At 68.3% G+C, this 56367-nt stretch carries 60 protein-coding genes (2 of these 60 only partly in view); 14 read left to right on the top strand and 46 right to left on the bottom strand.

Translation table 11 applies throughout. The features are described from left to right. From ACYVKL_RS34465 to ACYVKL_RS34420, 10 genes are all read right to left on the bottom strand, one after another. Positions 1-350: the 5' portion of a class F sortase gene (locus tag ACYVKL_RS34465; RefSeq protein ID WP_379166814.1), read on the bottom strand. 256 nt of this gene lie to the left of the window's left edge; only the first 350 of its 606 coding nucleotides appear in the window; it begins with the start codon at positions 348-350; its stop codon lies off the left edge, out of view. 32 nt (positions 351-382) lie between these two features. Beyond that, complete coding sequence (locus ACYVKL_RS34460; RefSeq protein WP_379166816.1) at positions 383-1414, bottom strand: hypothetical protein; 1032 nt, start codon at positions 1412-1414, stop codon at positions 383-385. A 197-nt stretch (positions 1415-1611) separates the two neighbouring features. After that, on the bottom strand, positions 1612-2550 hold the full coding sequence (locus ACYVKL_RS34455; protein WP_357193311.1) for a lysophospholipid acyltransferase family protein: 939 nt from the start codon (positions 2548-2550) through the stop codon (positions 1612-1614). 6 nt (positions 2551-2556) lie between these two features. Next, complete coding sequence (locus ACYVKL_RS34450) at positions 2557-3405, bottom strand: GNAT family N-acetyltransferase (protein ID WP_379166818.1); 849 nt, start codon at positions 3403-3405, stop codon at positions 2557-2559. Positions 3406-3692: 287 nt separating this feature from the next. Then, on the bottom strand, positions 3693-4814 hold the full coding sequence (locus ACYVKL_RS34445; protein WP_379166821.1) for an S-adenosylmethionine:tRNA ribosyltransferase-isomerase: 1122 nt from the start codon (positions 4812-4814) through the stop codon (positions 3693-3695). Further along, a complete protein-coding gene (locus ACYVKL_RS34440; RefSeq protein ID WP_379166822.1) occupies positions 4811-5500 on the bottom strand; it encodes an SDR family NAD(P)-dependent oxidoreductase in 690 nt (229 codons plus the stop codon). The genes ACYVKL_RS34445 and ACYVKL_RS34440 overlap by 4 nt, the downstream gene beginning before the upstream one ends. Positions 5501-5642: 142 nt before the next feature. Further along, on the bottom strand, positions 5643-6404 hold the full coding sequence (locus ACYVKL_RS34435) for an ABC transporter permease (RefSeq protein WP_379166824.1): 762 nt from the start codon (positions 6402-6404) through the stop codon (positions 5643-5645). Beyond that, positions 6401-7420, bottom strand: a complete 1020-nt coding sequence (locus ACYVKL_RS34430; RefSeq protein WP_379166826.1) for an ABC transporter ATP-binding protein — start codon at positions 7418-7420, stop codon at positions 6401-6403. The genes ACYVKL_RS34435 and ACYVKL_RS34430 overlap by 4 nt, the downstream gene beginning before the upstream one ends. A 77-nt stretch (positions 7421-7497) precedes the next feature. Next, positions 7498-8115: a PadR family transcriptional regulator gene (locus tag ACYVKL_RS34425; protein WP_379166828.1), complete on the bottom strand. Its 618-nt coding sequence runs from the start codon at positions 8113-8115 to the stop codon at positions 7498-7500. Positions 8116-8193: 78 nt separating this feature from the next. After that, on the bottom strand, positions 8194-9489 hold the full coding sequence (locus ACYVKL_RS34420) for an NAD(P)/FAD-dependent oxidoreductase (RefSeq protein ID WP_379166830.1): 1296 nt from the start codon (positions 9487-9489) through the stop codon (positions 8194-8196). Positions 9490-9601: 112 nt separating this feature from the next. Between ACYVKL_RS34420 and ACYVKL_RS34415 the strand changes: the two genes are divergently transcribed. Continuing rightward, positions 9602-10462, top strand: coding sequence for a LysR family transcriptional regulator (locus tag ACYVKL_RS34415; RefSeq protein ID WP_379166832.1), 861 nt, complete (start codon positions 9602-9604; stop codon positions 10460-10462). 88 nt (positions 10463-10550) lie between these two features. Here the strand turns inward: ACYVKL_RS34415 and ACYVKL_RS34410 are convergent, their stop codons facing one another. The 9 genes from ACYVKL_RS34410 to ACYVKL_RS34370 form a co-directional block, all read right to left on the bottom strand. Further along, a complete protein-coding gene (locus tag ACYVKL_RS34410) occupies positions 10551-11492 on the bottom strand; it encodes an aminoglycoside phosphotransferase family protein (RefSeq protein ID WP_379166834.1) in 942 nt (313 codons plus the stop codon). Between the two features lie 140 nt (positions 11493-11632). Further along, a complete protein-coding gene (locus tag ACYVKL_RS34405) occupies positions 11633-11860 on the bottom strand; it encodes a hypothetical protein (protein WP_379166836.1) in 228 nt (75 codons plus the stop codon). A 35-nt stretch (positions 11861-11895) separates the two neighbouring features. Next, complete coding sequence (locus ACYVKL_RS34400) at positions 11896-12132, bottom strand: hypothetical protein (RefSeq protein ID WP_379166838.1); 237 nt, start codon at positions 12130-12132, stop codon at positions 11896-11898. 450 nt (positions 12133-12582) lie between these two features. After that, on the bottom strand, positions 12583-12828 hold the full coding sequence (locus tag ACYVKL_RS34395; RefSeq protein WP_379166840.1) for a hypothetical protein: 246 nt from the start codon (positions 12826-12828) through the stop codon (positions 12583-12585). Between the two features lie 32 nt (positions 12829-12860). Beyond that, positions 12861-13106, bottom strand: coding sequence for a hypothetical protein (locus ACYVKL_RS34390; RefSeq protein WP_460773879.1), 246 nt, complete (start codon positions 13104-13106; stop codon positions 12861-12863). Between the two features lie 182 nt (positions 13107-13288). Continuing rightward, on the bottom strand, positions 13289-13747 hold the full coding sequence (locus ACYVKL_RS34385; RefSeq protein WP_379166843.1) for a hypothetical protein: 459 nt from the start codon (positions 13745-13747) through the stop codon (positions 13289-13291). Positions 13748-13756: 9 nt separating this feature from the next. Continuing rightward, entirely contained in the window at positions 13757-13999 is a 243-nt protein-coding gene (locus ACYVKL_RS34380) for a hypothetical protein (protein ID WP_379166845.1), read from the bottom strand. A 218-nt stretch (positions 14000-14217) separates the two neighbouring features. Next, positions 14218-15177 carry an electron transfer flavoprotein subunit alpha/FixB family protein gene (locus ACYVKL_RS34375; RefSeq protein ID WP_379166847.1) on the bottom strand — a complete coding sequence of 320 codons (960 nt, stop codon included), beginning with the start codon at positions 15175-15177 and terminating at the stop codon, positions 14218-14220. A 38-nt stretch (positions 15178-15215) separates the two neighbouring features. Further along, positions 15216-16001 (bottom strand): electron transfer flavoprotein subunit beta/FixA family protein, encoded by a 786-nt coding sequence (locus ACYVKL_RS34370; RefSeq protein WP_357096241.1) that lies wholly within the window; start codon positions 15999-16001, stop codon positions 15216-15218. A 190-nt stretch (positions 16002-16191) separates the two neighbouring features. Here ACYVKL_RS34370 and ACYVKL_RS34365 point away from each other — a divergent pair, with 190 nt between their 5' ends. The 3 genes from ACYVKL_RS34365 to ACYVKL_RS34355 all read left to right on the top strand — a co-directional run bounded on the left by ACYVKL_RS34365 (position 16192) and on the right by ACYVKL_RS34355 (position 19839). Further along, complete coding sequence (locus ACYVKL_RS34365; protein ID WP_213557219.1) at positions 16192-16974, top strand: class I SAM-dependent methyltransferase; 783 nt, start codon at positions 16192-16194, stop codon at positions 16972-16974. Positions 16975-17047: 73 nt separating this feature from the next. Beyond that, positions 17048-18580 (top strand): 1,4-alpha-glucan branching protein domain-containing protein, encoded by a 1533-nt coding sequence (locus ACYVKL_RS34360; RefSeq protein ID WP_379166850.1) that lies wholly within the window; start codon positions 17048-17050, stop codon positions 18578-18580. Then, positions 18577-19839, top strand: coding sequence for a glycosyltransferase family 4 protein (locus ACYVKL_RS34355; RefSeq protein WP_379166852.1), 1263 nt, complete (start codon positions 18577-18579; stop codon positions 19837-19839). Before ACYVKL_RS34360 ends, ACYVKL_RS34355 begins: the two co-directional genes overlap by 4 nt. Positions 19840-19919: 80 nt before the next feature. On the opposite strand, the gene ACYVKL_RS34350 is transcribed toward ACYVKL_RS34355, so the two are convergent. Further along, a complete protein-coding gene (locus tag ACYVKL_RS34350; protein WP_379166854.1) occupies positions 19920-20354 on the bottom strand; it encodes a cupin domain-containing protein in 435 nt (144 codons plus the stop codon). A gap of 47 nt (positions 20355-20401) precedes the next feature. Continuing rightward, positions 20402-21301, bottom strand: coding sequence for a LysR family transcriptional regulator (locus ACYVKL_RS34345; protein ID WP_379166857.1), 900 nt, complete (start codon positions 21299-21301; stop codon positions 20402-20404). Positions 21302-21545: 244 nt separating this feature from the next. On the opposite strand from ACYVKL_RS34345, the gene ACYVKL_RS34340 reads away from it, so the two are divergent. After that, positions 21546-21932, top strand: coding sequence for a VOC family protein (locus ACYVKL_RS34340; protein ID WP_379166858.1), 387 nt, complete (start codon positions 21546-21548; stop codon positions 21930-21932). 126 nt (positions 21933-22058) lie between these two features. Next, positions 22059-24215, top strand: coding sequence for an MMPL family transporter (locus tag ACYVKL_RS34335; protein WP_379166860.1), 2157 nt, complete (start codon positions 22059-22061; stop codon positions 24213-24215). Between the two features lie 33 nt (positions 24216-24248). On the opposite strand, the gene ACYVKL_RS34330 is transcribed toward ACYVKL_RS34335, so the two are convergent. Together ACYVKL_RS34330 and ACYVKL_RS34325 are read right to left on the bottom strand one after the other, a co-directional pair. Next, positions 24249-24785, bottom strand: a complete 537-nt coding sequence (locus tag ACYVKL_RS34330) for a DUF1697 domain-containing protein (protein ID WP_213557221.1) — start codon at positions 24783-24785, stop codon at positions 24249-24251. Between the two features lie 32 nt (positions 24786-24817). Beyond that, positions 24818-25564 carry an acyltransferase gene (locus tag ACYVKL_RS34325; RefSeq protein WP_357193272.1) on the bottom strand — a complete coding sequence of 249 codons (747 nt, stop codon included), beginning with the start codon at positions 25562-25564 and terminating at the stop codon, positions 24818-24820. A gap of 139 nt (positions 25565-25703) precedes the next feature. On the opposite strand from ACYVKL_RS34325, the gene ACYVKL_RS34320 reads away from it, so the two are divergent. Next, on the top strand, positions 25704-27044 hold the full coding sequence (locus tag ACYVKL_RS34320; protein WP_379166862.1) for an outer membrane protein assembly factor BamB family protein: 1341 nt from the start codon (positions 25704-25706) through the stop codon (positions 27042-27044). A 6-nt stretch (positions 27045-27050) separates the two neighbouring features. Here the strand turns inward: ACYVKL_RS34320 and ACYVKL_RS34315 are convergent, their stop codons facing one another. Beyond that, the gene (locus ACYVKL_RS34315; protein ID WP_379166864.1) at positions 27051-27482 is read right to left on the bottom strand and encodes a MarR family winged helix-turn-helix transcriptional regulator; all 432 of its coding nucleotides are present in this window, start codon (positions 27480-27482) and stop codon (positions 27051-27053) included. Positions 27483-27550: 68 nt separating this feature from the next. Here ACYVKL_RS34315 and ACYVKL_RS34310 point away from each other — a divergent pair, with 68 nt between their 5' ends. After that, the gene (locus ACYVKL_RS34310) at positions 27551-28015 is read left to right on the top strand and encodes a MarR family winged helix-turn-helix transcriptional regulator (protein WP_379166866.1); all 465 of its coding nucleotides are present in this window, start codon (positions 27551-27553) and stop codon (positions 28013-28015) included. 3 nt (positions 28016-28018) lie between these two features. Here the strand turns inward: ACYVKL_RS34310 and ACYVKL_RS34305 are convergent, their stop codons facing one another. Beyond that, positions 28019-28480 (bottom strand): MarR family winged helix-turn-helix transcriptional regulator, encoded by a 462-nt coding sequence (locus tag ACYVKL_RS34305; RefSeq protein WP_379166868.1) that lies wholly within the window; start codon positions 28478-28480, stop codon positions 28019-28021. 91 nt (positions 28481-28571) lie between these two features. Between ACYVKL_RS34305 and ACYVKL_RS34300 the strand changes: the two genes are divergently transcribed. After that, positions 28572-28970: a PPOX class F420-dependent oxidoreductase gene (locus tag ACYVKL_RS34300; protein WP_379166870.1), complete on the top strand. Its 399-nt coding sequence runs from the start codon at positions 28572-28574 to the stop codon at positions 28968-28970. A 6-nt stretch (positions 28971-28976) separates the two neighbouring features. Here the strand turns inward: ACYVKL_RS34300 and ACYVKL_RS34295 are convergent, their stop codons facing one another. The 12 genes from ACYVKL_RS34295 to ctaD form a co-directional block, all read right to left on the bottom strand. Beyond that, a complete protein-coding gene (locus tag ACYVKL_RS34295; protein WP_379166872.1) occupies positions 28977-30137 on the bottom strand; it encodes a class I SAM-dependent methyltransferase in 1161 nt (386 codons plus the stop codon). A gap of 19 nt (positions 30138-30156) precedes the next feature. After that, positions 30157-31134, bottom strand: a complete 978-nt coding sequence (locus tag ACYVKL_RS34290) for a class I SAM-dependent methyltransferase (protein ID WP_379166873.1) — start codon at positions 31132-31134, stop codon at positions 30157-30159. A 35-nt stretch (positions 31135-31169) separates the two neighbouring features. After that, entirely contained in the window at positions 31170-31949 is a 780-nt protein-coding gene (locus tag ACYVKL_RS34285) for an enoyl-CoA hydratase-related protein (protein ID WP_379166875.1), read from the bottom strand. Positions 31950-32030: 81 nt separating this feature from the next. After that, positions 32031-32804 carry an NUDIX hydrolase gene (locus tag ACYVKL_RS34280; protein ID WP_379167896.1) on the bottom strand — a complete coding sequence of 258 codons (774 nt, stop codon included), beginning with the start codon at positions 32802-32804 and terminating at the stop codon, positions 32031-32033. Positions 32805-32994: 190 nt separating this feature from the next. Further along, the gene (locus ACYVKL_RS34275; RefSeq protein WP_213557229.1) at positions 32995-33492 is read right to left on the bottom strand and encodes a MoaF-related domain-containing protein; all 498 of its coding nucleotides are present in this window, start codon (positions 33490-33492) and stop codon (positions 32995-32997) included. 106 nt (positions 33493-33598) lie between these two features. Then, positions 33599-34432 carry an ABC transporter ATP-binding protein gene (locus tag ACYVKL_RS34270; protein ID WP_357195820.1) on the bottom strand — a complete coding sequence of 278 codons (834 nt, stop codon included), beginning with the start codon at positions 34430-34432 and terminating at the stop codon, positions 33599-33601. A gap of 25 nt (positions 34433-34457) precedes the next feature. Further along, positions 34458-34679 carry a hypothetical protein gene (locus tag ACYVKL_RS34265; RefSeq protein WP_379166877.1) on the bottom strand — a complete coding sequence of 74 codons (222 nt, stop codon included), beginning with the start codon at positions 34677-34679 and terminating at the stop codon, positions 34458-34460. Positions 34680-34826: 147 nt separating this feature from the next. Next, a complete protein-coding gene (locus ACYVKL_RS34260) occupies positions 34827-35570 on the bottom strand; it encodes a peptidyl-tRNA hydrolase (protein WP_379166879.1) in 744 nt (247 codons plus the stop codon). 21 nt (positions 35571-35591) lie between these two features. Continuing rightward, positions 35592-36065, bottom strand: coding sequence for a protease inhibitor I42 family protein (locus tag ACYVKL_RS34255; protein WP_379166881.1), 474 nt, complete (start codon positions 36063-36065; stop codon positions 35592-35594). 133 nt (positions 36066-36198) lie between these two features. Beyond that, positions 36199-37428, bottom strand: a complete 1230-nt coding sequence (gene serB, locus ACYVKL_RS34250) for a phosphoserine phosphatase SerB (RefSeq protein WP_379166883.1) — start codon at positions 37426-37428, stop codon at positions 36199-36201. A 150-nt stretch (positions 37429-37578) separates the two neighbouring features. Next, positions 37579-38628 carry an NAD(P)H-dependent flavin oxidoreductase gene (locus ACYVKL_RS34245; protein WP_379167898.1) on the bottom strand — a complete coding sequence of 350 codons (1050 nt, stop codon included), beginning with the start codon at positions 38626-38628 and terminating at the stop codon, positions 37579-37581. A 177-nt stretch (positions 38629-38805) separates the two neighbouring features. Then, positions 38806-40542 (bottom strand): aa3-type cytochrome oxidase subunit I, encoded by a 1737-nt coding sequence (gene ctaD / locus ACYVKL_RS34240; protein WP_379166885.1) that lies wholly within the window; start codon positions 40540-40542, stop codon positions 38806-38808. A gap of 235 nt (positions 40543-40777) precedes the next feature. Here ctaD and ACYVKL_RS34235 point away from each other — a divergent pair, with 235 nt between their 5' ends. Beyond that, on the top strand, positions 40778-41821 hold the full coding sequence (locus ACYVKL_RS34235) for an ABC transporter substrate-binding protein (RefSeq protein WP_379166886.1): 1044 nt from the start codon (positions 40778-40780) through the stop codon (positions 41819-41821). A 304-nt stretch (positions 41822-42125) separates the two neighbouring features. Here ACYVKL_RS34235 and nrdF read toward each other — a convergent pair whose 3' ends face one another. Both nrdF and mgtE read right to left on the bottom strand, forming a co-directional pair. Next, positions 42126-43103, bottom strand: a complete 978-nt coding sequence (gene nrdF / locus ACYVKL_RS34230) for a class 1b ribonucleoside-diphosphate reductase subunit beta (protein WP_379166888.1) — start codon at positions 43101-43103, stop codon at positions 42126-42128. A gap of 230 nt (positions 43104-43333) precedes the next feature. Continuing rightward, a complete protein-coding gene (mgtE, locus tag ACYVKL_RS34225; RefSeq protein ID WP_379166890.1) occupies positions 43334-44722 on the bottom strand; it encodes a magnesium transporter in 1389 nt (462 codons plus the stop codon). Positions 44723-45119: 397 nt separating this feature from the next. Here mgtE and ACYVKL_RS34220 point away from each other — a divergent pair, with 397 nt between their 5' ends. From ACYVKL_RS34220 to ACYVKL_RS34210, 3 genes are all read left to right on the top strand, one after another. Beyond that, complete coding sequence (locus ACYVKL_RS34220; protein WP_379166892.1) at positions 45120-45788, top strand: response regulator transcription factor; 669 nt, start codon at positions 45120-45122, stop codon at positions 45786-45788. Continuing rightward, on the top strand, positions 45785-47089 hold the full coding sequence (locus ACYVKL_RS34215) for a sensor histidine kinase (protein ID WP_379166894.1): 1305 nt from the start codon (positions 45785-45787) through the stop codon (positions 47087-47089). The genes ACYVKL_RS34220 and ACYVKL_RS34215 overlap by 4 nt, the downstream gene beginning before the upstream one ends. A 287-nt stretch (positions 47090-47376) precedes the next feature. Next, positions 47377-48651, top strand: a complete 1275-nt coding sequence (locus tag ACYVKL_RS34210) for a PucR family transcriptional regulator (protein WP_379166896.1) — start codon at positions 47377-47379, stop codon at positions 48649-48651. 12 nt (positions 48652-48663) lie between these two features. Here the strand turns inward: ACYVKL_RS34210 and ACYVKL_RS34205 are convergent, their stop codons facing one another. Beyond that, on the bottom strand, positions 48664-49860 hold the full coding sequence (locus ACYVKL_RS34205; RefSeq protein ID WP_379166899.1) for a lipase family protein: 1197 nt from the start codon (positions 49858-49860) through the stop codon (positions 48664-48666). A 292-nt stretch (positions 49861-50152) separates the two neighbouring features. Between ACYVKL_RS34205 and ACYVKL_RS34200 the strand changes: the two genes are divergently transcribed. Beyond that, positions 50153-50395, top strand: a complete 243-nt coding sequence (locus ACYVKL_RS34200; RefSeq protein ID WP_213557239.1) for a hypothetical protein — start codon at positions 50153-50155, stop codon at positions 50393-50395. 36 nt (positions 50396-50431) lie between these two features. Here ACYVKL_RS34200 and ACYVKL_RS34195 read toward each other — a convergent pair whose 3' ends face one another. The 6 genes from ACYVKL_RS34195 to ACYVKL_RS34170 all read right to left on the bottom strand — a co-directional run. Beyond that, complete coding sequence (locus tag ACYVKL_RS34195) at positions 50432-51442, bottom strand: alpha/beta hydrolase (protein WP_379166901.1); 1011 nt, start codon at positions 51440-51442, stop codon at positions 50432-50434. Between the two features lie 371 nt (positions 51443-51813). Continuing rightward, on the bottom strand, positions 51814-53895 hold the full coding sequence (gene nrdE, locus ACYVKL_RS34190; protein WP_379167900.1) for a class 1b ribonucleoside-diphosphate reductase subunit alpha: 2082 nt from the start codon (positions 53893-53895) through the stop codon (positions 51814-51816). Between the two features lie 59 nt (positions 53896-53954). Further along, on the bottom strand, positions 53955-54425 hold the full coding sequence (gene nrdI, locus ACYVKL_RS34185; RefSeq protein WP_246598028.1) for a class Ib ribonucleoside-diphosphate reductase assembly flavoprotein NrdI: 471 nt from the start codon (positions 54423-54425) through the stop codon (positions 53955-53957). Between the two features lie 24 nt (positions 54426-54449). Then, entirely contained in the window at positions 54450-54689 is a 240-nt protein-coding gene (locus ACYVKL_RS34180) for a redoxin NrdH (RefSeq protein ID WP_213557240.1), read from the bottom strand. A gap of 449 nt (positions 54690-55138) precedes the next feature. Continuing rightward, entirely contained in the window at positions 55139-56059 is a 921-nt protein-coding gene (locus tag ACYVKL_RS34175; protein ID WP_379166903.1) for a G1 family glutamic endopeptidase, read from the bottom strand. A 96-nt stretch (positions 56060-56155) separates the two neighbouring features. Further along, on the bottom strand, positions 56156-56367 hold the 3' portion of the coding sequence (locus ACYVKL_RS34170) for an NAD(P)H-dependent oxidoreductase (protein WP_379166905.1). The gene runs 355 nt beyond the window's last position; the window shows 212 of its 567 coding nt (coding positions 356-567); its start codon lies beyond the right edge, outside the window; the stop codon is at positions 56156-56158.

Below are 56367 nucleotides of genomic sequence, written 5' to 3'. Positions count from 1 at the left end.
GGGCCCTTGTAGGAGTCGACGTGGCCGAGAATGACCGCCGAGCCCTGCTCGCCCGGCGCCGGACCCTGCTGGTACCAGCCGGCCTGCTGGTAGTCGGCGGGCACCTGGACCGAGCCATCGGCATTGAGCCCCACCGAGATCAGCGATCCGGCCACATTGATCGAGGGGATCGAGAACGACACCGGAGTGGAGCGGGTGATCGACGCCGCCGTCTTCACCGCGAGCGTGGTCGGCGCGACCTTGGTGCTCGACGGCGCGTCGGTGCCGCCGGAGGAACCGCAGCCCGACACCAGGGCCGCGGTGACCGCCAGTACCGCGGCCAGGGCGGCCAGCGGTCTGCGACGAGTCACCTTCGCGCTCATCGCGTTTCGGGTTCCGGTACTCATCGGGCGCTCACCGCGCCGGCCATGCCGCCCGCACCGGTCTCGGGCGCGCCCTTGGGGATCTTGTAGCCGCCGACCGGAACCGCGTCGGTGACCGCGGTGCCGCCGCCGATGCCGGTGGACGCGCCGACCGGAATCGCCATGCCGTTCACGACATCCGCGCCGGCGGCCGCGCCACCGGACACGGTCAGGTCCACGCCACCCAGGCCACCGCCCTGCGCGTCACCGCCGATGTTCGTATTGCCGCCGACCTGCACACCGCCGTTCGCGTTGCCACCGGTCTGCACACCGCCACCGACCTGCACACCGCCATTGGCGTTGCCGCCGGTCTGGACGCCACCGCCGATCTGCACGCCGCCATTGGCATTGCCACCGGTCTGCACACCGCCACCGACGTCCAAGCCACCACCGGCATTGCCGCCGATCTGCGTGTTACCGCCGATCTGCAGACCGCCGTTGGCGTCGCCGCCCGTCTGCACACCGCCACCGACATCCAGGCCGCCACCGGCATTGCCGCCGGCCTGCGTGTTACCGCCTACCTGCACACCACCATTGGCGTTCCCGCCCGTCTGCACACCACCACCGACGTCCAGGCCGCCACCGGCATTGCCGCCGGCCTGCGTGTTACCGCCTACCTGCACACCACCATTGGCGTTCCCGCCGGCCTGCGTATTTCCGCCTACCTGCACACCACCATTGGCATTTCCACCGGCCTGCGTATTTCCGCCTACCTGCACACCACCATTGGCATTTCCACCGGCCTGCGTGTTACCGCCTACCTGCACACCACCATTGGCATTCCCGCCGGCCTGCGTATTTCCGCCAGCCTGCACACCGCCATTGGCGTTTCCGCCCGCGTGGGCGCCGGTCTGCACGTCGACCCCGAGTCCGCCCGGACCGACATTGACGTCGACACCGAGGCCGAGGCCCGGAGCGGGCGCGGTCGTGGTGGGGTCAGCGCTGGCTGACGGCGCACAGAGTGCGACTGCCGCGGCGATGACCACAGCAACCGGGAATGTCCTTGCCGACATTTTGTATTCACTTCCAGACGTCGTTATCGATTGCCTTGCCGTCGAATACCGCAGGCTCGGCGTTACCGACTGGTCGGCCTGAAAGCTGAGAACTAGCGACAATTAGGGGCGGTGAAGACTGGACGTTCGCGTAACCCCCTAACGGTGAGCACCGCAAACACTCGGGATCCCCTAATACCCTGTGGGATTGCTGCGAATCACACCCGCTGCACCTCGGCCTGCCGTGTCGCCCCGGTACCGATAGCCGAAAGATGCTCCGAACCGTGGATCACATCGGTGAAGGCGCGAGCCACGGTGTCACCCTCGAGCGCCGCCTCACAGCGCCGCGCCAGCTCGTGCCGATCGACATCCGGGCGCAGCTGCGGCCGCAAGGTGATCTCCGCGACCACGCCCTTGGAACGCAGCACCCGCCGGAACGAGTCCGCCAGCGAATCCACCCCGACAAAGCCGGGGACCGTGGACAGTTCGCCGCGCGCGACGTACCGCAGCCGCAGCGGCTGCACCGGCGCACCGGAATCGACGGCGGCCTGGAACAGCGCGGGCCGCAGCCTGCCGTGGGCGCGGCCACACCAGGTGGTGCCCTCGGGGAAGAAGCAGACGCGTTCACCGGCGGTCAGACGCGCCGCCATGGTCTCGATGACCGACGGAAGCTGCCGCAGCCGTTCCCGATCGATCGGAATGACCCGCACCTTCTTGGCCACGTCACCGAGCGCCGGCCACTCCACCAGATCGGCGCGGGCCACGAACCCCATGGGCTCGACGGCGGTCAGCGCCAGGATGTCGGTCCAGCCGATGTGGCGGGCCACCACCAGGACTCCGCCGTCACGGCGATCCCCGGCAGCCCGCTCGTCGGTGATGCGGACCCGAATCCCGCAGCAGGCCAGCAGGGCTCGCGCATAGCGGCGCTGCAGCCCGGTCCGGCGCCGGCGCGGCGTGGCGACGTGCGCGATCGGGAAACTCAGCAGCACCCCCGCGATGCCGAGCACGCGGGCCGCGACCCGCAACGTGCCCGCCTCAGCGGGGGAATCGACACACGAAGGGCCGCAAGGACTGTGCGGCATCCACGAGTGGGCGGTGGGCTCGGCCGGCGGGCACGACAGCGCACCGGCCTCCGGGGACAGCAGAGCGGGCATCATCGGATATCACCGGGCATCCAGGCTGTTGGCCGCGCCCTGCAGGCGCTCCAGGTAGCGGGTGTTGATGGTCTCCAGACCGAGCAGCGCGACGAAATCGGCCACCGCGAAGTCCGGGTCGTGGGCGGGCTCGCCGCAGATCTCGGCGCCCAGGCGTAGGTAACCGCTCAGCAGCGGCGGCAGCTTCGGCCGGGCCGGGGCCACCAGGTCGTCGAGGCCGCGACCGTCCACCACGACCGGGTTGTACGGGCGCACATGGCGTTCCGTATCCAGCGCGTGCTTGCGCAGCAGCAGATCGCGCACGCCGCGCACGTTCACGCCGGGCTCGTCCTCCGGGGTCATCCGCATCGGCACCGACACGCAGCCCATCACCCAGTCGTAGCCGGTGAGCTGGATGTAGTGCAGGATGCCCGCCCACATCAGGGTCAGCACCGAGCCGTTGCGGTGGTCGGGGACCACGCAGGCGCGGCCCATCTCGACGATCCGGTGACCGACGGGATCCAGTGCGGTCAAATCGAATTCGGTGGCGGTGTAGTAGCCGCCGGCGGCGGTCACCTTGTCCGGGGGCAGCATGCGGTAGCAGCCGACGAACTGATCCGTCAGCTCGTCGCGCACCAGCAGGTGGTCGCAGAAGTCGTCGAAACGGTCGGCGTCCAGGCCGGTTCCGTTGTCGGGGATGGTGAATCCCGGCTCATTGGCGAACACCTGGTAGCGCAGGCGCTGCGCGGCCTCACGATGCTCGGCATCGGAGGAGACGACCAGGGAGTACTGGGACCGCCCGGTGGTCCGGGGCGGTTCCGGGGCGGGCTTCGACGCGGTTGCCAGCAGGCTGGAATTCGACGCTGCCATCGTGGTCATAGCCTTGATCAAGCCAGCCGCAGACTGCGCCGGAGCGACAGCCGGATTACCTGTCGATGCCAGTCCGGTGAACGCGACGCAGACCGCACCGGGAGTTCATCCGACCGCCCTTGAACGTTCTCTACCAGGACAAACGCTCGTATCCCTGATGGGTACCGGCGAGTAGGAAAGCCGTTGCGACGGGCCCGCGAGCGGGCGGCGAGCGCTCGGCAACACGGAAGATGCCAGCCTACGCCTGGGCCGCCGAGCCTTGCATCCCGGGGGTCCAGTTCCGGAACGAAGGCGAGTCAGTTCCGGAACAGCAGCGCGGCATCCCCGAATTCGTGCCAGAGATAACCGGACTCCAGCGCCACCCGATAGGTCTCCCCCACCACCTCCGCACCCACCACCGATTCCAGCAGATGCAGATGCGAGGCTCCCGGCGCATGCCACCCGGTGATCAACCCGTCCACCACCCGCGCCGGGCGATCAGCGCTGAGCACCAACTCCGTCCAGCCGGCCATCGGCCGCACCAGACCATCCGCGCCGGCGGCGGTTTCGAGCGCCCGCGTCACCGTGGTTCCCACCGCCACCACCCGGCCGCCCGCCCCGTGCGTGGCATTGACGAGCCTGGCCGTCATCTCCGGCACCGCGAACCGTTCCGGGCTGGGCGGCTCCCCGGTCTCCGGCGACGACACACCCGTGTGCAAGGTGATCGGCGCGAACCCGACCCCGCCCGCCACCAACTCGGTGACCAGCGACTCGGTGAACGGCCTTCCCGCACTGGCCATTTCGGCACTCCCCGGCTCGATGCCGAAGACCGTTCGATAGTAGGAAGCCGACCAGCGCTCGGCCACATACGAATAGGTGATCGGCCGTCCGTGCCGCGCGAGCAGCCGCCGCACGTCTGCGGCACTGCCTTCCGGAGCACCGCCGATCGACGCGGCGACATCGGCGATCCACAGGCGGCCCGCACCGGCCAGCCACGGTGCGCGCAGGACGGCGACGTGGCCGTCCGGGAGAGGCAAGTACGCACCGGGTTTCAGCGCCGCGCCGCGCCACGGGATACCTCGGGGATCCCGCACCTCCACCACCCAGCCGCCGTCGTCCAGCCACGTGGAGAAGTGCAGCACCGCGGGCTCACCGCCGTACTCGGTGTCCACGGCCGCGGTGATCATGGCGGAGTTGTTGACCACGACAAGATCTCCGGGGCGCAGGAACGACGGCAGTTCCCGGAATCGCGCGTGGGTGAGCGCGGGACCGTCGGCCACCATCAGACGCACGGCATCGCGGGTCAGGCCGCGCGCCTCGGGCGGGGCGGTGGCCGACAGCTCGTCGGGCAGGGCGAATTCGATCGCGGCCGACCCGAGTGCCACACCGGGTCCGGAATCGGCGCTCGGCCCGCACTCCGCACGCGTGTCGATCGTCATGGCGCGACCCGCATCTCCGACGCGAGGTAGCGGCCACTCGGCGGGCGCGTGTCGAGCAGGTGCAGCAGGGCGGGGACGACGGATTCCGGTTCGGGGCGGTCGGAGATGTCCTCGCCGGGGAAGGCGGCCTGGTGCATCTCGGTGCGCATGTCGCCGGGGTCGAAGCTGTAGATCCGCAGCGTGGGGTTCTCGGCGGCGAGGACGTTGGTGAGTTGATCCAGCGCCGCCTTGGACGCGCCGTAACCGCCCCAGCCCTCGTAGCCGCCGACGGCCGCATCGGAGCTGATATCCACCACGGTGCCGCCCGCGATGCGCAGGGCGGGCAGGGCGAGTTGCAGAATCGCCAGGGGTGCAATCACGTTCGTGTCCAGGACGGTGGCGAGCTCGTCGAGGGGGTACCGGTCCAGTCTCGGCAGTGGGCTGGGGCCCAGTGCGCTGGCGTTGTTGAGGACCAGTTCCAGTCGCCGCGATCCGATGGCGTGCGCGATGCGTACCCGGACCGCCGGATCGGCGACATCCCCCGCGATGGCGTGCGCGCCGGTCGCGGCCCGCACTCGCTCGAGCCGATCCGCGCCGCGCGCGACGATGATCAGCTCCCAATCCCGCTCGGCGAGCGCGAGCGCGACCGCCCGGCCGAAGCCCGCCGACGCCCCGGTGACCAGGGCCCTTCTCTTGTTCTCAGGCATACTGCCATCCTGAAACCTGAAGCTCTGTTCAGGTCAATGACTTTTCACCCACGGCGAAGAAGAGGCGCGGGCCGAGGACACGGCGAATCGCTCCGACCCGATCGGGCCGGAGCGATTCGCGGTGTGCTCGACGCCGCGCGGGTCAGGCGTTCTCGCGCGCGAAACTGCGGGAAGCGACCAGGATCAGCAGCAGCGACACCGCGACGGTGACCGCGGTGCCGAGGTACACCTCGTGCGCGCCGAAGTCGCCCCGGAACAGCGCCCGCGCCGCATCCACGGTGTGCGAGAACGGATTCACCTTCGCCAGGTTCTGCAGCCAGGTCGGGCCGACCGTCATCGGCAGCAGGATGCCCGACAGCAGCATGACCGGCACCGACACCGAGTTCAGCAGCGAGGCCAGGGTGTCCTCCGAACGCGCCCACAGGCCCAGCGCGTAGGAGGCCGACGCCAGACCCGCGCCCATCACCGCGATCAGCGCCAGCGACAGCACCATCCCCAGCGGGTTCGGCCGCAGCCCGAACGCCAGCGCGGCCACGCCGACCAGCACCAGCGCCTGCACCACCAGCACCACCATGTCCTTGAGCACCCGGCCCAGCAGCAGCGCGCCACGCGAGGCCGGGGTGACCCGCTGGCGTTCGACCACGCCCGCGCGCAGCTCGCCCACGATGCCGAAGCCGACGAACAGCGCACCGAACAAACCGATCTGGATGACCAGGGCCGGGGTCAGGATCTTCCACGGGTCCGCGCCGGGGCCCAGCGCGGGTGCGATGCCCTTCACCAGCGGCCCGAACAACACCAGGTAGATGATCGGCTGCATCAGCCCGATGATCACCCAGACCGGGTTGCGCAGGTTGGCTCGCAGCTGGGACCAGAAGATCAGTCCCGTATCGCGCAGAAATGTCATGACCGGTCTCCTTCCCGGAGCGAACGCCCGGTGAGCGTGAGGAATACGTCGTCGAGGCTGGGGCGCTTGACGGTGAGCGAGCCGGGCGTGATGCCCCGGTCGCCGAGGGCGCGCAGCAGCGGAACCACCGCCGCGTCACCGTGTTCCACGGTCAGGTGCACGAGACTCTTTCCGGCATGGCCGTTCTGGCCCTCGGTGCGCAGCCGCGAGCGCAGCGCCAGCACGTCACCGGCGATGTCCATGGCCAGATCGGCGCTGTGGGACTCGATTTCGAGGCTGATCACGTCGCCGGAGATGCGCCGCTTGAGCTCGTCGGGGGTGCCCTCGGCGACGATAGTGCCGTGATCCATCACCAGGATGCGGTCGCACAGCGCGTCCGCCTCGTCCAGGTAGTGGGTGGTGAGCACGACGGTGGTGCCCTCGTCGCGCAGCCGCCGGATGTGATCCCACAGGTTGGCGCGGCTCTGCGGATCCAGGCCCGTGGTGGGTTCGTCGAGGTAGATGAGGGTCGGCCGGTGCACGAGCCCCAGCGCGATGTCGACGCGCCGGCGCTGGCCGCCGGAGAGCTGCCCGCACTTGCGCCGCTCGAGGCCGTCGAACTCGAGGGCCTTGGCCAGGTCGGCGGCGCTGGCCTTGGCCTCGGCCTTGGACAGCCCGAAGAGCCGGGCCTGCAGGATCAGTTCGTCCTCGACCAGTTCGGTCTCATTGGTCGATCCGCCCTGCGGCACGTACCCGATCCGGGAGCGCACGGTCCGCGCCTGGGTGCGCAGGTCCGCGCCGACCACGGTGGCTTCGCCCGCGGTGGGGGCGAGCAGGGTCGAGATCATGCGCAGGGTGGTGGTCTTGCCCGCCCCGTTGGGGCCGAGCAGACCGATGATCTCCCCGTAGCGCACGTCGAAGTCGATACCGGAGACCGCTTGCACGTCACCGGTTTTGGTCGCGAAGGTCCGGGCCAGCCCACGCACCCGAATGACCGGGTCGGTGGGTTCACCGCGAACGGGTGATGTCGTTTCCACGCCTCAACCGTAGAAACGACTTTTCAAATAGTCAAGCTTGACTATTAAAACTTGACTACCGCCGCGGCGGTGGCCGATCATCGCACCGGCGGTGGGATCGGAGCCCCTCCCATCGTCCCCGACCAGGCATCCAGCTCACCGTTCTCGATCCGACGCAGCGTCCGGCGCGACCACTCCAGGTCCGCCCGCACATGCGCGGCCGCCAGATTGATCGCATCCGCCACGTGATGCGGCTCCGCCTCCCGCGGATCACCGCTGCCCGACAGAATCCGCTCCTCCTCACGCTCCAGGAACAGCAGATTCGCCTCGAACTGCAGGATCCGGCTGCGCAAGGCGGCCAGCACGTCATCCTTGGGCGCGTGCGGAAACAGCGACACCGTCGCGAAATACGGATGCTTGAGCTGATCGGCGGCGAACAGCGACTCCCGGAGCAACTCGCCGAACTCCTTCTCCCCCTCCGACGTCAGCCGGTACGTGCGCCGCTCCGGCCGGGCGCCCTCCTGCCCGACACCCTCCACCGAGATCAGCCCGTCGCGCTCCAAGGTGTTCAACGCGCCGTACACCGACCCGGGCTTCACATTGGCCCAGTCATCGGCATGCCAGGACAGCAATTCGCGGCGAACGTCGTAGCCGTGCACGGGTTGCAGCAGGCGCACCACCGCCAGCACCAGCAATCGGGTTGTAGGAACAGCCATATTCGCAGGTTAACCCTCGCCACCGAACGAACGAGCCGCCCGGTGACAACACCAGGCGGCTCGATTCGGAAACAGCTGTCAGGCGGCTAGTCGATCGCGCTCCGGAGCCGTTGCCGCGGAACCCTTTTCGACCTCGTTGAAGCCGGGGCGGCCGCTGCCGATGAACGCCACCAGCCACGACAGCACCGCGGCGAAGCGGTTACGGAAACCGACCAGGTAGAACAGGTGCACGGCGAGCCAGGTCAGCCACGCGACGAAGCCGGTGAACTTCACCTTGTCATTGATCTTGGTGACCGCGTTGAAACGGTTGATCACCGCCATCGAACCCTTGTCCCAGTACTGGAACGGGGTGGCGGCGAGCTTCTTGCCGCGAATGATGTCGGCGACGTGGCGGCCCTCCTGCATGGCGACCGGCGACTGGCCGGGGTAGCCGTTGAGGAAGGTCATGTCACCGATCGCGAAGATGTCCGCGTGACCGCCGACCGTGCAGTCGGGATTGATGAGAAGGCGTCCGGCGCGGTCGGTTTCGCAGCCGGTGGCCTCGGCCAGCACCTCGGCGAAGCCACCCGCCTGCACGCCCGCCGACCAGACCACGGTCTCGGCCGCGATGCCGCGCTCCACGCCGTCCTTGCTCTTGACGGTGACCTTGCCGTCCTCGATATCGGTCACGAAGGTGTCGACCAGCACCTCGACACCGCTCTGCTCCAGCGACTGCTTCGAATACTCCGACAGCCGGCCACCGAACGGCGGCAGCACCACGCCCGCACCCTCGACCAGAGTGACCGTGTCCTCCAGGTGGAAGTACCGCTTCGCGAGTTCCTTCAACTGACCCGCGACCTCGACGCCGGTCGCGCCCGCACCCACCACCACGAAGCTGAGCAGTCGGCGGCGGGTCTCCGGGTCGGCGGTCTTGGCCTGCTCGAAGACGCGCTCGATCTGCGCGCGCAGGGCGCGGGCGTCGTCGATGGTCTTGAGCGAGAACGTCTTGTCCGCGAAATCGTCGCGACCGAAGTAGGACTGGCTGGCGCCGGTCGCCGCGATCAGCTTGCCGTAGCGGATCTTGCGCGGGCCCTCGGCCGTCTCATAGGTGAGCACCGCGTTCGGGGCGTCGATGGCGGTGACCTTGCCCAGGCGGGTCTCGCCGTTCTTGTGCTTGCGCAGGATGTGCTGGATGGGCGGCGCGATCTCGTCGGAAGCCAGCACACCCGTCGCTACCTGATAGAGGAGTGGCTGGAAGAGGTGCTCGGGGGTACCCGAGATGAGGACGTAGCCGACTCCCGACTTGTTCAGCTGCTTGGCGGCGGCGAGACCACCGAAGCCCGATCCGACGATGACGACATCGGCGGTTTCGATATCCGCCTCCACGTTGTACATGACTGCTCCCTTCTCTCATGACTAACCGTGATTCGGAACGCGGTTGTTCCAGCTGTCAGGGCGCATAATCAAGATGACTCTTATCTACGTTGATCATGAATTGGAGAATGCGGTGGAGCTGCGGCAACTGGCCTACTTCGTGGCGGTCTGCGAGGAGCTGAGCTTCAGCCGGGCCGCGAGCCGCTGCTTCATCTCGCAGTCGGCTATCAGTCACCAGATCGCGCGGCTGGAACGCGACCTCGGCGTGAACCTCTTCGAACGCTCGACCCGATCGGTCGTTCCGACCGACGCGACCACTCGGCTACTTCCCCTTGCGAAACAAATGCTGAGCCTCGAATCCGCCATTCGCGCAGCTGTACGGGCCTCCGGGCCACGCATTCGCCTCGCAGCAAATATGAGCTTCGCAACTAGATCACTGTCCGCGATCGCGGGCGCACGCGAGGCGCATCCGGGCGCGGAGATCGAATTCGTCATCAAACCCTTCCGGCAGCGCATCCAGGCGGTGGCCGACGGCGACTGTGATCTCGCTCTCATCCGCGGCAGCGTGGACCAGCCCGGACTGCACGTCGAACAGCTCTGGCTCGAGGATCCGGTCATCGCCACCTCGACCGCCCACCCGCTCGTCACCCGCGGCGGCGACGTCACCCTCGCGGAACTCGGCGCCTATCCCCTGCTGCTCCCCCCGGAGTCCGAACAGGTCCTGCTCCACAACGTGGTCCGCGCCGCCTTCGCCGACCTCGCCACCGGCCCGGTCTTCGGCCCGCCCATCCCACCCGACCACACCGCCACCATGGAACTCATCAACCGCCCCGACGCCTGGACCATCCTCTACGCCGACAGCCAGACCGAGGGCATCGCCACCCTCCGCCTCACCGGCCACCCCCTCCGCATCCCCGTCTCCGCCGTCACCCGCGCCGAAGGCCGCACCTCCCCCATCGTCACCACCCTGCTGGCCGCCCTGCACAGCTCCTGAACGCCACGAACAGATCGTCGACCGGTCCTCGTCCAGTGCGACGCGAACCGGCGGCGCGCGAACAGTTCCGGCCGCAGTAGGTTTCGCGTCAGGCCAGTGCCGTCGCCACCGCGAGGTGCAAGCGCAGGTCCTGCGGCTCGTCGTCCTGGATCGCCCAGACGATCTCCTCCATCGACCGCATGAACGCCCACGCGCGCGCCCGATCGACCGGCACTTCCAGGGCCGCGGCCGTCCGCGCGACCACCGCCCGCGCATGCGCCGGCTTCGGATCACTCTGCACCTGGATCATCACCAGGAACCCGGCGTCGAATGCGGCCTCCACAAGGTACGCCTTCGGATCGATGAGCAGCCACGGCTCCCGCTCCGCCGCAACGATATTGCCCAGATGGGTGTCGCGGTTGACCACCAGCAGCGGCCCCTCCGGCACCGCCAGCTCCGCGCCTCGCTCGGCGGCTCGTTCCAGCAGTCGCGCCGGAATCACCTCGGCGACAGCGGCTTCCGGTTCGCCGAACATCCCCGCCCACTCCGCGACCATCCCCGCGGCGGTCGGCAATTCCGGGAACCCCGCCGGCACCACGACCGGCTCCCGCCGCAGCCTGCGATACAACTCGCACGCCCGCTCAACCTTCGCGATGTTCTCCGGCCGTCCCTCGAGGCTCGGAAACCCGGGCTGATACAGCAGTTCCGTCCCCGGCCGCGCCCACTCGAGCAACATCGCCCCGCTCCCCGGATCGAATTCGTAGAGTCGGACCGCCCCGTCCCCGCCATAGCAGTACAGCCCCGTCGGCTCCCCGGCATTCTCCTCGTCGACCACCGGCACCTTCAGCACGGCGACCGACCCGTCCGTCCGCCGCACCGGCGCGACCCACGAATGCGTCCCACCCCCGAAGCTCCCCCCGACGACCTCCAACCCCCAAGCTCCGCACAGCTTCTCCACCACCAACGGCAGTGCGGCCAGCCACCGCGATCCCCGGTCCCCGAAGCTCCCCGCGATGTTCTCCGCCACCCCCGGCGGCAACGAGATCGACATCAGCCCACCCTGCCCGACCCCACACCGAATCGCCACGGGTGTCCGGCCACCGTGGCGATTCCCGCCCCTACAGGATCTCGCCCGCGCCGGGGTTGCAGATAGTGCCGCGACCCGACTACGTCGGACCGCGATCGGGCACGTCAGCCGACTCGCGGATGCAAGTTGACGGGGGCGCAGATGTTGGTGCTGCCGAGCACCGAGCACAACACCAGAGTCTGCAAGTTGCCGAGCGCGTTGTTGGCCGAACCGCTCGAATCGCCCGTAGTGGGAATTCCGGGGAAGGTGGGGGGCGTCGAGGCTGCCGCCGCCTGCCCGGCCCCGACGGTCAGCGCCGCCGCGATACCGGCCACGGCGATGAATGTGCGCATATGAGAAGTCCTTTACCGAGGGTGGAGCAGGCGGTTCAGCCTGCGAGAACGCAGCCCAGCCCGCAGGTGGGTGCGGTGTTCGCGCCGCCGCTGCCGCTCGGCGTGGACTGTGAGCTGCCGCTGGCGGGCATCGAGGTCTGCGGCGGCAGGACTACCGGGCCGCCGGTGGCTATCGGGGTGGGTGCGACCAGCGGAAGCGGCGCTGCGGCAGCCTGCCCGGCTCCGACGGTCAGCGCCGCCGCGATACCGGCCACGGCGATGAATGTGCGCATGACAGTGACTCCTTCAGTGGAGAGTTCGTGGCCGGACCGCCCGGCCGCCACCAGAAAGATAATCGCTTCCATTTCAGAATTTGCCCGAAGTCCGCGACCCGGGTGCCCCTGATTCCATGGGCGGTCGAGCTCCAACCCCATTCCGCAGCAGCGGTTTCAGCAGGTTCGCGCCGACCACAGTCCCGCCGGCAGCGTCTCCCGATCCACTGCCTCCCCGGTGGTGACCACCGAGGTGAACTGCTCGTCCAACTGCGCCGAGATCCGGTCGAACACCTTCGGCGGCGCGTCGGACCCCAGCCATTCGGCGAGGTCGAAGTGGAAGGCCGCAGCGACGGCGGTCAGATCGAGACCGTCAGCCGCATCAGCCTTTTCCGGGGAAGCCGGCTCCGGCTGCCGCCGTCGAGGATCGAATCGCCCGAGCAGCGCGCCACTCTACGACGGACCTCCGCGTCACCCGCCGATGGTGGGATCCTCGCACATCTGAAAGAAGCCACAGCTGTTGCTACCGCCGCCGGTGTTCGCGGGCGCGGGTTGCGAGCTGCCGCCGGCGGGCATCGAGGTCTGCGGCGGCAGCACGACCGGACCGCTGGTGGCGATGGGAGCGGGGGTGGTGAGTGGAAGCGGCTCCGCCGCCGCCTGCCCGGCCCCGGCGGCCAGCGCCGCCGCGATACCCGCCGTAGCAATGAATGTGCGCATGAGAGAAGGCTTTCGGTGGAAGTTATGGTGCACTACCCGACGTTCGGCTCCCGGAGCGGGGTGCACAGGTTGCTGCTGCCCGCCAGGGGGCACAACAGCGCGCTCTGAGGGCTGAGGTAGGTCTGTCCGTTCGAACCGGTATAGAACGGTGATGAAGACGAACCTGTAGTACCGGTCGGCGAGATGGAGACCGGTTCGACCGCAGAGTCCGCCGCGGCCGGGCCGATGCCGACCGAGAGGGCCGCTGCGACGGCGGCGACGGTCATGAGAATCCGCACGATGCAGTACCTTTCGATGCCGCGATCGGCCTCCGCCGGATCGCGCCCCCAGATGTGAAATGCACCTTTTCATGATCGGGGCAGAGTCTCCGAGCCCCCAATCCTCGGGGCACCAACGCAAACTCTCCCACGGCCATAGCGGCCGGGGGACAGTGGATTGCGGGTTACCGCAGGCAGCGGTTTCAGGGTTCGGGCGTCGAGGTCTCGTGTACGGTCCGCCACCGATAGGTGCGCCCGTCGGTGATCAGCACCGCCGTCACCGTCCGACCGGTGCGGGCCTCCCCCACCCGATTCTCCGCGACGAACCGCACCACCAGCACGTTGCCACCGCGGGCCAGCTCCCGCACCTCGGAGACCTCGATCTCCAACCCCGGCTGCAGGTTTCGCGCCGACCACAGTCCCGCCAGCAGCGTCTCCCGATCCACTGCCTCCCCGGTGGTGACCACCGAGGTGAACTGCTCGTCCAACTGCGCCGAGATCCGGTCGAACACCTTCGGCGGCGCGTCCGAGCCCAGCCATTCGGCGAGGTCGTAGTGGAAGGCCGAGACGATGCCGGTCAGGTCAACATCGCCTGCGGTATCGGCCTTCTCAGGGGCCACCGGCTCGGCCTGCCGACGCCGAGGATCGAATCGCCCGAGCACCGTGTCATATTACGACGGCACGCCCGGCCTGACGTCACTCCAGCAGTGGCCGTTGGTCAGGATGCACCAGATTCCGGCGATCCCGGCGGCGCTTTGCGTCGCGCTCCCGGTCGAACCGCTGTCGGCGCCCGCGGTGTCGGTCGCCACCGGGGTTCCCGAGACATCGATCAGCGGCAGCGGCGCGGCCGCCGCCGGGCCAATTCCGGCGAGCAGTGCGCCCGCGGCGAGGCCGGCGAGGATGAGAGTGCGCATGGTGCACAACCTTTCGAGCAGCGATGGCCCGGACCTTCGCCGAGCCGCGCTCACAACGTAAGGGAACACGTTTCCGATTTGTCCGGATTCCGGCGCACCCCCGCGCCCTCAATTCCTGTGGCACCCAAATCGGGGCCGCGCCCCCCGGAAGCGAAAAAGAATGTCCCCCAGCCGATTCCGGCCGGGGGACATTCAGAGTGCTTTCACCAGACGGTGAATCAGCCCTTGTGGGCCTTGACCGCCTCGGTCAGCTGCGGGGCGACGTTGAACAGGTCGCCGACGATGCCGTAGTCCGAGATCTCGAAGATCGGGGCCTCTTCGTCCTTGTTGACGGCCACGATGGTCTTCGAGGTCTGCATGCCGGCGCGGTGCTGGATGGCGCCGGAGATGCCCAGGGCCACGTACAGCTGCGGGGAGACCGTCTTACCGGTCTGGCCGACCTGGAACTGGCCCGGGTAGTAGCCGGAGTCGACGGCGGCGCGGGAAGCACCGACGGCGGCACCGAGGGCGTCGGCCAGCGGCTCGACGACCTTGCCGAAGTTGTCGGCCGAACCGACACCACGGCCACCGGAGACCACGATCGCGGCCTCGGTGAGCTCGGGGCGGTCGCCGCCCACGTTCGGCTCACGCGAGATCACCTTGGTGACGCCCTCTTCCTGCGCGGGCAGCTCGACGACGACCTTCTCGCCGGCGGCGGCCTGCGGGGCGGCCTCGATGGCACCCGGACGGACCGAGATCACCGGCACGTCGCCGGTGGCCTTGGCGTCCACGGTGAACGCGCCACCGAAGATGGAGTGCTGCACCGAGCCGTCACCGTTCACGGAGATGACGTCGATCAGCAGACCGGAACCGATGCGGGCGGCGAGGCGACCCGACACCTCCTTGCCGTCGGCGGTGGCGGCGACCAGGATCGCGGCCGGGGAGGCGGACTCGGACAGGCCGGCCAGCACGTCGACCTTGGGGGTGACGAGGAAGCCCTCGGCGTCATCGCCCTCGGCGACGTAGATCTTCTCGGCGCCGGCCGCGGCCAGCGCGTCGCCCAGCTTGTCGGCGGTGCCGGGGGCGGCGACGACGACGGCGGCCGGGGTGCCCAGCGCGCGGGCGGCGGTGAGGAGTTCGGTGGTGACCTTCTTGGGCGCACCGTCAGCGTGCTCCACGAGCACGAGTACTTCTGCCATTGTTCTTTCTCCTGAAGTTCGTTCGCTCGGGGGCGGCTTTAGATGATCTTCTGACCGACCAGGTAGGTGGCGATCTGGTTGCCGCCCTCACCCTCGTCGACGATCTTCGCGCCCGCCGTGCGCGCCGGCTTCGGGGTCACACCGGTCACCTGGGTGCCGGCGTTCGCAACGCCCACGGTCTCCGGGTCGACGCCCAGATCGGCCAGGGTGAAGGTCTGAACTTCCTTCTTCTTGGCGGCCATGATGCCCTTGAAGGACGGGAAGCGCGGCTCGTTGATCTTCTCGGTGACCGAGACGATGGCCGGGAGGGTGGCCTCCAGCTTGAAGACGCCCTCGTCGGTCTCGCGCTCGCCGGCGATGCGCTCGCCGTCGACGGTCAGCTTGCGAAGGTGGGTCAGCTGCGGCAGGCCCAGGTACTCGGCGATGATCGCCGGAACGGCGCCGGCGCGACCGTCGGTGGCCTCGTTGCCCGCGATGACCAGCTCGATGCCCTCGATCTGGCCCAGAGCGGCGGCCAGGATGTAGGACGTCTGCACGGCGTCGGAGCCGTGGATCGCCGGGTCGTTGATGTGGATGGCCTTGTCCGCGCCCATCGAGAGGGCCTTGCGGATGGCCTCGGTGGCCCGATCGGGGCCGGCGGCCAGCACGGTGACCTCGCCGCCCTGCGCCTCCTTGATCAAGAGCGCCTCCTCTACGGCGCGCTCGTTGATCTCGTCGAGGATGGCGTCGGCGGCCTCGCGGTCGAGGGTGTAGTCACCGCTGGTCAGCTTGCGCTCGGACCAGGTGTCGGGAACCTGCTTGATCAGTACGACGATGTTCGGCATTGGTCTTCGTCGACCTCCTGTTCTGGTGGCACTGGGTGTGGCGGTCGCACGAGTTTTGCCGTACGTCCACAAGTAGCTCGTTCGGGAGATTACCCTACGTTAAGTTACTCGTGGGTAACTTAGCGTGTGACTTTCTGCATCGGTTGATCCGGTCGCGGGTGTGATATGTGCAACCGCTAACGTCGGAGCAATGAGCGAGGCCGTGAGACCTGTTGAAAACCACACCGATCCCTTGCCTTTGACCGGTGAGCGGACGGTGCCCGGCATCGCCGAGGAGAACTACTGGTTCCGGCGGCACGAGATCGCCTACGTCCGCATGCTGGAACAGTGCGAGGGCAAGGTCGTCCTCGAGGCCGGCAGTGGAGAAGGCTACGGAGCCAACATGATCGCCGGCGTCGCCGCGCGCGTCACCGGCCTGGACTACGACGACAGCGCCGTCGCCCACGTGCGCGCCAAGTACCCGCGCGTGGAAATGGTGCAGGGCAACCTGGCCGCGCTGCCGCTCGACGACGCCTCGGTCGACATCGTGGTGAATTTCCAGGTGATCGAACACCTCTGGGACCAGTCCCAGTTCCTGCGCGAATGTCTGCGGGTGCTGCGCCCCGGCGGCAAGCTGCTGATCTCCACCCCGAACCGGATCACCTTCTCCCCCGGCCGCGACACCCCGCTCAACCCGTTCCACACCCGGGAGCTCAACGCCGCCGAGATGACCGAACTGCTCGTCGAGGCCGGCTTCACCGTCGAGTTGATGGCGGGCATCTTCCACGGACCCGAACTGGTAGCGCTGGACGAGAAGTGGGGCGGGTCGATCATCGACGCGCAGATCGAGCGGGCGCTGGCGGGCGAGCCGTGGCCCGCGGACCTGGCCGCCGACGTGGCCGCGGTGCGCATCGACGACTTCGAGCTGCTCGCCGACTCCGAGCGGGACATCGACGCCAGCCTCGACCTGCTGGCCGTCGCGGTGAAGCCGTGAGGGAGCGCAGCGACCGAACCGAAGGCACCGCCCGCTTCGGGCACGCCGGAGCCGAGCGCAGCGAGGTGCAGGCGTGACCGACAACACCTCCCCGGTGCCGGGCCAGTTCACGCTGGTCCTGCACTCGCACCTGCCGTGGCTGGCCCACCACGGGCGGTGGCCGGTCGGCGAGGAGTGGCTCTACCAGTCCTGGGCGGCGTCCTACCTGCCCGTCGCGAAGGTGCTGAGAACCCTTGCCGCCGAAGGCCGTTCGCATCTGATCAGCCTCGGGATCACGCCGGTGCTGGCCGCGCAGCTCGACGATCCGCACTGCCTGAAGGGCATGCATCACTGGCTCGGCAACTGGCGGCTACGCGCCGACGAAGCCTCCATGGCGGGCAACACCGCGCTCGGCGGGCACGAACATCGGCTCGCCGCAGCGGCTCTCGACGATTTCGAGACGCGCTGGATGCACGGCGCCTCACCGGTGTGGCGCGAGCTCATCGACGCCGAGGCCATCGAATTGCTGGGCGGGCCGCTGTCGCATCCGTTCCAGCCGCTGCTGGATTCGCGACTGCGCGAATACGAACTGGTCGAGGGACTCGCGGACGCGCGGGCGCGCTGGGGGCACACGCCGGCGGGTATCTGGGCGCCCGAGTGCGGGTTCACCCCGGGCATGGAGCGGACCTACGACAAGGTCGGCATCTCGCATTTCATGGTGGACGGTCCCGCGCTGCGCGGCGACACCACCCTGGGACGGCCGGTGTGGGATTCGGATGTGGTGGCCTTCGGTCGCGATCTCGCGGTGAGTTATCGCGTCTGGTCGCCGAAATCCGGCTACCCCGGGCAGCCCTACTACCGTGATTTCCATCACTACGATCACGCCACCGGATTGAAGCCGGCGCGCGTCACCGGCAAGACCGTCTCCGGCCCTGACAAGGCTCCTTACGATCCCGCGCTCGCGTCGGCGGCCATCGAGAAGGACGTCGCGGACTTCGTGGCGACGGTGCGCGAACGGCTGATTTCAGAGTCGGAGCGCATCGGCCGACCCGCCCTGGTGGTGGCCGCGTTCGACACCGAACTGTTCGGGCACTGGTGGCACGAGGGCCCGCAGTGGCTCGAACAGGTGCTGCGCGCACTGCCCGAGGCCGGGGTCACCGTCGGCACCCTCGCCGATGCCCGGGCCCGCGGTTACGTGGGCGAACCCGTCGAATTGGCCGATTCCTCCTGGGGTTCGGGCAAGGACTGGCGGGTGTGGGCCGGGGATCAGGTCGCGGATCTGGTCGAGTTGAACGCCGAGGTGGTGCGGCTGGCGCTGGACACCATCGACAAGATGCGGGTCGACGCCACCGGCCTGCGCGACCCGGTTGCCGACCAGCTGCTGCGGGAGGCGATTCTGGCCGTCTCCAGCGACTGGGCGTTCATGGTGTCGAAGGATTCGGCGGCCGGCTACGCGCGTGACCGAGCCCATGAACACGCGCACGCCGTGCGCGAGATCGCGGCCACGGTGGCGGCCGGGCAACTCGCCAAAGCGGGTCAGTTGGCGGCAGGATGGTATCCGGCCGACGGACTCTTCCCCGCGCTCGATGCGCGCAGGCTCGGCCCCGCTTCAGAAGGACCCGCATGAAGATCTTGATGGTGTCGTGGGAGTACCCACCCGTCGTAGTCGGTGGGCTGGGCCGTCACGTCCATCACCTGGCCGTCGAGCTGGCCGCCGCCGGGCACGAAGTCGTCGTGCTGGCGCGCCGGCCGATGGGCACCGACGGCACCACCCACCCGACGCACTCCTTCATCGAGGAGCGCGTGCTGGTGGTGGCCGTCGCCGAGGATCCGCCGGTCTTCGACTTCGGCGAGGACATGCTGGCCTGGACCCTGGCCATGGGACACGCCATGGTGCGGGCCGGGATCGCGCTCGACAAGCCGGGCATCGGCGAGGGCTGGACGCCCGACGTGGTGCACGCCCACGACTGGCTGGTCGCGCACCCGGCCATCACCCTGGCCGAGTACTACGACGTGCCGCTGGTCTCCACCATTCACGCCACCGAGGCGGGCCGCCACAGCGGCTGGGTGTCGGGGCGGGTGAACCGGCAGGTGCACTCCGTGGAGTGGTGGCTGGCGCACGAATCCGACGCGCTCATCACCTGTTCGGAGTCCATGAAGGACGAGGTGCACCGGCTCTACGGCGCCGAGAAGGTGCCGATGACGGTGATCCGCAACGGTATCGACGTGGGCGCGTGGACCTTCCGTGAGCGCGCGCCGCGTTCCGGGCCGCCGCGACTGCTGTACGTCGGCCGCCTCGAATACGAGAAGGGCATCCAGGACGCCATCGCCGCGCTACCGCGCATCCGCAAGGCGCACCCCGGCACCACCCTCACCGTGGCCGGTATCGGCACCCAGTTCGATTGGCTGCGTGAGCGGGCCCGCGCCCACCGCGTGGCGCGCGCGGTCAACTTCGTCGGCAAGCTCGACCACACCGATCTGCTCGGCTGGCTGCACAGCGCCGACGCGATCGTGCTGCCCAGCCGCTACGAGCCGTTCGGCATCGTGGCGCTGGAGGCCGCCGCGGCCGGTACCCCGCTGATCACCTCCACCGCGGGCGGGCTCGGCGACCTCGTCACCGACGGCGTCACCGGCGCGTCCTTCGAACCGGCGGACGTGAACGGCGTTGTGGAAGCGGTCATTTCGGTGCTCGACGATGCGGCCGCCGCGCAGGATCGCGCCTGGGCCGCCCGCGAACGACTCACCGCCGACTTCGCGTGGGATGTCGTGGCCGAGGAAACCGCACTGGTCTACCAGAGCGCGAAGCGTCGCGTGCGCAACCCCGTCGGACGTCCGGTCATCTCGGAACGTCCACTGCCCGAACGGGATCCGAACCAGCCGTACTGAGCGGCGGCGCTCGGAATTTCTCCGCGGAGTCGTCTGCACCTCGAATTGGAACGAGTTCTAATTCGAGGCCGGCTCCGGTGTCAGTCGAACGGGCAACCCGGATTCGGGGCATCCTCGGACAGCGGACTGCCCGCGGGCAGGGCGTACAGCACATCCAGGATCTGCGCCTCGCTGCCCAGATTCCGCTCGAGATGCACATTGCCGGACCCCGCCCGTTCCACGAACGCGGTCCCCGCCCCACCGACCTGGTCCACCGCGCAATCCGAGTCGTAATGACTCAACTGACCCTGCCGCAGCACCGCGTACAGCGTCCCATCGTGGTAGTGCCAGCCCGTGGAACCGCCTGGCACAATGGTGATTTCACGCAGGATGTAGTCGGTGTCGCCGATGGTGGTCCGCGAGATGATCACCCCGGTGACCCCATCGGAGGGCGTCGCCTGTGCGGTCGCGGCGAGCGAGGCCACCAGCGCGCAGGACGCCAGACCGGTCAGCACAGCTCGAAAACCGAGAGTCACCGGCTCACGGTAGCGCGCACGGACCCACTCCGCAGCCGATGCACGGTTCAGTTTTCGTTGACGATCGGGCGGATGCCGATGTCGCGGGCGGTGTCGACGAAGGCGCGGACGGCTGCGTTCTCGGCGGCGGCCAGCCAGACCAGGGCCCATTCGGTGGGGGGCGCGTCGACGATCGGGACGTAGGCGATGTTCGGCGGGGTGTAGGTCCAGGCAACGTGGGCGTTCATCGGGGAGACGACGGCGCCCGACATGATCAGCGGGAGGATCTCGAAGAAGGACGCCGCTTCGGGGCCGCGGGTGATCGGGATGCCGCTGGGAGTGGCGGCAGGCAGCATGCCTTCGGCCCAGTACTGCGGGACATTGCCCAGGCTCGGGAAGACACAGTCGGCGAGGTCTTCCATGGTGAGCGATTCACGAACGGCGAGTTCGGAGTTGGTCGTCGTGGCCAGGACCCGCCCCTCGGTCATCACTACCGGCCCGACCGTGAGGTCCGGTTCTCGAACGGGCAGCCAGATCAGGCCGAGGTCGACCTCCTGGGCCCGCAATGCGGTGAACGGTTCGCTGTGCGGGAAGTCGACCAATTCGATTGCGCAGTCCGGGTATCGGACGTTGAAGGCCTCGATGACGGGACGCAGGTACAGGCCCAGAATGCTCATGACGGCCACCCGCAGGGTGCCCTGCACGCTGCGGCTCGCGGCGCGGGCGCGGGTGAGTCCGGTGTCGATCAAGCTCTGCGCCCGCTTCAGGTCCTCGTACAGCTGACGCCCGATCGGGGTGAGGCTGACCGAGCGGGACGTGCGCTCGAACAGCGCGGCCTGAACCTGCCGCTCCTGCTTCTTGATCGCCTGGCTGACCCGGGCGGGGGTGACCCGCAGCTTCTCGGCGGTCCGGCCGAAATGCAGTTCCTCGGCCAAGGTCACGAAGATCTCGATGTCCCGCAACTCCACAACGATCTCCGCTCGATAGCTCCGCTCACCAGCACTCGATGAACGGAACCACTGTAACCCATAACAGAGCACATGCTCTGTTATGGGCGGCGTCCATGCCTGGCCCCGCTCCCGCCGCAGCGCGTTCGTAAACCTCTGGCTTAACCGACCTTTCGATCTCTGTCGTTGTTCCCACCTGCGGAAACTCCGAAGCTTGGAACTGTCGCCGAACACGGTGACCCAACACAGAGGAGGGAGTGAGGACATGAAGATCCTCGGCGCGGCAATCACCTTAACTGTCTCCGACCCTGCGGCATCGAGCGAGTTCTTCTGCACGCATCTCGGATTCCACGCCACGGTGACGAACGAGGACTTCACCTACCTCGAACGCGACGACCTGGACGTGGAAATCGTGCTGCGGCACCGAGATCCGGAAAGATCCCCGGCGACCGCGGGCCCAGGGCCGAGCGGCGTCCAGCTGTCCTTCGACGTACCGAACCTCGCCGCCGAACAGGATCGGCTGCTCGACGAGGACGCACCCGTCACCACGCCGCTACGCCGCGAAGCCGGCGGCCTGCTGCGGCTCCGGCTCACCGACCCGAACCAGGTCGACGTCCAGCTCACGCAATGGGCGCCGCCCGCCGGCTACTGACCGAGGCGATGTCAGCGGCCGTGTAAGGCGCGTGTCAGGTCGATATCAGCCCGGCCCGTGACAGTGCATCCAGAACACGTCCGACAGCCCCACCGACAATTGATCTCTCGAAAGGACCATCCACCGATGTTCGCTCTACTCGGGCGCATTGCCGTCAATCACCCATGGAAGGTGATCGCCCTCTGGGTCATCGCCACCATCGCGGTGGTGGGGCTGGCGCCGAAGCTCACCGCGACCACCGACCAATCCTCGTTCCTGCCTTCGCATTACGAGTCCATTCAGGCGATGGAGCTGCAACAGAAAGCATTTCCCGACGATGTGACGCCCGCGGCGCTGATCGTGGTGGAGCGCGCCGACGGCGCGGCGCTCAGCGGGGATGACGCGGCGCGCGTCACCGCCGTGGCGACCGACCTGAGCGGTCGCAACATCAAGGGCGTCACCGGAATTCAGGCGACTCCGCCGGCGGCGAACCGGTCGATCCAGGTCATCGCGGTGCAGATGACCAAGACCACCGATCCGAGCGACAAGACCCAGACCGACTCCGTGAAGGAGCTGCGCGACGCACTGCGCGGGCAAGTGTCGGGCACCGAGCTGAAGGCCGGGATCACCGGCACCGCGGCGCAGACCCTGGATCAGACCGAATCCGGCAACAAGGGCATGGCCATCATCGGCATCGCCACCGTCGTGCTGATCCTGGTGCTGATGCTCGTCATCTTCCGCAGCCCGGTGATCGCGCTGCTGCCGGTCATCACCATCGGCGCCATCTCGAGCACCGTCGGCGGCCTGATCGCCATCGTCGCCCACGCCTTCGACCTGAAGGTGGACAGCTCGGTCAACTCGCTGCTGACCGTCGTATTGTTCGGCGTCGGAACCGATTACATCCTGTTCCTGATGTTCCGCTACCGGGAGCGGCTGCGCGCCGGCGAGGACCCCAAGACCGCCATGATCAGCGCGGTCACCCGGGTCGGTGAAGCCATCACCTCCGCCGCGGGCGCGGTGATCATCGCCTTCCTGGCGCTGACCCTGTCCTCGCTCGGCATGTTCCGCGCCCTGGGCCCGGCGCTGGCCATCGCCGTCGCGGTCGCCATGCTGGCGGGGCTGACCCTGGTCCCGGCCATCGTCTCCAAACTGGGCACCAAGGTGTTCTGGCCGTCCAAGGCGTGGCAGCAGGAGCCGAAGGGCACGGTGTTCGCCGCGCTCGGCCGCGGTCTGGGACGCCGGCCGGGCGTCTTCGCCGCCGCCGCGGGCGCGGTGCTGGTGGCCCTGGGGGTGGCCGCCTTCGGCTTCCACCCGACCTTCGACATGAGCTCCGCATCCACCTCCGACACCACCGAATCCACCGTCTACAGCAAGGAACTGCTCAAAGGCATGCCCGCAGGCGCCACCCAGCCGTCGCTGGTCTACCTGCACTCGGACGCTGCCCTGACGGGCGCCCAGCTCGACGCCTACCGGACCGCGCTGACCACCACGCCCGGCGTCGGGCAGGTGGGAGCACCGCGGGTCTCGGCCGATGGTTCGATCGCCGAATTCCAGGTGACCCTCACCTCCGAGCCGACGTCCGATGCCGCACTGGCCACGGTCCGCGGGCCGCTGCGGGACAGCGCACACGCCGCGGCGCCGGCCGGGAGCAGCGCCTACGTCGGCGGCATGTCCTCGGTGCTGGTCGACTTCAAAGCCGCGATGAACCACGACTACAAGATCGTGTTCCCGGTGGCGGCCATCCTCATCGCCCTGGTGCTGGCACTGTTGCTGCGCAGCGTCGTCGCACCCTGGTACCTGATGGGCGCGGTGGGCCTCGGCTTCGCCGCCACCCTGGGCGCGGCGGTGCTGGTATTCCAGCGGGCCCAAGGCAATTCGGGCCTGATCTTCTCGCTGCCGATCATCATGTACATGTTCGTCATCGCCCTGGGCACCGACTACAACATCCTCATGGTGGCCCGGCTGCGCGAAGAGGCCGCCGAAGGCAGGGATCCGCGGACGGCGGCTGCGCTGAGCGTGCGCCACACCGGCCCCACCATCGCGGCCGCCGGCGTCATCCTGGCCGGGACCTTCGCCTCGATGATGCTGGCGGGCAATTCGATGCTGGCGCAGATGGGCTTCGCCATCTCCTTCGGCATCGCCCTCTCGGCCTTCGTCATGGCCATGTTCTTCACCCCCGCGGTGACCGCCCTGCTCGGCCGCAAGGCCTGGTGGCCGGGCCGGATCGGCGCCCGGCGGGACATCATGACCGAGCTGGACGACCAATCCGATTGGCAGGCAACGCAGAACAGCTACACCCGCTGATCCCGCACCCCGTGGATGCCTGACCGTACGCGGTCAGGCGTCCATCTTTTTCAGGGCCTTCTGGACGGTGAGGTAGGTGCGGGTGGTCATGTCCTTGCCCCAAGCCTTCTCGATGGTCTGCATGAAACCGGTGGTGCTGGGGTCGGTGTTGTCGATGACGGTGAGCAACGCGGCGGCGGGCTTGTCGTAGCGGACCACGCGGACCGGGGATCCCTCGGGGAAGTCGGGGATGGACTTCGGGTGCTCGCGGACGAAGGTGACCGTCAGATACGTCTCGCGACCGTGGGTGAGACCCGCGTAAGGATCGGAGTCGACGAGCGCCTGGAGTTGGGCGCGGGTGCGGATCAGGGTGCCGCCGGGGATGCCCAGTTCGGCGGTCAGGGCCTGCTGGATCTTCGATTCCAGGGCCGGCACGTTCGTGTCGTCCGACCGGAAGACGACATTGCCACTGGCCAGCAGGGTGCTGACCTTGGCGAAGCCGAGACCCTCGAACACGCCGCGCAGCTTCTCGCCGCGCATGTTGGGGTTGGTCGGCATGATCCCGCGCAGGAAGGCGGCGTACTGGTGCATGGCCGTGAACCTACCTGCGCGGGGCGACAGCGTCAGGACGCCGCGATGCCGCTCTTCTTGCGTTCGATGTCGGCGAGCGCCGCCATGTGGGCGGCACGGGCCTCGGCGGCGGCGTCCCAGGTTTCCTTACGGTTCTTGACCGCCCGGGCGGGAGCGCCGACGCAGATGGCGTAGTCGGGGTAGTCGCCCTTGACGACGGCGTGCGCGCCCAGCACGCAGCCGCGGCCGACGCGGGTGGAGCGCAGCACGGTGACCTTGGCGGCGATCCAGGTGTCGGGGCCGATGCGGACCGGCGACTTCACGATGCCCTGATCCTTGATGGGCAGGTTGATGTCGTCGGTGACATGGTCGAAGTCGCAGATGTAGCACCAGTCGGCGACCAGGGTGGATTCGCCGATCTCGATGTCGAGGTAGGTGTTGACGACGTTGTCCTTGCCGAACACCACCTTGTCGCCGATGCGCAGCGAACCCTCGTGGCAGCGAATGGCATTGCCGTCGCCGATGTGCACCCAGCGGCCGATCTCGAGCCGGGCCAGTTCCGGGGTGGCGTGGACTTCCACGTTCTTGCCCAGGAAGACCATGCCGCGCAGCACGATGTGCGGGTTGGCCATCTTGAACTTGAACAGCCGGTAGTAGCGCACCAGGTACCAGGGCGTGTAGGCGCGGTTGGCGAGAACCCACTTCAGAGACGCGGGCGTGAGGAAACGGGCCTGCTCCGGATCCCGGCGGCGCGAACCCCGCCAACGCGAGCGCAGCGGTGCGCCCCACATGCTCGTCACGAACTACTCCCTGTGTTCACCGGTCGTTTCAACGAGGGTATCCGTCCCCTGCGCGGGGCACGAAAGTAGGCTGTGCTCCGGCTGTAGCAACCCGGCGACAATCCTCAGACTTCCGTACTGGCAGAAGGGACACCAGCAGGTGCGAAACGGCAGGCGGCGGACCGGACGTGATCGACGCTCGAGCACCGGGGCCAAGGCGCTGGCCTTGGCGGGCGCCGGGTTGTTCGCGCTGACGGCGTGCTCGTACGGCAGCACCAAGGTCGACGATATCGGCGTCGGTCCCGGCAAGGGCTGGCCGATGGCGTTCGGGGATGCCCGCAACAGCGGGTCGAGCGCGGTCACCGGGTCCCGGAATCTGGCCTTGAATTGGTCTCGGCCCGTGGGCGGTCCGGTCGCGCAGCCGGTGACCATCGGCGGTGACGGGCAGCTGTATGTCACCACCCGCACCAACGGGTGCAACATCGTCTCGTTCCAGATGCCGACGGGCCGTAAGCGTTTCTGCAATCCGATGGGTCCCAGCGCCATCGCCGGCGGCGCCGCGGTGGACGGCACCGGCAATGTGTACGCCGGCGACGACGGCGGGGTGAACTCCTTCAACAATCTGGGGCAGCCGCGCTGGCGCACCCCCGCCGCCGGGACGCCGGTCTCGGTGCAGTTCACCGGTGACGGAAAAGTCCTGTCGGTCACCCAGTCCGGTCAGGTGGACGTCCTGATCCGGCAGACCGGCGCCCGCCAGGTCCCCACCACCCAGCTGCTCGGTGAGCCCGACTTCCTGGCCAACCCGGCGCTGAGCCGCCCGCCGGACGGCCAGGGTCTCGAGGATTGCGCGACCGGCGGCCCGCAGTGCCCGGTCGCGAATGTGTCGGCGGTGGACCAGAAGTCGGGCCGCTTCTACGCCACCGTGTGGAAGCCGGGCGACGGCCAGGCCGACCTGGTCGCGCTCACCTACGACGGCAAGGAAGTCCGCGTCGACTGGGACGCGAAGATGCTGAATCAGGGCAGCGCCACCAGCCCCGCCCTGTCCGCCGACGGCGCCACCGTCTACATCGGCGACAACGCCAACCGCCTGATGGCCGTGGACGCCGCCACCGGGCGCACCAAATGGACTCGGGACCTGGGCTTCCCGGCCCGCGGCGGCATCTCCGTCGCCGACGGCCTGCTGATCCCCGCCGGCGACGAAGGCCACCTGATGGCGCTGCGCGATCAGGGCGACACCGCCGACATCGCCTGGGAGCGCAAGGATCTCGAACTCCGCGGCCGCCCCGTCCAGACCGCCGGCGGCACCGGCTACACCGTCGCCCCGATCGGCGACAAGCTCACCCTGGTCACCTTCGACACCCGCTCCGGCGCCACCATCCAGTCCAACGACCTGCCCGGGGCCGAGGGCACCACCGTCGCCACCTCCATCGGCGACAAGGGCGAAGTCGTGGTCACCACCCGCATCGGCGAACTGTTCGTCTTCAAGCCGGAGAAGAAGTAGCGGCTGCTAGCGCAACGTCGACGCGAACGCGTCGACGTTGGCCGAAACACGCTGCAGGAGATCGAGCAGCGTGCGGTAGTCGTCGTCGGTGAGGCCCGCGGTGACGGCCGCGCGTTGAATCTGGATGCGCTCCAGCAGTTTCGCGTGCGCCTCGACGCCTTCCGGGGTCAGCGCACAGGTTCCGGCGTCGGCCGGCGCGACCCAGCCGCGGTCCACCAGTGCGCCGACATACGGTGCGGCCGTGGGCTCTTGGGCGTTCAGGAACGGAGCCAGAGCGACGTCGAGCCCGGCCGCGTCGAGCGGGCCGCCGGACAGGGTGTGCACGATCTGCCAGTGCCGGCGCAGCAGGCCCTCGGTGGCGAGGAGGGCGGCGAAGTTCGCTTCGAGGGTGTTGTCGATGTGCTTGAACCAGTAGCCGATCGGCTTGGGAGTGGACATGATCATCTCCAAACAGTTGTCAAAATACATATACATGTACTTTAACAAGTGATTGTAGAATGGCAAGGGTGAAGGACATCGACCCCGCGATCGTCGCCATCGAGCGCGCCATGGTGGCGATCCGCCGCAGCCAATCCCGGCGCGCACTGGCCAAATCCGCCGCCCGCGCGGGCGGCGGCCCGGCGGTCGATCCGACCATCTTCGGCGTCCTCGACGCGGTCGAGTCCCGCGACGGCGAAGTCACCGTCACCGAGATCGCCACGACCCTGGGCGTCGATCAGCCCCGGGCCAGTCGCCTGGTGGCGCGCGCGGTCGCCGAAGGCCTACTGGAACGCCGCGCCGACCAGCACGACGCCCGGCGCATCCACCTGCACCTCACCTCGGCCGCACGCACCGCGCTGGATCACGCGCACGCCCATCGCCGAGCCGCGTTCACCGCGGCCACGGCGGACTGGCCCGATCCGGAACGCGCCGAATTCGCCCGACTGCTCACCCGATTCGTCGCGGACTTCGACACGGTCAGCGGCGGATAAGGGTCAGTCCGGGCGGACCGCGTCGAGGACGGTGGCGGCGCGTTCGAGCATCGCTATGAGGGCGGCGGATTCGGCCTCGGTGAACTCCGCGGCGAGCGCCCGTTCCACCGGGACCGCGCGCTTGTCGGCGGCGCGCATGACCTTGCGACCCTCGTCGGTGAGGCTGGTCTCGAGCACATTGCGGTGCCAGGCGTGCGGGGTGCGTTCGATGAGGCCGCGGTCGCGCAGGTTGGTCAGCACCGTGTTCATGGTGGGCGGGGTGACGCCGCAGCGGCGGGCCAGTTCCGCGGCCGAGATGCCGGGATTCTCACTGAGGACGTAGAGGGCCGCGTACTGCGGGATGGTCACGCCCGTGGGCTTGAGGGCGGCGTTCTTCGCGCCCATCAGCGCCTGCTCGGCGCGCTTGATGTAGCTCCCCAGGCGTTCTTCGACCGGCATCGACGTCACCTCGGCATGATAGCTCACGTCATTGTTCGAACCTTGACTGTTATTAGAACTCTAATCTATCTTCGCTCTCGTACTCAGATGTCGTCTCTATCGTTCGGAAGGCATACACATGTCCCACCCCGTGATTCCCGAGAAGTACACCGACCTGCTCACCCGCCCGCTGTTCGCGCACTTGGCCACCCTGAATCCCGATGGCACGCCACAGGTCACGCCGATCTGGCAGCTCTGGGACGGGGAGTTCCTGCGGTTCACCACGACCACCACCCGGGCCAAGCACCGCAACACCGCGCGCGACCCGCACGTGGCGGTCAGCATCAACGATCCCGAGGCGCCCTACCGCTACCTGGAGATCCGCGGCGTCATCGAGCGCGTCGACGCCGATCCGGAGCGCGAGTTCTTCGATGTCCTCGCACAGCGCTACGGGCTGCCCTACGAGAAGCCGGTGGGCGACCACCCCGACCGCGTGGTGCTGGTCATGCGGCCGACGCACACCACCTATCAGGGGTGACCGCCGCTAGGGGGTGGCGCAGAGGAAAACCGTTGCCGTGCGGCCGATTCGGGTGACGACCAGGGTGTGCGGGATCTTGCCGCGGGGCTTGATGCGGGCGCGGAGGGCGTCAGGGTCGATATCGACTCCGCGGGTGAGGATTTCGAGGGGCCCGCAGTCGCGGCGGTGAAGTTCGGCGCGCAGGGGCTTCTCGCGGAATTCCATGCGGTCGAGGATGCGGAAGCCACGGACGCCGTCGGGGACCTTGTCACCGGTGAGGTAGGCGATGCGCGGATCCAGTTGCCACAGGTCGTGTTTCGCGGCGTAGTGACGGACCAGACCGGCGCGGACCACCGCGCCGTCGGGATCGACGATCCACTCCCCCGGCTCGCGCTCGGGGATGTCGTCGGGGGCGGTGTCGGTGAGGGTCCACGGGGCCGCGGTGGCGGACAGCACCGTCGCGCGGCGGGTGACGCCGGGCTCGGCCAAACCCGTTGACCACAGGCAGGCTTCGCGGACCGCGCCGTCGAGGGACACCACCTCGACTTCCCCGGCCCAGCCGAGGGTGTCGAAATCCAGTCCGGGAGCGCACTTCACGGCCAGGTCGCGGCCCGCGTAGGCGGTGAGCAGATCGGGCAGGGGCGGCTGGAGTTTGGCCGGGTCGTGGGTACGGCGGCCGTCGGCGCGGCGGGCCGGGTCGGCGATCACCACCTCGGCGATGCTGCACGGGACCAGCGCATCCGCCTTGGCCAGCAACACCTTTCGAGCGCCGAGATTGTGGGCGGCCATGGCCAGGCGTACCTCGTCGAGGTCGCTGCCGAGGACCGCGGGGCAGACCTCGGCGAGGGCGGCCAGTTCCGCGCCGATCGAGCAGGTGACGTCGTGGACGGTGCGGCCCGCGAGCCGCTGGGCGCGGTGCCGCGCCACCGCGGACGGGGTCGCCTGTTGCAGGGCGTCGTCGGTGAAGAGCCAGTCGCCCGCGTCCGCCAGTTTGGCGGTGGCCCGGCGGCGCAGGCGGACGGTTTCGACCAGGGCCGCGGAACGGTCGCCGTGGCCGCGGCGGATCCGTTCCAGATCCTTGAGCAGCGAGGCGGACGACAGCGCGAAATCGCCCACCTCGGCCAGGGCCGCCGCGCCGGCGGCACTGGAGAGGTAGGCGATGTCGTCGCGAGTGAAGGCGTAGCCCACGGGATTTCGTGGAGTCGGCCTACTTGGCGGACAAGCCGGGCTTCACGCCGGTGATCATGGCGTTGTAGAAGAACTGGCGGGGCACCACGTGGCGCAGCACCTTCTCGTCGAGGGCGGAGAACGCCAGCCACGCCTTGTACTGGGCCAGGCGGTAGCGCATGGTCAGCTTCTCCTCGGGCACGGCGGCCTCGAAGGTGCGGACCGGCCAGCCCCACAGGGCGGCGGCGAATTCCTCGGTCTTGGCCTGCACCTCGACGGCGCCGGCGTTGCGGGCCATCTGCTCCAGGTCGGAGGGGTCGAAGGTGTGCAGGTCGACGACGGCCTCGAGGGCGGCCGCGCGCGAGGACTCGTCAAGCTCGGCCTGCGGGCGACGCCAGCCGCTCAGGAACGGCAGCTTGGTGACGGTGGTGGTGACCTTCCAGGTGGCCTGGCCCAGCCGGCGCGCGTAGATATTGCCGATGGTGGTCGGCTCACCGGCGAACACGAAACGGCCGCCCGGCTTCAGCACGCGCAGGCACTCCTTGAGCGCCAGTTCCACATCGGGGATGTGGTGCAGCACGGCGTGACCGACGACCAGGTCGAAGGTGTCGTCCTCGTACGGGATGGTCTCGGCGTCGGCGACCCGGCCGTCCACGTCCAGGCCCAGGTTCTGACCGTTGCGGGTGGCGACCTTGACCATGCCCGGCGACAGGTCGGTGACCGAGCCGCGCTCGGCCACGCCGCCCTGCATCAGGTTCAGCAGGAAGAAGCCGGTGCCGCAGCCGAGTTCGAGGGCCCGCTCGTAGGGCTGCTCGGAGCTGGGGGCGACGGCGTCGAAGCGACCCCGGGCGTATTCGATGCAGCGCTCGTCGTAGGAGATCGACCACTTGTCGTCGTAGGTCTCGGCTTCCCAGTCGTGATACAGGACCTGGGCGAGCTTGTTGTCGCTATACGCGGCCTGGACCTCGGCCTCGGTGGCGTGCGGGTTCGGCGCGGGGTCTTCAGGACCAACTGTCATGCAGGCTAGCCTAATGAATAGCCCGGTGAGGGGTGTTATCGGGCCACTGAACGGGACGTGAACGGGGCCGCATCCGGACCGTCGACCAAATAAGAACGTGTTCCAACCTGCTGATCCGGGGTGCCGAACAACTCCGACCACTCCCGACGCGCCCGATCATGGCCGTGCGTACCCGCCTCGAAGACCCGTTTCGCGGCCGCCAGCGCGGTGCCCGGACCACCCACGAACTGCCGCGCCCAGCGCAGGGCGGCGGCGAAGACATCGTCGGGCGCGACCACCTCGTCGACCAGACCCAGCGCCGCGGCCTCCTCGTGGTCCACGAAGCGGCCGCTGTACACCAGATCCTTGGCGGGCGACGGGCCGATCAGCAGGCTCAGGCGGCGGATGCCGGCGAGCGGGATCAGCCCCGCCTTGATCTGCGGCAGACCCAGTTTCACGTTGTCGCCGATGATCCGGCGATCCGCGGCCAGCGCCAGCTCCAGGCCCGAACCCAGCGCGTAGCCGCTGATGGCGGCCACGGTCGGCTGCGGCAGCCGGGCCAGGCAGCCCAGCGCCGACTGGAAGTCCGCGACCATGGCCTGCGCCTGCTCGGGGGTGAGGCGGGCCAGCTCGGCCAGCTCGTCGCCGGCGCTGAAGACCCGCTCGTCGCCGTAGACCACCACGGCCGCGATCGACGCGTCGGCGGCGATCGCGTCGGCGGCGGCCGACACCTCGAGCGCCACCTGCAGATCGATCAGATTCATCGGCGGGCGGGCGATGCGGAGTACCGCGACGCCCTCTGCCACACCCCGGTCCACGGTCACGAATTCGGCCACAGCCGATCACATTAGCCCGGGCGCCGCCTACGGTGTCCCGCCGCCCGGGCCCCGGCCGCGACCGCCCTGCCCCGCGCTGGACTACTCCGGTCGCTGCGAACCCCGGATGCGCGCGTTCTTCGGCAGCTCCGCGAAGTAGCGGTCGGCGTTCGGGAACGCCAGCGCCGGGCCGTCGGCCTCGGGGTCGTAGACCGGCATGATCGGGGCGATGGTGCGGTCGGCCGCGAGAATCTCGGCGGTGGAAGCGAATTCGCCCAGGACCGCGAGCTGGGTCCAGGTCGGCGGCAGCAGCACGTCGGCGCCCTCGTGCCAGCGACGGATGGCCTCGGCGGGGGTGCACCAGGAGACGACCTCGGCCTCGGAGGTGGCGCCGTCGGCGAGCTGACCCTGCGGCAGCACGGCGACGAAGAAGCGGGTGTCGTAGCGGCGCGGCTCGATCACCGGGGTGATCCAGTTGTCCCAGGGCCGCAGCAGGTCGGCGCGCAGCACCAGGTTCTCGCGGGTCAGGAATTCGGCGAAGGACAGCTCGCGGCGTTCGAGCTGACCGCGGGCCTCGGCGTAGACGGCGGTGTCGGTGACGACGGTGTCGGCGGTCGGCCCGGCCAGCAGCACGCCGCATTCCTCGAAGGTCTCGCGCACCGCGGCGCACACCAGCGCCTGGGCGCGGCCCGCGTCGATGCCGAAGGCCTCGGCCCACCAGTCCGCGTCGGGTCCGGCCCAGTCCAGGGCGACCGACGCGTCGGAGGGGTCGACGCCACCGCCGGGGAAGACGGTCATGCCGGCCGCGAACGCCATCTCGCCGACCCGGCGCTGCAGGAACACCTCGGGCCCGTGCGCACCGTCGCGCACCAGCATGACCGTGGACGCGTCCTTGACCGGACGGGCGGCGGGCTGGGATCCGGGCTGTGCAACTGTCTCGCTCACATTCCGCACCATAACCCTTACCCGAGCGAAATAACATAAGCCGGTTCGGTTTGCCGGGCCGTTCGGCCGAAGACCCCGATTCCGGCGGAATGCCTCGGTCAGGTGCGCCGAAGGCCGGGTTTCACTCGGTCAAATGCACTGATCCGGTGCGGGTTTCGATGACGGGCGGCCCCGCGGGGTCGGGGCGGCGGGTCCAGGTGCCCTCGACCCGGCCGGTCCGGTAGTCCTGCACCTGGCTGACCACCTCCCCCGCGTCGTCGGTCCAGGTAACCAGGAAGACGCCCGCCTCGACGGCCGCGACCGCGACCGGGGCGCTGGTCCGGCGTCCGGTGTCGGCGGCGGTGTAGGTGACGGTGCGCCCGTCGGCGGCGAAGGTGATGGTGCCGCCCGAGCCGACGTCGTAGCTGAGCTGCACCGTCTTACCGTTCAGGTCCGCGGGCACCGCGGCCTTGCCGAGGGTTTCGGCGGCGTGCGACTTCGAAACCTGCTGGGCCGCCGGTGGATCGGCGACGCATCCGGCCGCGGCGAGGGCGACGGCGAGGATCGCGATCGCACCGGTGCCCCGGGACGCGATGGGGCCCGCGTTGCGGGTAGCGAAGGCACCGTTGGTCCGGCCCACAGCCAGCTCCCTCCGTCAGCGGCAGTTGCGGACAGTTTGCCCGGCAGCTCCGGAGGATGCAATCGCAGCGCGCCGACCTTCGCGAGACAGGTTGCGGGAAACCGGATCAGCGATTGCGATGGCGGCCGAAGCGCTGGCTGCGGCGGGCGAAGTAGCGGCCGTCGATGCGATCCAGCTGAATCGACTGCCGGAACGCCTCACTCAGGTTCTCCGAAGTCAGCACATCGGTCAGCAAACCCTGCGCGACCACCGCGCCCTCATTGAGCAGCAGGCCGTGGGTGAAGCCCGGCGGGATCTCCTCCACGTGGTGGGTGACCAGGACGGTGGCGGGCGCGTCCGGGTCGGCGGCCAGATCGCCGAGCCGTTCGACCAGTTCCTCGCGGCCGCCCAGATCGAGTCCGGCGGCGGGTTCGTCGAGCAGCAGCAGTTCCGGGTCGGTCATCAGCGCGCGGGCGATGAGCACCCGTTTGCGCTCGCCTTCGGAGAGCGTCCCGTAGGTGCGGTCGGAAAGGTGTTCCGCGCCCAGGCTTTCCAGAATGTCTACGGCCCGGTCGGTATCCATATCGTCGTACCGCTCACGCCAGCGGCCCATCACCGCGTAACCGGCCGACACCACCAGATCGGCGACCTTCTCGTCGATCGGCACCCGGCTGGCGATGGCGGCGGAGGAGATTCCGATGCGCGGGCGTAGTTCGTTGATGTCGACCCGCCCCAGCGTCTCGCCGAGCAGATTGGCGACACCGGAGGTGGGATGCATCTCGGCGGCGGCCATTCGCAGCAGCGAGGTCTTGCCCGCGCCGTTGGGGCCGAGCACCACCCAGCGTTCGTCCAATTCCACCTGCCAGGTGACCGGACCGACCAGGGTATGTCCGGAACGTCGAACGGTGACGTCGTTGAAATCGATGAGCAGATCGGGATCCGGTTGCGGCACGGGGTCCATCTTGGCCCACCGCACTGGACGATCGTCAACGTGGTGGGTAAACCCGGGGCGTGTCCTCTCCGGAAGTACGGGGACGATAAGCGATTTCGTGGGCGCCGCTATCGAATTCCGATAGGTCACGCTCGGCGTCGCTCATTCCGCGGTCCCGCGCGTCGGCCCTGGTGGAGCGAAACATCCGCGCCAGGATCAGTGCCACCGGGATCGAGAGCACTATCCACACGATGAGAACAACCAGCAATGTTGTCATTTCGTGGTTTCCTTTCGAGGAAACTCGTGAATCGATCCTTGCCCACCCGGTCTGGGAAGTCGATACGCACTGCCCATATGGGTCAGCACGCCGACCATTCGGTTTCGCTAGTGCGCCATCCGAACATTCGCTCCCACGCCACCCGAACTACGGCACCGCGATCACGGTCGTCGATCCGGGAGCCACCTCCGTGAACCCGGCATCGCGCACCGCCACCGCGTCGCCCCGGGCCACCCGCCGCTGCAACTCCGCCCAGTGACCCGGGTCGGCCTCCGCGACGGTGCACCGGAATCCGGTGCCGGCCCACGCATACGCCTGCCGCACGGGAAGGGCGCCTGCCAGCAGCATGCCGGCATGCCCTACCTGTGCCGCCGCCTTCCCCACAGTCATACCCAATTCCGCGTCCACCCATAGCACCGGAAATTCCGGATCGATTGCGATGTCCTCCTCGACCGGAAGCTCGGTGCCACTGATCTGGAGCCGGCGAATCCGCGGATCCACCTCGCCGACCGGACCCGGCACCAGCGCCCGCGCCTGCGCGCCCGCGAATTCGACTGTGACACCGTCGACTTCCTGCGCGGCCAGCCACTGCACGCCCCGGGCCCGCCGCGCCACCTTGCGGATTCGTGAGTGTTTCCACGTCAAATACCGTTCCTCCCACTCGCCCCCGGGCCCGACCCGCTCGTCCAGGCACAGCGCCACCACCGCCGAGGCGGCGGCGGCCAGCAGCGCCGAACGCGCGGGCGGGTCGTTCTTGGGGATGTGCAGCACCATCTGCATGGCCTGGACCAGCGCCGGGTCGGCGGGATCGCCCCCGCCGCCGTACCCCTTGGCCAGCTCCGCGTGCCTGGCCTCGAAACCGGCATCGATGGTGGATCCAACGCTCGACACAACTTCTCCTACAACGACGTTCTAACGCACCGTCACGTTCACGGTGAAACGCTTGGCGGGCTCCACGCCCTGTTCCCAGGCGCGCATGTACGACAGGTTCAACGTGGTGGAACCGGGTGCGGCCGCCACGAAATCAAGCACCGACTTGCCGCCCACACCGACCTTGCCGTCCGGATTCGAGTCCTGCTCGTAGTCCGGAGAGCCGTTCGGCTTCACGACCTTCTGGTCCAGTTCGCCGACCTGCCAGGCGTATCCGGTGGTCGGATTGGCTTCGAGGGTGACGATCAGGCCCTGGCCCACGGCCAGACTCACGTCCTTGCCGTCGGCGTCGGCGCCGATCCGCTCGGCCGCGTGCGCGGGCGCGGTCGGCGACGCCGCGGTGGTGACCGCGACGCTGGTGGCGGACTGCGGTGTCGCCTCGTTCGAACCGGAACTGCCGCAGCCGGCCAGCGCGAGGCCGGCCGTCAACATCACCAGCGGCATACGCACGCGCACGCGGTCTCCTTCGGTCGTGGCCGGGTTTCCAACCACGGTACCGAGAGCGGAGCTGCGAGCGGCGCAAGCGAATTGGACGCGTTGCGGCCAACTAGCCGGACATACCGGAACTAGCGGACGCTGCTCGCAAACTTCAGTGCGGCAGCGGCACGCGGCGAATGCCGCCGTCGCGGGCGTCGGCCGCCTCCACCTCGTCGCGGGTGACGCCGAGGATGAACAGCACCGCGTCCAGGAACGGATGCGACAGCGCCGCGTCGGCGACCTCGCGCAGCGCCGGCTTGGCGTTGAACGCGATACCGAGCCCGGCGGCATTGAGCATGTCGATGTCGTTCGCGCCGTCGCCGACCGCGACGGTCTGCTCCATCGGCACGCCCGTCTCGGCCGCGAACCGGCGCAGCGCAACGGCTTTCGCGGCCCGGTCCACGATCTCCCCGGTCACCGCGCCGGTCAGCTTGCCGTCGCGGATCTCGAGCGTGTTGGCCTGCACGAAATCCAGTTCCAGCTCGTGCGCCAGCGGCTCGATGACCTGACGGAAACCGCCGGACACCACGCCGCAGCGGAAGCCCAGGCGGCGCAGGGTGCGAATGGTGGTGCGGGCGCCGGGGGTGAGCTCGATACGCTCGGCGACCTCGTCGATGACCGAGGCGTCCAGCCCGGCCAGGGTGGCGACGCGCTGGCGCAGGGATTCGGAGAAGTCGATCTCGCCGCGCATGGCGGCCTCGGTGACCTGGCGGACCTCGTCCTCGACACCGGCGTGCGCGGCCAGCATCTCGATCACCTCACCCTGGATCAGGGTGGAGTCCACGTCGAACACGATGAGCCGCTTGGCCCGTCGCGCCAGACCGGCCTTCTCGACCGCCACGTCCACACTCTCCTTGGCGGCCACCGCGGACAGGGTAGTGCGCAGCGCGGTCTCGGTGTCCGCGTCGGCGGCGGGCACGGTGACCAGCAGTTCCAGACCCGTCACCGGGTAGTCGGCGATGCCGCGAATGGAATCGATGTTCACGCCCTGCGCGGCCAGCTTGCGCGCGATGGCGCTGAAGGCGCGGGCGGTGACCGGCGAACCCAGCACCACGACCGCGTGGGTGGACAGCTTCGCGCCCGACACGGCGCTCGCCCCGATCTCCACATCGACGTTCATGCCGATGGAGGCCATGGCGTCCTCGAGCTGATCCTGCAGCCCCTCGGGATCGGTGGGACACGACACCAGCACGCCCAGGGTGAGGCGGCCGCGAATGACCACCTGCTCCACGTCCAGCAGACTGACCCCGTTGTTGGCCAGTGCGGCGAGTAGCACCGACGTGACGCCCGGCTTGTCGGGTCCGGTGACCGTGACCAGAACCGTCGTGTCAGACGCGCTCAATCGATGACTCCTTAGTCCCTGCGGCTGGTGATCCCCCCGACATGCGGCGGCAGCTCATTCTGTCAGGTCGGCGTTCCACCGACCGCGCCGACGTCCGCCCACGGTGGCGGGCATCACGTCGGCGGTGCTCAGCGCCCCACGCATGGAGGGTCAGTACCGGCCTGCCGCGAGCAGGCGTGCGGCGCCGGAACACAATTCGTCCAGGATCTCGGCGACGGGCCGCACCGCCCTCACCAGCCCGACCCCCTGCCCCGCGTCGACCGGCGCGATCCGCGGATCGTCGGCGGCGTTGGCGGCGGCCAGCTCGGCCCGTGCGGCCGCCGCGGCGGCGGTCTGTTCAGCCTGCGCGGGCGCGGCATCGTCGGCCGGTTCGGGAGCGGCGGCTGTGGTCACCGACAACTCGTCGATCCGGTCGTGCCAGCGCGCGGTGAAGTCGTTGCGCAGCACCCGGGCCGGAAAGCGCTGCGGCCACGGCAGATCCATGCCGACGTCGAAGACCCGCGTGACGATGGTGTCGGTGCCCCGCGCCGCGAGCAGGGCGCGACGGCCACCCGGCGAGAGCAGCGATTCCTCGCCGGCTGCCAGCGCGGTGCCCAGCCACACTCCCGCGGCCCCCGCCGCGAGCATCGCGGCCACTCCCCGCGCCGAGCCGATGCCGCCGGCCGCCAGCACCGGGCCGGGCACGGCGTCGAGCACCGCTTCCAGCAACGGCAGCGTGGCCAGCTCGGGCGCACCGTGCCCGCCGCCCTCGAGACCGCGCGCGACCAGCACGTCGATCCCGGCGTCGCGGGCGCGCCGGGCGTCCTCCACGGTGTAAATCTGTGTCGCCGTCCGGATTCCGGCTTCGCGGGCGCGGGCGGCCCACGACAGGTCGGTCCCGAAGCTCACCGACAGCAGTGCGGGTGTGGCGGCGAGGGCGAGGTCGAGCAATCCCGGCCGGGCCGCCGCCACCCAGTCGACCAGGCCGATTCCGATCGGGCCGGGTGCGGGCGCTGCCGCGCTCCCCATCAGTTCCCGCTCGAGCGCGGGAAGTTCGCATGCGAGGGCGGCCGCGGCCAGCTCCCGTTCGAGCGCCTCGACCGAGCCCGCGCTGCCCATGCCGATCATGCCCAGTCCCCCGGCTGCCGCGACGGCGACCGCGAGCCTGCCCCCGGCGACGCCGCCCATGGGCGCGTTCACGATCGGCGCCCGCAACCCCATCGAGTCCGACCAGTTGGTCCGCAGTCCCGCATCCTCCGTCACCCGACCATGAAAGCGCGCCGCGGCCATCGCCATCCGGTCGGCCCCCGCAAGGCGCCGGTGCACCCCTACCCCACAACGCAACGCGGCACCCGTCCGAAGACGGGTGCCGCGTTGGATGTTCCGGCTGTCAGGCGACTAGTGCGACGCCTTCTCCAGCTCGTGCACATTGTGGGACTTGGTGCCCCAGCCCACGTGGGCCTCGGCGCGCATGCGGTCCACCATGTGCGGGTAGTGCAGCTCGAACGCGGGACGCTCGGAGCGGATGCGCGGCAGCTCGTAGAAGTTGTGCCGCGGCGGCGGGCAGGAAGTCGCCCACTCCAGGGAGTTGCCGTAGCCCCACGGATCGTCGACGGTCACGACCTCGCCGTAGCGGTAGGACTTGAAGACGTTCCAGATGAACGGCAGCATCGACGAACCCAGGATGAAGGCACCGATCGTGGAGATGGTGTTCAGGGTGGCGAAGCCGTCGCTCGGCAGGTAGTCGGCGTAGCGACGCGGCATACCCATGTTGCCCAGCCAGTGCTGCACCAGGAACGTGGTGTGGAAGCCGACGAAGGTGGCCCAGAAGTGCCACTTGCCCAGGCGCTCGTCCATCATGCGGCCGGTCATCTTCGGGAACCAGAAGTAGATGCCCGCGAAGGTGGCGAACACGATGGTGCCGAAGAGCACGTAGTGGAAGTGCGCGACCACGAAGTAGGTGTCCGACACGTGGAAGTCGATCGGCGGGGCGGCCAGGATGACACCCGACAGACCACCGAAGAGGAAGGTCACCAGGAAGCCGACCGACCAGAGCATCGGGGTCTCGAAGGTGAGCTGACCGCGCCACATGGTGCCGATCCAGTTGAAGAACTTCACACCGGTCGGGACCGCGATGAGGAACGTCATGAACGAGAAGTACGGCAGCAGCACCGCGCCGGTCGCGTACATGTGGTGCGCCCACACCGCGATGGACAGGGCCGCGATACCCAGGGTCGCGTAGACCAGGGTGGTGTAACCGAAGATCGGCTTACGGCTGAAGACCGGGAAGATCTCCGACACGATGCCGAAGAACGGCAGCGCGATGATGTACACCTCGGGGTGGCCGAAGTACCAGAACAGGTGCTGGTAGAGCAGGACACCGCCGTTGGCCGGGTCGTAGATGTGGCCACCCAGGTGGCGGTCGTAGGCCAGGCCGAACAGCGCCGCGGTGAGCAGCGGGAAGGCCAGCAGCACCAGCACCGAGGTGACGGCGATGTTCCAGGTGAAGATCGGCATCCGGAACATGGTCATACCCGGGCAGCGCAGGCAGACCACGGTGGTGAGCATGTTGACGCCACCGAGGATGGTGCCCAGACCGGAGACGGCCAGACCCAGGATCCACAGGTCGGCGCCGACGCCGGGCGAGTGGACGATGTCCGAGAGCGGGGTGTACGCGGTCCAGCCGAAGTCCGCCGCGCCGCCGGGGGTGATGAAGCCCGCGGTCGCCATGGTGCCGCCGAACAGGTACAGCCAGTAGCTGAACGCGTTCAGACGCGGGAAGGCGACGTCAGGGGCGCCGATCTGCAGCGGCAGGATGATGTTGGCGAAGCCGAACACGATCGCGGTCGCGTAGAAGAGCAGCATGATCGTGCCGTGCATGGTGAACAGCTGGTTGAACTGTTCCGGCGACAGGAACTGCATGCCCGGGCGGGCCAGCTCGGCGCGCATGAGCAGCGCCATGATGCCGCCGACCATGAAGAAGGACATGGCGGTCACCAAGTACATGACGCCGAGAACCTTCGGGTCCGTGGTGGTGACCATCTTGAAGATGAACGATCCCTTCGGACCCGTCCTTTGAGGATAGGGCCGCGCCGCCTCCACAAGGCTGGCCGGCCGCGGTTCTACGGCAGTCACGAAACCTCCACAGGTATGCCATCGTTCGTACGCTGCTTCCGGCGTCCGGTTCGGCACATGACGAACGACGGTGGCTTGCGCTGTGACAGATCGTAAACCGTGTTCCATCGGCGCTCGCCACGGGTCCTACTCTGTGTCGTAATTGGGAGTCGGGAGGCACGGCTGTAGGCTGCCCCGCATGCCGGTGCGCGAGTCTGCTTCCACCCGAAACACGTTCGCCTCCACCTTTTCCCCTATGCGGCATTTGCGCAGTGTGGGATTGGTCTCGGCGGCCACGCTGCTATCCGTCGGCCTGCTCGCGGGGTGCGCCAAGACCGATGACAACTCCGCCTCGATCGTGCGCACGACCACGAATATCGCGGGGGCGGGCGTGGTCGGCATCGAACGCGACACCACCAAGGCGTGCGCGCTACCGACCGTCCCGGATTCGGCGGCGGGCACCCGGACCGTCGCCCACGCGGCGGGTACCGCGGAGGTCCCCGCCGACGCCAAGCGCATCGTGGTGCTGTCCACCCCCGCCTTGGACGCGGCCTGCGCGCTGGGTCTGTGGGAACGGGTGGTCGGCGCGGCCACGGTCTCCGGTCCGTCACCGCAGCCCGAATATCTGGGTAGCGGGATCGCCGCGATCTCCGGGGTCGGCATGGTCGACACCCCGGATCCGGCGAAGATCGCGGAGCTGAAGCCGGATCTGATCATCGGCCCGGCCGCCGACGGCTCGCGCTACGACGCCTTGAAGGCCATCGCCCCGACCGTCCTGGTCGGTGACGATCACGGCTGGCAGGCCACCTTCACCGGTTTCGCGGAGGCCCTGAACCGCAAGGCCGCCGGCGCCAAGGCGCTCGACGACTACCGCACCGCCGCGAAGGACACCGGCATCGCCGCCAACGCCGCGCTCACCCAGGCGTCGGTGATCCGCTTCGACCCCGAGACGATTCAGGTGCAGGGCGGCAACAGCTTCGCCGCCCAGGTGCTGGGTGACGCGGGCGTGCAGCGCCCGCAGGCGCAGCGCGGCGACTCCTTCGACGTCTCGAGTCTGAGCACCGAGGCCGACCGCAACAAGATCGAGGGCGACCTCATCTTCCTCATGTTCGACGGCAAGGACGGCCTCGCCTACGGCAAGTCGATCATGAAGGGCGACAACTGGAAACAGCTCGGCGCGGTCAGCGACCGCCGTGAGTTCGCCGTCGACGACACCATCTGGCACGGCAGCGGCATCACCGCCGCCCGAGCCCTGCTCGAGGACATCCGCAACAACCTCAACGGCTACGTCGCCGACTGACGACGTAGGGCGCTCGGCCCGATGACGTGGGGAAGTCGCCACCCGGCCGAGCACCGACCGCGAAGTTCACCAGTCACACCGTGAACTTTTCGTGATCACGGGTATTCCCCGCGGACAGAGTCGGCAAACGGCCCCGAGCGAAGATTCGCTCGGGGCCGTTTGCCGACCGCAGCAACTGATTTCGCAACGGTCGGGGTAACTCATGGGGTACGCCCAGAATTGGGTTGCTCCGAAACCGCCGGCCCGCCTGCCCGACCGTCCACGGCTCTCAGCCGGGCGCTGAAGGCTCGGGGAGGCGGGGGAGTCAGAACTCCCAGTCCTCGTCTTCGGTGTTCACAGCCTTGCCGATGACGTAGCTGGAGCCGGAGCCGGAGAAGAAGTCGTGGTTCTCGTCGGCGTTCGGGGAGAGGGCCGAGAGGATGGCCGGGTTGACGTCGCACTCGTCCTTGGGGAACAAGCCCTCGTAGCCGAGGTTCATCAGGGCCTTGTTGGCGTTGTAGCGGAGGAACTTCTTGACGTCCTCGGTGAGGCCGACCTCGTCGTAGAGGTCCTGGGTGTACTCGACCTCGTTCTCGTAGAGCTCGAAGAGCAGCTCGAAGGTGTAGGCCTTGAGCTCTTCGCGCTCGGCCTCGGAGACCAGCTCCAGGCCCTTCTGGTACTTGTAGCCGATGTAGTAGCCGTGCACGGCCTCGTCGCGGATGATCAGGCGGATCATGTCGGCGGTGTTGGTCAGCTTGGCCCGCGAGGACCAGTGCATGGGCAGGTAGAAACCGGAGTAGAAGAGGAACGACTCCAGCAGGGTGGAGGCGACCTTGCGCTTGAGCGGGTCCTCGCCGTTGTAGTAGTCGAGGACGATCTCGGCCTTGCGCTGCAGGTTCCGGTTCTCCTCGGACCAGCGGAAGGCCTCGTCGATCTCCCGGGTCGAGCACAGCGTGGAGAAGATGGAGCTGTAGCTCTTGGCGTGCACCGACTCCATGAACGCGATGTTCGTCATCACCGCTTCTTCGTGCGGGGTGATCGCGTCGGGAATGAGGCTGACCGCGCCGACCGTGCCCTGAATGGTGTCGAGCAGGGTGAGGCCGGTGAAGACCCGCATGGTGAGTTGCTTCTCGTTGGCGGTCAACGTGCTCCACGACGGGATGTCGTTGGAGACCGGGACCTTTTCCGGCAACCAGAAGTTGCCGGTGAGCCGATCCCAGACCTCCGCGTCCTTCTCGTCCTGCACGCGGTTCCAGTTGATCGCACTAACCCGATCAATGAGCTTCACGTTCCGCTCACACACCCTTCTTCAGCTTCCGGACCCTGCGAATTCCCTTGCCATGAACACTACTACTGGTAGGTGACATCCCCGTGCAGCACAAGAAGTTGTGTCTTCACGTGTCTATACGTTGTCCTGCGAGAATGCGAAACGGGGATGGGCAAAGTACGCCACCGACTGCAGAAAATTACAGCCGTGCAATCCGTCACAGCACACCGGGGTAGGTCTGCGCAAACCCGCCCCGGGTTTGCCGATCAGATGCCGAGCACCACTTTCGCCGTCGTGAAGTAGATGACCAGTCCGGTGGCGTCCACCAGCGTGGTCACCATGGGCGCGGAGATGACCGCCGGGTCGATGCGCAGCTTCTTCGCCAGCAGCGGCATGGTGCCGCCGATGGTGGCCGCCCAGCCGCAGATGATCACCAGCGCGATGCCCACCACCACGGCGATCTTCACGCCCACGAACAGCGTGCCGATCACCATGCCGATGGCGGCCAGCATGCAGCCCAGCAGCAGCCCGACCCGGCATTCGCGCCAGATCACCGCGAGCAGGTCCGAGACCCGCACCTCGCCGACCGCGAGCGCGCGCACGCAGGTGGTCGCGGCCTGCGCGCCCGCATTGCCGCCGGACCCGATGAGCAGGGGGATGAACAGCGCCAGGTGCGCGGCCTGCTCGAGGGTCGGTTCGAAGAAGTTGGTGACCGTCACCGTGAGGGTGGCCGCGACCAGCAGCAGCATCAGCCACAGGGCGCGGTAGCGGGCCAGCTGGAACACGCCCGCGGCCATGTAGTGCCCCGACCACGGGGAGGTGCCGGCCTGCCGGGCCATGTCCTCGGAGTCGGCGGCCTCGATGACCTCCACGGCGTCGTCGATGGTGAGCAGGCCGACCAGGCGGTCCTCGCTGTCGACCACCGGCAGGTTGATCAGGTTGGCGCCCTGCATGAGTCGCGCCGCCTTCTCCGCGGATCCGGTGGCGCGCGCCGAGACCGGTTCGCCCGCAATGAGTTCCGCGATCATGGTGTCGGGCGAGCCGAGCACCAGGTCGCGCAGTTCCACCACGCCGATCAAGCGCCGGCCCGCGTCGACCACGGGCAGCGTGTACACGGTCTCGGCGGTGGAGCCCTTGGCGCGCACCATGTGCAGCGCCTCCCCCACCGGCAGATTCCGTGGCAGCGCAACGACTTCCGGCGTCATGTAGAAGCCGACGGAGCCCTCCGGGTAGCCGAGCAGGGTCGCGGTCATGCGCCGCTCGTGCGGGCTGAGCCCGCCCAGGACGCGCTTGGCCACCTTGGCCGGGACCTCGCGCAGCATGCGGGCGCGGTCGTCGGGATCCATCCCCTCGACCAGGTCGCGGAAGCTCTGATCGCGCAGCCCGGACAGGATCTGCTGCTGGTCGACGGGTTCGAGCTCCTCGAAAACGGCCAGCGCGCGATCCTTGTCGAGCAGCCGGAAGGCCATGCCGGCGGTGACGGCGTCCATCCTGGCCAGCTCGTCGGCGATGACGTGCGGCGCATGGTTGTCCAGCCACTCCATCGCCGGGGTCAGGTGGTGGCAGTCGACGATGTCGCGCAGCGAATCCTGTTCGGGGACAGGCGTATCGGCGACAACCGTGGGGACGGCAGGGGGCAGTTCGGTCTGCGTCATGGCGAAACCTCGGCCGGGTGGCGGTCAGGGGTGGTCGGGGGTACCGGATCACACCGCGGGCACCGCACCCACCGTCGCCAGGTGTTGTTCTATCGACGGAATTCGAGGGCGATGCCACGCGGCCTTCGACTGGGAGGTTCACCGCGCACGGACCTCACCCCCTCCTCGAAAGCCACTATTGCTCGACAGGCGTCATGGATAGAAACAACCATGTTCAGGATACAGAGGGTGGCCTAACGACGCTCGCTCGCCCTCGACCGGTAGGCAAGTCCATCGGTACAGTCGGAGCGGGCGGCCGCGAAACGGCTTGCCGCCGAATCATTTTTCGATCATTTTCCGTCGATCGGGTGGTCGCGGCCGTTGGGCGCGCGTCCGGAATGCCCTACTCTCTGCCTCTGTGCGTGTTTTGGTGCTAGAGGACGATCCCCAGCTCTGCCGCGAGGTGACCGAGGGGTTGCGTTCGGCCGGGTTCGCGGTGGACCTCGCCCAGAGCCTCGCCGACGCCGATTTCAAGATCGCCGTCAATCGCTACGACTGCCTGGTGGTGGACCGCGGCCTGCCCGACGGCGACGGCTTGGACCTGGTCGCGAGCGCGCGCGCCGCCGGGCACACCGTGCCCGCGCTCATGCTCACCGCTCGCGACGGGCTCGACGACCGGCTGGCCGGCTTCGAGCACGGGGCCGACGATTACCTGACCAAACCCTTCGCACTGCCCGAGCTGGTGATGCGGGTGCGGGCACTGTGCCGCCGCCGCGAACAGCCCACCGCCGCGCGGATCGCCGTGGCGGACATCGAGATCGACCTCATGCGCCGGCGGGTCACCCGCGGCGGCATCATGCTGGCGCTCACGCCCAAGGAGTTCGCGCTGCTCGAGCTCATGGCCACCCGGCGCGGCAGCGTCGTGACCCGCACCGATCTCATCGAATGCTGCTGGGACGAAATGGCCGAGCCCGCTTCGAATGTGGTGGACGCGGTCGTCGCCAAGCTGCGGCGCAAACTCGGTGAGCCGTCCGTGATCGAGACGGTGCGGGGGACGGGATTCGTGATAGCCGGCAACGTCTCGTGAGCACCCACCGCTCCCCCGCGGTGGCCCGGCTGAAGCGGGCCCGCTGGTTCATGACCGCGCTGGTCACCGTGATCATCGCGGCCGCCGTGCTGATCTTCGGTTTCGTGGCCGCCGCCATCGACGCGGACGCGCGCGCGACCCGTGCCGACGATCAGGTCCGGCAGGTGTCCGGCGGGCTGGCGCGGGCCATCCAGCACGACGAGAAGCAGACGCTGGACCTGTCCACCGTCATCGACGATCAGCTGGCGAAGGGCCCGACCGCGGTCGTCGTGGCGGTGCGGGTACCGGGCGAGCCGTGGAAGCAGGCGCACACCTATCAGCGCTCGTACATGCCGGACGATACCCAGATCGCCACGCTGGCAACGCAAACCGAGGATCACGCCGACGGATTGCTCTACAAGGACAGCCGGTTCCACGGCACCGACATCACCGGCCGTGCGGTGACGATGGTCGGCACCCCGGTGTTCTGGAACGATTGGGACCATATCGTCGTCATCCTGACCGGCGCCGAGTCCATGGCGGACGGGGACCAGCATCGAAAGCTGGTGTGGGAGTTGACTGTCGGTGGAGTCCTGCTGGTGTTGCTGTCGGCGGCGGGGACGTTCGTGCTGTCCGGGCGCAGTCAGCGCCAGGCGCTGCGCATGCTGGACGAGCACGAACAGTTCCTCGGGGACGCCGCGCACGAATTGCGTACGCCGCTCACCACATTGAAACTGCTCACCGAGTCCCGGCCGAAGCCGGAGGACGTCCAGCAGACACTCGCCGAGGCGCAGCGGCTGGCGGATCGCATGGCGCGCTTGGTGACCGGGCTGCTGGCCCGCGCCCGCATGCAGTCGGGGATCGCCGAACCCGAGCGCACGCTGCTGCGGCTGGATCAGCTGGCGGAGACGGTGGCCGACGAGGCCGCCGACGAGCGCATCCTGGTGACCGCGTATCCGAGCGTCGTGCTGGGTGATCCGCAACTGCTGAGCCTGGCCATCCGGAACATGCTGGAGAACGGGCTGACCCATGGCGCGGTGAACCGGTCCGCGCCGGTCGAGGTGCACGTGGCGGAGGGACGGGTCAGCATTCGCGATCACGGCCCCGGCGTCGATCCGGTCATGGCGGCCAACCCGTTCGATCGCGGCACGGCCGGGCGCACCGGACGCAACGGGATCGGCTTGGCGCTGGTCGCGTGGGTGGCGCAGGCGCACGGCGGCAATGCCTCGATCGAGCCCGCGGCCGGCGGCGGCACCATCGCCACACTGTGGCTGCCGCCCGCCGACATCACGGTGGGCGGGCCCGTCGGCGCCCGGCACTAGCCGCTGTCCAGCCGGGCTGACAGGAATGTCACGGCCGGAATCGGATTCGCCGCGGTGTCACTCCGGCGCTGCGAGCACCCGCCATGACCACGCCGATGTCCCGAACTGGTACCGACGGTGACGGTCATGCGCGGCCGGTCTGGCACATGTGAGAAGTCACAGGACCATTCGTCGCCTATTACTGTGCTTCACAGGGAGAGATCGATCCGGCCGTTCGGAGACGCGGCCTGCGTTAGCGTTTCAGGTCCCGTACGGGGCGCAGAACCGGGGGTGGAAGGGAGTCACGGATGGCCGTGGGAATTCCGGCCCGGGCCGGACTCACCGTGTCGGGCACGCCGATCTCGTCGCCGCTCAAGGATGTTCGCGGCGTCGCCCAGCACATGGTGGGGCATTTCGTCGAGACGGTCGCGCCCTGCGGCACCCTGCCCGGCGACGCCATTCACGGCGACGTCACCGTCATCACCCGCACCTGCCTGGAGCTGGCGGTCGGCATGCTCGACGGGCGCGACATCCCGGAGAAGACCAAACGTCTGGAAGAGGCCGCGGCGCAGTGGGCGCGCGAAGGCATCCCGATCGACACCATCCATCACGCCATCCACGAGGGCTTCAAGATCGGCTCGGAACTGGTGATGGCCAAGGCGCTGTCCGGGCACGTGCGCCGCGAGGACGAGGACGGCGCGGTCACCCTCGTCATCGCCGCCGCCGACATGAACAACATCGTGGACGGCGCCAAGCTGGTGGTGGAGTTGCTCGACCGGATGACCTCCGCGGTGGCCATGGCCTATGTGCGGGAGATGCGGTCGGTGGTGAGCGAACACCACACCGCGGTGCACACTCTCACCTCGGCGCTGCTGGGCGGGCACAGCACCTCCACCATGGCGCGGGAATGCGGGATCGAGATCGCCGAGGCGTATCACGTACTGGCGCTGTCCATTCCGGAACATCCGGAGGAGGACTCCCCCACCGTGGACGGCGCGGTGGTGGCGCGGCGCAAGCTGCGGCGGGTGCAGGCGGAGCTGGCCACCCGCTACACCGACAAGGTGCTGTCGCTGCTCAGCGTGGACGGCGGCACCCTGCTGGTCCCGGCCACCGATATCGCCGACGATCAGCTCGACGAATTGATCGAGGGGCTCTCGCGGGCGGCCCGGGTCCCGATCACCGCGACGCTGGTTCCGGCCGCGCCGCAACAGATTCCGGACGCCGCCGACCAGGCGCACGAACTGCTCGACATCGTGCACCGGCTGCGGCTGGTGCGCGGACTGTTCCGCTTCGACGAACTGGCCCTGGAGTATCAGCTGACCCGTCCCGGGCCCGGCCGCGACCATCTCGGGTCGCTGCTGGATCCGCTCGACGCGCACGCCGAACTGCTGGAAACGCTGCAATCCCACATCAGCAACAACCTGAACCGGCAGCGCACGGCGCGAATGCTGCACGTGCACACCAATACCGTGGACTACCGGCTGAAACGGATCGGACAGCTGACCGGATTCGATCCGACCCAGCCGTCCGGTCTCTGGTATCTGCGTTCGGCGCTGGTGGCGCGCACCTATCAGGCGGGCTGACCCCGCGGCGGTTCAGCAGTTGGCGGGAGCGGGCTCGCCGCGCAGGCGGGCGTCCAGCCAGGAGTACGCGGCCGGCAGGCCGAGCACGGCGGCGGTGAGGTGATCGGGCACCGGCACCTGCTCGGACCACACCCGCGCGCCCGCGGCGCAGTAGCGGCGCAGGGTGTGCACGACGGCGTCGATCGGGATCAGCCCGTCGATGGGCGAATGCCATTCGAAGACGGGCATATTCGGGACGCCGGGGTAGAGCTCGACGCTGTTCTCGTCCACCACCGCGCGGGCTCGCGGATCGTCGGTCATGACGGTCGTCTTGGCGACGTCGAGCGCGCCCTGCCCGGCGCCCGCGGTCAGGATGTCGTTGGTGCAACTGTTGACCAGCCGGTCGCGGATGGCGAGGCCGCGGTCGTTGAGCTGGTCGGTGAGCGGGAAGCGGTCCGGGTACTCGCGTTCCAGGCCCAGCCCGGCCGCCAGCGCCAGCCCGAAGGCCGGATGCCGGTTCATGCCGAGGCCCTCCATCATCGAGACCAGGTTCATCGGGACACCGCCCATGGCGGCGCCCGCGATGCGCAGTTCCGGGGCGTAGGACGCGGCCAGCGCCGCCGCCCAGGCGGTCGCCATGCCGCCGCCCGAATAGCCGGCCATGACGAGCGGACTGTGCTCGGCCCGTAACTCCGGCACGCGCTGGACCGCGCGCAGGCCGTCCAGGGTGATCTGGCCGCCGAGTTTGGCCGCGCCGTAGGCGATTCGGGGGCCGAGGTGGTCGGGCAGGGCCAGGGTCCAGCCGCGCTGCAGGGCCACGTTCCAGCCGGGGGCTTCCCGGATCATCAGGTTGGGGTCGCTGGTGTAGAGCTCGCGGGAGACCGCGCACTGCGCGCCGAGGCCGTTGATGATCTGCTGCAACGACAGGACGGGCGCGTCGGGGAGGCGGTGACGCGGCGAGATCACGGTGGTGGTGGCCGCGATGGGGTGTCCGGTGGAGTCGGTGGAACGGAACTTGATCAGCGTGATGTCGGTGTCGGGGAAGCTCGCCAGCGCGGGCATGGCTCGGGTGGCGAGGACGTCGCCGGGCTGGTGGCCGGCGATGTCGGAAGGGTTGGCGTAGAAGGGGTCCGGGTCCGGGGTGGGGAGCAGCGGCTGGGCCGCGGCCGATCCCGTGGCGACCGTCACGAGCAGAGCCCCGATCACCGCGATCGGAACACGAATCCTCATGCGGGGCAGCGTAGGAACGCCGCTCGCGCCGGACCAGGGGGCCGGGGGAACATTCCGAATAGTCACAAACGGCGCGGTCGTCGTTTGTGATCGCGCGCCGAATTCCGAGCGACCAATGTTTCTGTTCCGACGAGTAACAACTAGTCCCGCGCGGCCCTTGTGACATGTCCAAGCGGAAACCGGAACACGTTCCTACACACGGTAATCCGGATACGTTCGGTCACAGAGAGGTGCGGGCCGACGAAGGGGTCGGCCCGCACCTCTCCCCGCACCGACTCGAGGAGCAGCGCACATGGCCGGCAACACCGAAGGCAGAGTCCGCTTCGACAGCGTGGGTGACGCGCTCACCCACCGGGTGACCGTCTACCTCGGCGGACCCGAGGACGGGGCCGAACTCACCATGGAATACGTGGCCACCTGGAAGGAGGCGTCGGACTTCACCGTGGCCGCGGTACACGCGGGACTGGCGGTGACGGTGGACAACCGGATCCGGCCGGGATTGCGCCGACTGCCGCGCTACGGACTCCGGCACTGAAATCCGCTACACCGCAGCGGCGTTCGGGCGGTGCCATCACCGCCCGGGCACGGGGGCGAAGGCCGCCGAGAGGGCATCCCAGGCCGGCCCCAGCTGAGCGGAGAAATCCTCCCAGGCGTGCAGGCCCGTCGGCTCGTAGTGCACGGTGGCGGGAATCCTCAAGTCGCTCAATCGTTTCGCGAAATGCTCGGTACAGACCCGCGCGCCCGCCTCGAGCAGCACGCCGCCACCGGCCGTACCCAGGGCCGCCACCACATCCGGGGATCGCAGCACCTCGGCCAGATCCGGCACGCCGGGCACACCGGAGGCGGCCGACAGGTAGATCGCGGTGCCGCGCAACGCTTCCGCGCCCACCGTGCTGTCGTGGGTCAGCCAGTCGAACGTGCCGGGCAGACCCCAGAGATTCAAGATATTGCCGCCCCGCGAGGCCACCGTGGCCGCGGTGATCGCGCTCCCGGGCCCGTCGACGGTGGAATAGCAGCCGCTCAATCCCGCGACGGCCCGATAGAACCCGGGATGCCGGTGCGCGAGCATCATCGCGCCCTGCGCGCCCATGGACACGCCCGCGATCCCCCGACGACCGTCGGACCGCAGATACGGCTCGATCACCCCGGGTAATTCGGCGGTCAGGAAGGTTTCCCAGCGATTCCACCCGAGCGCGGCATCGGGATGCTGCCAGTCGGTGTACATGCTGCCGGTGGCCCCGGCCGGGAAGACCACATCGACCGGCTTGTCGGCGAAGAAGTCCGCGGCATGCCCCTTGGTCAGCCAGTCGGACACCCCCTCGGCATCGACACCGTCGAGCAGATACAGCGTGGGACGGGGGCCGGTTCCGGAGCCGTGCAGCACATCCAGCGCGACGGCGCGCCCCATGGCGGACGAGGCCACCTCCACACGCTCCCAGCGCGGCCCGACCTGCTCCACCCGCGTCACCGCGGCCCGCGCCCCGATCCGCCCGGGCGTACCCGCCTGCGCGCTCGCCCCGAACGCCGAGCTCGCGAGCACGGCCAGCGCCATCGCGACCCCGGCGGCCGCACGCCGCTTCACGACACCTCCCGGCGTCTTCGAATCATGCAGTGCGACAAGCCGACTCCTCATGCGCGATGTCCGATGCCCGCCGAAGAACCCACCGGGCGGGTGCGAGGTTGATACACCCGGTGGGGTCTCCGTTCGATCGACTCACCTCCAAAACGCTTGTCCCGATGCGTTTCCCGATTCCGGCATCACCCGCGCAATTCGATGGAAACCGATGCCCGAATCACGGCGAGCCTAACCAGCCGTGGACGTCGTCCGACAGGCCGGAGAACACCTTCTGGAGAGTTCACAATCGCGCGCGACGCAAACGTGGGATCAGCCACAGCAACGACGAAAGGGCGCTCCCGGCCGATGGCCGGAAACGCCCTTTCTCGTACTGCCGATCAGAGCATGCAGCTCACGCAGCCCTCGACCTCGGTGCCCTCGAGCGCCATCTGCCGGATGCGGATGTAGTAGAGGGTCTTGATGCCCTTGCGCCAGGCGTAGATCTGCGCCTTGTTGACGTCGCGGGTGGTGGCGCTGTCCTTGAAGAACAGCGTCAGCGACAGGCCCTGGTCCACGTGCTGGGTGGCGGCCGCGTAGGTGTCGATGACCTTCTCGTAGCCGATGTCGTAGGCGTCCTCGAAGTATTCGAGATTCTCGTTGGTCAGGTAAGGGGCCGGGTAGTAGACGCGGCCGATCTTGCCTTCCTTCCGGATCTCGATCTTGGAGGCGATCGGGTGGATCGAGCTGGTGGAGTGGTTGATGTAGGAGATCGAGCCGGTCGGCGGGACGGCCTGCAGGTTCTGGTTGTAGATGCCGTGCTGCATCACCAGCGCCTTCAGCTCGCGCCAATCATCCTGGGTGGGGATGTGGACGTTCGCCTCGGCGAAGATCTGGCGCACCCGCTCGGTGGCCGGCTCCCACACCTGCTCGGTGTACTTGTCGAAGAACTCACCGGAGGCGTACTTCGACTCGGGGAAGCCGCCGAAGTACGAACCCCGCTCCTGCGCGATCAGATTCGAGGCGCGAATCGCGTGGTAGGCGATCGTGTAGAAGTAGATGTTGGTGAAGTCCACGCCCTCTTCGGAGCCGTAGTGGACGTGCTCCCGCGCCAGGTAGCCGTGCAGGTTCATCTGCCCCAGGCCGATGGCGTGAGACTCGTTGTTGCCCTGCTCGATCGAGGGCACCGAGTAGATGTGGGTCTGGTCCGACACCGCGGTCAGCGCGCGGATCGAGGTCTCCACCGTCTTGGCCAGGTCCGGCGAATCCATGGTCTTCGCGATGTTCAGCGAGCCCAGGTTGCACGAGATGTCCTTGCCCACCTTGGCGTAGGACAGATCGTCGTTGAACTCCGACGGGGTGGAGACCTGCAGGATCTCCGAGCACAGGTTGGAGTGGGTGATCTTGCCCGCGATCGGGTTGGCCCGGTTCACGGTGTCCTCGTACATGATGTACGGGTAGCCCGACTCGAACTGCAGCTCGGCGATGGTCTGGAAGAACTCGCGAGCCTTGATCTTGGACTTGCGGATTCGCTTGTCGTCGACCATCTCGTAGTACTTCTCGGTGACATTGATGTCGGCGAACGGCACGCCGTAGATGCGCTCCACGTCGTACGGCGAGAACAGGTACATGTCCTCGTTCTTCTTCGCCAGCTCGAAGGTGATGTCGGGGATCACCACACCCAGCGACAGCGTCTTGATGCGGATCTTCTCGTCCGCGTTCTCGCGCTTGGTGTCGAGGAAGCGGTAGATGTCGGGGTGGTGGGCCTGCAGGTAGACCGCGCCCGCGCCCTGACGCGCACCCAGCTGGTTGGCGTAGGAGAACGAGTCCTCCAGCAGCTTCATGATCGGGATGACGCCCGAGGACTGGTTCTCGATCTTCTTGATCGGGGCGCCGGTCTCACGAATGTTGCTGAGCAGCAGGGCGACACCGCCGCCGCGCTTGGACAGCTGCAGGGCGGAGTTGATGGAGCGCCCGATGGACTCCATGTTGTCCTCGATGCGCAGCAGGAAGCAGGACACCGGCTCGCCGCGCTGCTTCTTGCCCGAGTTGAGGAAGGTGGGGGTGGCCGGCTGGAAGCGGCCGTCCATGATCTCCTCGACCAGCTCGCCCGCCAGGGTCTCGTCACCGGCGGCCAGGGTCAGGGCGACCATGCACACGCGGTCCTCGAAACGCTCCAGATAGCGCTTGCCGTCGAAGGTCTTCAGCGTGTACGAGGTGTAGTACTTGAACGCGCCCAGGAAGGTCGGGAACCGGAACTTCTTGGCGTACGCCTGCTGGAACAGCTGCTTGATGAACGTCCGCGAGTACTGGTCGAGGACCTCGGTCTCGTAGTAGTTCTCCTTGACGAGGTAGTCGAGCTTCTCGTCGAGGTTGTGGAAGAAGACCGTGTTCTGGTTGACGTGCTGCAGGAAGTACTGGTTGGCGGCTTCCCGATCCTTCTCGAACTGGATCTCACCGTTGGGTCCGTACAGGTTGAGCATGGCGTTGAGGGCGTGGTAGTCCAGTCCCTCGGTCGCGGAGTCGCCGCTGACGGGGCGCTCTACGCGGGCAGTCTTTCCGACCGGTGCTGTTGTCGTTGCCAAAAGATTCCCAATCCCTCGCGGACGCGCTCGACGTCCTCGGCAGTTCCCATGAGTTCGAAGCGATACAGGTACGGGACCCCCGCTTTGCGCGAGATCACTTCTCCCGCATAGCAGTACGTGTCGCCGAAGTTGGTGTTGCCGCTCGCGATCACGCCGCGCAGCAGGGCGCGGTTGTGCGGATCGTTGAGGAACTTGGCCACCTGACGGGGCACGAATTCCTTGTCGGATCGCTGCCCACCCAAAACGTGCCGACCTCCCCCGTAGGTGGGGACGATCAGCACGAAAGGTTGGTCGACGCGAAGCGAGTCGGCGGTGTGAAGCGGAATGCGGACGGCGGGCAGGCCCAGCCGTTCGACGAACCGGTGAGTGTTCTCCGAAGCACTGGAGAAATAGACCAGATTCGGTGTCTCACTCGACATTTCGGTCATCTCCCTGACCGCTGGGCCGAGCCGTCAGGCGACTGCGACGACGTCGGCCAGCGCCTTGATGCGGTCCGGACGGAAGCCGGACCAGTGGTCGTCCCCGGCGACGACGACGGGGGCCTGCAGGTAACCCAGGGCCATCACGTAGTCGCGGGCATCCGGGTTCTCCGAGATGTCGACGACGCTGTAGTCGACACCAGCCTTGTCGAGGGCGCGATAGGTCGCGTTGCACTGGACACAAGCGGGCTTGGTGTAAACGGTGATGGTCATTGGTATCCCCTTCTCCTCAGCCTTGATCTGTCTGCAGTGCACACCTGAAACAAGATCCACGTAGTAATGCGCAAACCCCTGGAAGCGGAGCCGAAGCTCCTGGTCACCGGCCCGTGATCGAGGTCTCGTCCTTGTGGCCTTCCAGCTCCCAAGACACTACACCTAGTGGCCGACAAACTCATACAACACGACATGTTGCGACTCACAAAGGTGAAATTCCGGACGGGTTAGTACCTGGACACTCGATTCGCAACTCGACACGACTGAGTCACACATCACAATTTCGGCATTCAGTTCATTTCCAGCAAACACACCATTACCGCTGATCAACACGCTTCTCACGAGTCACAGCAGACTCGAGCGACCACCCGGTTCGCAACCTCGCCGGGTCGAGCGACCGATTCCAGGCCGCCCGCTCGCCCCGGCGTGTCGCGGCATCCGCCCCGGTCCTACCGGATCGTGAACGACGCGCCCTCGATCGGTCCGGGCGCCAGCAACCGATTGGTGGCCGGAATGCCGTAGGTATGGGCGTCGTAATCGGACAGCGGCCGCCCGTCGATGCTGATCTCGGTGAAGGTGATCGGCGCGAACCCGGGCAGCGCGGCGTCGAGGTGTCCCTCCACGATGATCTCGGCGGTGCGCGCGGGCACCGGCGAGGCCACGACCGTGGTGCGACGCCAGTTCGCGGTGCGGTTCTCCAGCGTCATCACATAGCGCCCGCCGTCCCAGCTCACGATGGAATGCATGGTGTCGCCGGCCCGGACCGACACGTCGTCGTAGGTCACCGGCGGAGCGGGATAGCCCTCCCACCAGCCGTCGATCAGCTGGTCCGGGCGGCAGAAGCCGCCGAAGATGCCCAGCGAGCACATCCCGTCCGCGGCCGCGCCCAGCGCGTCGGAGACCTTGGCGCCGGCGTTCATCACGGTCCCGGCCAGCCGCGGATCGGCGTACGCCAGGCCCGCCGCCATCGTTTCGACCTGCAGGCCGGGCAGCGCCGCGTACACGGCGGCGTCACTGGCACACATGGATTCGACGCCGGTCTGCATGAGCGGCAGCGCGACCTGGCCGTCCAGGCCGGTGGCCCCGTTGAGCCCTACCCAGGGGACCACGCGCTGCAGGATGCCGGGATTGCGGCACTCGATCTCGGGCTGCACCCAGGTGGCACTGATCTCCCGAAAGTTCCCCTGCACCACGTAACCGGCCCAGTTGCCCAGGTAGAGATGGGAATTCGAAAGCTCCGACCCGTACGCGACGAACGATTCGGCCGTCGCGTCGGCCGCATTGCCGACCGCCATCGAGGCGGCGGACGCGGCCAGGGTGACCGCCATGAAACAACGGCCCCACACAGAGTTGCCCGTTGATAACTTCATGATCAGACCGTAGCCCGAATTGTCCGGGAAAAGCGGCAGGCCACGACTCGAAAGCCGTGGCCTTGCGCTGAATTCAGTTGGTGATCGCCGGATGGATCAGGCGTTCGCCCGAGCCTTGACATCCTCGGCCAGCAGCCGCACGGTGGCGGCCAGCTGGGTCAGCGCCTCGGCGTCGTCGGCCGGGTGGGTCTCGACGAAGCGCGAACCGATGGCGCCGAAGTTCAGCGACGCCTCCTTGACCACCTCGGCGCCCGCCACGCCGAGCGCCTTCACGGCGTCGTCGTGCGACCACTTGGCGGCGTTCTGGC

Source organism: Nocardia tengchongensis, assembly GCF_054781395.1.
Note: the sequence above shows the minus strand (reverse complement) of the source record. Positions and strands in the feature narration are given on the sequence as shown.

Coding starts and splice junctions, on each gene's coding strand:
- ACYVKL_RS34460 (WP_379166816.1), bottom strand. CDS start 1,414: ATGTCGGCAAGGACATTCCCGGTTGCTGTGGTCATCGCCGCGGCAGTC.
- ACYVKL_RS34455 (WP_357193311.1), bottom strand. CDS start 2,550: ATGATGCCCGCTCTGCTGTCCCCGGAGGCCGGTGCGCTGTCGTGCCCG.
- ACYVKL_RS34450 (WP_379166818.1), bottom strand. CDS start 3,405: ATGACCACGATGGCAGCGTCGAATTCCAGCCTGCTGGCAACCGCGTCG.
- ACYVKL_RS34445 (WP_379166821.1), bottom strand. CDS start 4,814: ATGACGATCGACACGCGTGCGGAGTGCGGGCCGAGCGCCGATTCCGGA.
- ACYVKL_RS34440 (WP_379166822.1), bottom strand. CDS start 5,500: ATGCCTGAGAACAAGAGAAGGGCCCTGGTCACCGGGGCGTCGGCGGGC.
- ACYVKL_RS34435 (WP_379166824.1), bottom strand. CDS start 6,404: ATGACATTTCTGCGCGATACGGGACTGATCTTCTGGTCCCAGCTGCGA.
- ACYVKL_RS34425 (WP_379166828.1), bottom strand. CDS start 8,115: ATGGCTGTTCCTACAACCCGATTGCTGGTGCTGGCGGTGGTGCGCCTG.
- ACYVKL_RS34420 (WP_379166830.1), bottom strand. CDS start 9,489: ATGTACAACGTGGAGGCGGATATCGAAACCGCCGATGTCGTCATCGTC.
- ACYVKL_RS34410 (WP_379166834.1), bottom strand. CDS start 11,492: ATGTCGATCTCGTTGCCGCCGGGGGTGGCGGAGAACATCGCGGGGAGC.
- ACYVKL_RS34405 (WP_379166836.1), bottom strand. CDS start 11,860: ATGCGCACATTCATCGCCGTGGCCGGTATCGCGGCGGCGCTGACCGTC.
- ACYVKL_RS34400 (WP_379166838.1), bottom strand. CDS start 12,132: ATGCGCACATTCATCGCCGTGGCCGGTATCGCGGCGGCGCTGACCGTC.
- ACYVKL_RS34395 (WP_379166840.1), bottom strand. CDS start 12,828: ATGCGCACATTCATTGCTACGGCGGGTATCGCGGCGGCGCTGGCCGCC.
- ACYVKL_RS34380 (WP_379166845.1), bottom strand. CDS start 13,999: ATGCGCACTCTCATCCTCGCCGGCCTCGCCGCGGGCGCACTGCTCGCC.
- ACYVKL_RS34375 (WP_379166847.1), bottom strand. CDS start 15,177: ATGGCAGAAGTACTCGTGCTCGTGGAGCACGCTGACGGTGCGCCCAAG.
- ACYVKL_RS34370 (WP_357096241.1), bottom strand. CDS start 16,001: ATGCCGAACATCGTCGTACTGATCAAGCAGGTTCCCGACACCTGGTCC.
- ACYVKL_RS34365 (WP_213557219.1), top strand. CDS start 16,192: ATGAGCGAGGCCGTGAGACCTGTTGAAAACCACACCGATCCCTTGCCT.
- ACYVKL_RS34355 (WP_379166852.1), top strand. CDS start 18,577: ATGAAGATCTTGATGGTGTCGTGGGAGTACCCACCCGTCGTAGTCGGT.
- ACYVKL_RS34340 (WP_379166858.1), top strand. CDS start 21,546: ATGAAGATCCTCGGCGCGGCAATCACCTTAACTGTCTCCGACCCTGCG.
- ACYVKL_RS34335 (WP_379166860.1), top strand. CDS start 22,059: ATGTTCGCTCTACTCGGGCGCATTGCCGTCAATCACCCATGGAAGGTG.
- ACYVKL_RS34330 (WP_213557221.1), bottom strand. CDS start 24,785: ATGCACCAGTACGCCGCCTTCCTGCGCGGGATCATGCCGACCAACCCC.
- ACYVKL_RS34315 (WP_379166864.1), bottom strand. CDS start 27,482: ATGTCCACTCCCAAGCCGATCGGCTACTGGTTCAAGCACATCGACAAC.
- ACYVKL_RS34300 (WP_379166870.1), top strand. CDS start 28,572: ATGTCCCACCCCGTGATTCCCGAGAAGTACACCGACCTGCTCACCCGC.
- ACYVKL_RS34290 (WP_379166873.1), bottom strand. CDS start 31,134: ATGACAGTTGGTCCTGAAGACCCCGCGCCGAACCCGCACGCCACCGAG.
- ACYVKL_RS34280 (WP_379167896.1), bottom strand. CDS start 32,804: ATGCTGGTGCGCGACGGTGCGCACGGGCCCGAGGTGTTCCTGCAGCGC.
- ACYVKL_RS34270 (WP_357195820.1), bottom strand. CDS start 34,432: ATGGACCCCGTGCCGCAACCGGATCCCGATCTGCTCATCGATTTCAAC.
- ACYVKL_RS34265 (WP_379166877.1), bottom strand. CDS start 34,679: ATGACAACATTGCTGGTTGTTCTCATCGTGTGGATAGTGCTCTCGATC.
- ACYVKL_RS34245 (WP_379167898.1), bottom strand. CDS start 38,628: ATGGGGTTGCGGGCGCCGATCGTGAACGCGCCCATGGGCGGCGTCGCC.
- ACYVKL_RS34235 (WP_379166886.1), top strand. CDS start 40,778: ATGCGGCATTTGCGCAGTGTGGGATTGGTCTCGGCGGCCACGCTGCTA.
- mgtE (WP_379166890.1), bottom strand. CDS start 44,722: ATGACGCAGACCGAACTGCCCCCTGCCGTCCCCACGGTTGTCGCCGAT.
- ACYVKL_RS34210 (WP_379166896.1), top strand. CDS start 47,377: ATGGCCGTGGGAATTCCGGCCCGGGCCGGACTCACCGTGTCGGGCACG.
- ACYVKL_RS34205 (WP_379166899.1), bottom strand. CDS start 49,860: ATGAGGATTCGTGTTCCGATCGCGGTGATCGGGGCTCTGCTCGTGACG.
- ACYVKL_RS34200 (WP_213557239.1), top strand. CDS start 50,153: ATGGCCGGCAACACCGAAGGCAGAGTCCGCTTCGACAGCGTGGGTGAC.
- nrdE (WP_379167900.1), bottom strand. CDS start 53,895: ATGCTCAACCTGTACGGACCCAACGGTGAGATCCAGTTCGAGAAGGAT.
- nrdI (WP_246598028.1), bottom strand. CDS start 54,425: ATGACCGAAATGTCGAGTGAGACACCGAATCTGGTCTATTTCTCCAGT.
- ACYVKL_RS34180 (WP_213557240.1), bottom strand. CDS start 54,689: ATGACCATCACCGTTTACACCAAGCCCGCTTGTGTCCAGTGCAACGCG.
- ACYVKL_RS34175 (WP_379166903.1), bottom strand. CDS start 56,059: ATGAAGTTATCAACGGGCAACTCTGTGTGGGGCCGTTGTTTCATGGCG.